This is a genomic window from Oxalobacteraceae bacterium OTU3CINTB1 (assembly GCA_024123955.1).
Classification (GTDB): domain Bacteria; phylum Pseudomonadota; class Gammaproteobacteria; order Burkholderiales; family Burkholderiaceae_D; genus Rugamonas.
Genome location: CP099652.1, coordinates 1672475 through 1730145 on the forward strand (window position 1 = coordinate 1672475; position 57671 = coordinate 1730145).

Below are 57671 nucleotides of genomic sequence, written 5' to 3' on the forward strand. Positions count from 1 at the left end.
GCAGTGGGTGCGCACCGAGCCGGCGTGCACGCACAAGGACGCGAAGACCACCATCGAATGCACCTTGGTGAAGAACCTGCCCGACGTGCGCACCGACAGCAACGAGGAGGTCGAGCTGCCGCCGCAGCTGGTGGAAAAGTGGCGTCGCGAAGGCCGCTATACGCAGGAGGTCAAGGAACTCGACGAGTTCTTCAAGCGCACCGGCTATCCGCGCGCGCCGCGTTATTACCTGATGAAGTGGCACGCCGACTGGATACGCAAGTTCGGCGTGGACGGCTTCCGCGCGGACACCGTCAAACACGTCGAGGCGGGGGTGTGGAAGGAATTGCGCACCGTGGCCGATGCCGCGTTCGAGGACTGGAAGCGCGCCAATCCGGACAAGAAGCTCGGCGACGACAAGTTCTACATGACGGCGGAAGTCTACAACTACGATATCGCCCACGGCCAGAATTACGACCTGGGTGGGCAGAGCGCGAATTACTATCAAAACGGCTTCGATAGCCTGATCAACTTCGGCCTGGTACGCGATGCGAACAAGGATTACGAGGCGCTGTTCAGCAGCTACTCGAATGCGCTGCATGGCGGCGTCTTGAACGGCTACTCGGTGCTGAACTATCTCGATTCGCACGACTACGACCAGCCGTTCGACCGCGAGCGCAAAAAGCCGTTCGAGAGCGCGACCAAGCTGCTGCTGGCGCCCGGCGCCGCGCAGATTTACTACGGTGACGAAACCGCGCGCAAGCTCGATCAGGCCGACGCGGTGGGCGATGCCAAGCTGCGGACGTTCATGAATTGGGATGAGCTGGAGCAGAACACCGCGCGCGACGGCTACAAGATCGCCGACGTGCGCGCGCACTGGAGCAAGCTGGGCCTGTTCCGCCAGGCGCACGTGGCGGTGGGGGCGGGCGTGCACCAGCAGCTGCAAGCCAAGCCGTATGTATTCAAGCGGACGTACGACAAGGGTGGGCTGCGCGACAAGGTTGTCGTGGCACTGGACCTGCCGACCGATAAGGCCAGCACGATCAATGTGCACGGCGTGTTCGCCAATGGCCAGAAGGTCAGGGACTACTATTCGGGCAAGACGGCGGTGGTCAAAGGCGGCAAAGTCGGTTTCGGCACGCGCAACGCGATCGTGCTGATCGGGCAATAACGGGGGGCTCGGGAACTCGAATCCTGTCTAAACCACGTAGGGCGGATTAGGCGGAACGCCGTAATCCGCCAATGCATGGGCCGTCGAAACGCATGCATGGCGGATTACGCTTCGCTAATCCGCCCTACGTGTCTCCACGGTGTCTAACGCGCCTGGTGGCGGCGGCGCGACGCCGCCGTGTTAACCTTCGGCCGCGTCAGCGAGCACAATGCGCGCGCCTCGCGCCGGGGAGTGCTCGCGGCGACCGCATCGTCCCACGCGCTGCTGTCGCGGCACCACGCCGCGAAGGCTTCCACCTCCAGCGGACGCGCGAACAAATACCCCTGCGCCTCGTCGCAGCCGGCCGAGCGCAGGAACGCCAGCACGTCGCCGCGCTCAACGCCTTCCGCCACCACGCGGTGTCCCAAATCCTGCGACATCGTGATCATGGTCTTGACCAGACCCTGTTGACGATAGTCGTCCTCCAGACCGAGGATGAACGACTGGTCGATCTTGACCACATTGGCGGGCATGCGCTGCAGGTACGACAGGCTGCTGTAGCCGGTGCCGAAGTCGTCGATCGCCAGGTGCACGCCGGTGCCGGCCAGCGCTTCGAGCATGGCGTTGGCCTTGACCGGCTGCTCCATGATGGCGCTTTCGGTGATCTCCAGCTCCAGGCATTCCGGCGGCAGCCCATATTGTTCCAATCCGGCGACCACACGGTCGGCCAGGTCCGGCTCCAGCAGATTGGAGGCCGAGACGTTGAGCGACAGCTGCAGCGCCAGGCCGGCCTTGCGCCATGCCTGCTGCTGGCGCAAGGCCCGGTTCAGCACCCAGGCCGTCGTCGCCTGGGCCAGGCCGGAGCGTTCGATGATGGGAATGAATTCGCCGGGACCGATCGGGCCAAGCGTCGGGTGGGTCCAGCGCAGCAACGCCTCGGCGCCGATGCATTCGCCGCTGGCGATGTCGATCCGCGGCTGGTACACCAGCCGCAGTTGATCGCGGCTGGTCAGCGCCGCCGCGAAGTCGTTGAGCAGGTCGAAGCGGCGCTGATACAAGCGGTCTTCAACCGCCGAATACACGGCGACATGGGTGGTCTTGTCGAAGGCGTCTTGCGCGGCGCTTTGCGCCTGTCGCAGCACGTTCAAGCCATCGGCCGTACCGACTTCGAACGGCGTGACGCCGATCGACGGCGTGGTGACGAACCGCAGCTTGCTGATGCTGACGCCGATCTCCAATTTCTCTTCCAGGATCGGCAAATAGTTTTCGAGCTTTACGCCAGGCTCGGACAGCAGCGCGAACTGCATGGCGGCGACGTGATAGACCTTGCGGTGCGGCCCCGTCTCGGCGCGTATCCAGGCCGCCGAATCGATCACCAGTTCGTCGAGGAAGGTTGGATTGAGCGCGCGCACGGCGTGCGACATCTGGCCGGGGGTGGCCAGGTTGATCAGTACCGCCAGCCGCTGCTCGTTGGCGGGGCGGTCGCGCTGCATATCCTGGAAGTCTTCGATGAACTGGTTGCGGTTCGGCAGGCCACTGAGCGGGTCCATGCGGCCCAGCGAGTGGTGCATTTCGATCTGCGCCATGACCATGGCGGCGAGGTCGGACAGGATGTCGAGTTCCGCCTGCGTGGTCTCGCGCGGCTCGGTGCCAAGCACGCACATCGCGCCCAGGCAGTAGCCATCGACGGTGGTCAGCGGCGCGCCGGCGTAGTAGCGGATGCCGCTGGCGGCCAGCGGGCTGTCGCGGAAGGCCGCATCGCTCAGCAAATCCGGGATCACCAGCACGCTGCTGCTGTCGGCCACTTCGCCGCACGGCGCTTGCAGGCGCGGGATCGAGGTGTGCTCGACGCCGACGCGCGACTTGAACCATTGACGGTCGGCGTCCGTCAGCGACACCGCCGCAATCGGCAGGTCGAACAGGCGCGCGGCCATGCGGGTGATGCGGTCGAAGGCGTCGCTGGGCGGCGTGTCGAGCAGGTTGAGTTTATTGAGCGCCTCCAGCCGGCGCGCTTCGTTGAGTTGGCAAGAAATAGTCATGGTCCGGTCATTCGTTAATTGGTTGACAAGGTGCTATTCAATGCGGGGTGAGGCACTGGCGGGCGCGCGTGACGGGAGGGTCACAGGCGCCTGTTGAACGGCAAGAGGTGAGCGTGTCTAAGGCTCTGCGGCTCTAAGGTTGTTTGCAATAAGGAAAACATTATTGCGCTGATGAAATAAATCATAGCACGATTTTTAAATCGCTGCGCGCGATGCGCGTAAAAATTGCTCTGCGACAAATACGCGAGGGGGGAAACAGGGGCGGGAAGAGGCCCGCCCTGTGGCTTTATTGATACTGCGGATCGGTGGAGAGGGAATAGGGCGCGTCGGCCGGTGATGTCGCGCGCCGTGTTTCTGGCCGGGCCGCCATGTCGAAGTCCAGGGTGGCGCCGCGCGTCAGGTCCGCGTGACCGAGCCAGTTCTTCGACGTGGCCTTGCCGTCGACCTTCAGCGCGCGCACGTAACGCTTGCTGTCGCTGTTGGCGGGTGCGTTGATGACGATGGTTTTTCCGTTCTCCAGCTTCAGCGTCGCCTTTTTAAACAGCGGCGCGCCCACCACGTACTGCGGCACCGCCGGGGTGACAGGGTAGAAGCCGAGCGCGGAGAAAACGTACCACGCCGAGGTCTGGCCGTTGTCCTCGTCGCCGCAGTAGCCGTCCGGCGTCGGTTTGTACATGCGGTTCATCGTCTCGCGCACCCAGTACTGGGTTTTCCATGGCGCGCCGGCGTAGCCGTACAGGTAGATCATATGCTGGATCGGCTGGTTGCCATGCGCGTACTGGCCCATGTTCGCAATCTGCATTTCGCGGATCTCGTGGATCACGGCCTTGTAGTAGCTCTCGTCGTAAATCGGCGGCAGCGTGAACACTTCATCGAGCCTGGCGACGAACTTGTCGCGCCCGCCCATCAGCTCTATCAGCCCGTTCACGTCCTGGAACACCGACCAGGTGTAGTGCCAGCTGTTCCCTTCGGTGAAGGCGTCGCCCCATTTGAAGGGGTTGAACGGCGACTGGAAGGTGCCATCCTTGTTCTTGCCGCGCATCAGACCCGTCTCCGGGTCGAACAGTTTTTTGTAGTTCAGCGCGCGCTGGCCGTAGATGGCGATCTCGGAGCGCGGCTTGCCCAGCGCCTTGCCCAACTGGTAGATGGCGAAATCGTCGTACGCGTATTCGAGCGTGCGGGCGGCGTTTTCGTCGATCTTGACATCGTAGGGCACGTAGCCCAAATCATTGTAATAGCGGACGCCGGCGCGGCCGACGGCGCTCATCGGCCCTTCGTTGTCGGCGCCGTGCTTGAGCGCCTGCCACAGCGTTTCGATGTCGTAGCCGCGCAGGCCCTTGATGTACGCCTCCGCCACGACGGAGGCGGAGTTATTCCCGATCATGACGTTGGCATAGCCGGGACTCGACCACTCGGGCAGCCAGCCGCCCTCCTTGAAGTCGTTGACCAGGCCCGCCTGCATTTCGCGGTTGATCGACGGGTACATCAGATTGAGGAAGGGGTAGAGCGCGCGGAAGGTATCCCAGAAGCCGGTGCCGGCGAACATATAGCCCGGCAGGACCTGGCCGTTGTAAGGACTCCAATGGACTATCCGGTTGCCGGCGTCGATCTCGTAGAGCTTATTCGGGAAGAACAAGGTGCGATACAGGCTGGAATAGAAGGTGCGCGTCTGCTCCTCGCTGCCGCCTTCGACGCTGATGCGGCCCAGCGTCTTGTTCCAGATATCCCTGCCTTTTTGCGCGGTCGTGTCGAAGCTGTCGTCGGCCAGTTCACGCTTGAGGTTCAACTCCGCCTGTTCCTCGCTGATGAAGGAGGAGGCCACCTTCATGCCGACCTTCTCGCCTTTGGCGGTCTTGAAGCCGACCAGCGCGCCGGCATGGTCGGCCGCCAGTTCCAATAGGTCGCCGGCCAGCTGGTCGCCGTTCCACAGCCTGGTGGAGGCGAATGGCTTGTCGAAGTGGATGACGAAATAGTTTTTGAAGTTCTTGGGCAGCGGACCGCGCGCGTGGCGGGTGCTGTAGCCGACGATTTTGCGTTCGGCCGGAATGACCTTGATGTACGAGCCTTTGTCGTAGGCGTCCACCACCACGTAGGCTTCGTCGGTTTGCGGAAAGGTGAAGCGGAATTGCGCGGCGCGCTCGGTCGGTGTGATTTCGGTCGTCACGTCGGCGTCGGCCAGGTAGACGCTGTAGTAGTAAGGCTTGGCCACTTCGGCCTTGTGCGAGAACCAGCTGGCGCGGTCGTCCTGCGTGAATTTGGGTTTGCCGCCCGCCTGGCCGACCACGGGCATGATGGCGAACTGGCCGTAGTCGTTCATCCACGGCGACGGTTGGTGCGTTTGCTTGAAGCCGCGGATCTTGTCGGCGTCGTAGGTGTAGGTCCAGCCGTGGCCCATCTTGCCGGTTTGCGGCGTCCAGAAATTCATCCCCCACGGCAGGGCGATGGTCGGGTAGGTGTTGCCGTTGGAGAGTTCGGGCTTGCTGGCGGTGCCCATCAGTGGATTGACCCAGTCGACTGGTTCGACAACGGGCGCCGCCGATGCCGATCCGGCTAGCGCGAACAACACAGCCGGCAAATAAAGTAAGTTCAGTTTCATGATCTGGTTCAATGCATCAACATCGCCGCCCCAGCCCCCAGCAGTGCCAACCCACCAGCGGCCATGCCGCTGCGCGGCAACCGCTGCGCCGCATACGTCAGCATCAGCACCGCCATCCACCCAGCCGCCGTCAGCGCCCCCAGCCACAGCACCCAGCCCTGCGTGCTGCCGCGCAGCGCCAGGCAAGCCAACAGCGACAATAACAGCTGTCCGCTACCGTACCACCGTAGCCGGCGGCGCTGCGCCGGCGACGGTTCCGTGCCCCGCCCGTGCACGTCGGCCCAGTGGCGATCCATCGCTAGGCCCAGAAAAGCCAATCCCGAAAACGCCCCGGCCACCGCCGCGCATCCCGTCATTAACGCATAGATCGAAGTCATGCCGCATTCCCCGCAAGTCGAATTTTTGTCACTGGCGCGCGTCCCAGTCGTGACGAAGACTAAAGCAGCAGGCCGCCGATCAGCAAGGTCACGCCATCGAAGCGGCTTTGGGTTCCAGAGGGGTGATGGGTATTTTACTCTACGAATACGACCGCGCTGCGCGCCGGCAGCGTGAACGTGCCGGTGGCGGCGTCGTACCGCGCTTCTTGCGCCACGCGCTTGTCCGCTGCGCCCGGACGCAGGTGCACCGGATGCAGCTGGTAGCGGCGGTTCTTTTCGTCGTCCACGGTGACCCGCTGCGCGATTTTGTCGACGTTGATCAGATACGTGATCGACTTGAAGTTGGCGCCAGGGTAGCCGGCGCCGTCAAGGTGCGCGACGATCACCGTCGGCACCTGCGTCGATCCGGTGTTGTGGAAGCGCAGGCGCTGCTGGATGTCGAGCGAGGTCCGCATGCGGAACAGCGTGCTGCTCGAACGGATCGCCAGCAAATCGCGGAAGGCGTCGCGCGACCAGGCGATGTCCGCCGGCGCGGGCTTGATCGCGGCGTTGGCCAGCAGGGGCTTCATCAGCGCGTAGTCCTTGCCGTTGTCTTCTTCACGCGGCAGACCGGTGCCGTAGTAATTGTCCTGGTAGGTCCAGTCCAGGCGATTGAACCAGTCGCCCGATTCGAAGCTGTTGCGGTCCAGGGATTTGGAACGCAGGATGTCGAAGCCGGCGTGGAAGTAGGCCACGCCCTGGCTGAAGGCGTTGATGGCGGCGCCCAGCATTTGCACCTGCGCGCGTTCGGCGCCGGTGGTTTCCAGCGGCAGCTTGTAGACGTTGATGTCGAACAGTGTCTGGTTGTCGTGGTTCTCGACGTAGTTGACGGTTTCCGATGGCTGGCTGGCGTAACCGGCCGGCTGGTTGCCGCCGTAGACGATGTCCTGCAGCTGCCTGCTCTCGTCCTGCCAGGTGCGCATCGTGTAGTTGCGCAGCGAGCCGGCCAGGCCGACCTTGACCATGTCCGACGCTTGCAGCAGGTCGCCGGCCGGGCGTGCTGGCGCTTGCGCGTTGGGGGCGTAGACCAGGCCATTGATGTAGCCCTGCTGCGCGATGATCTGGGCGCTGCCATCACTCGCGCCACCGCCGCGCATGGCGTCGCGCGCGCGGTCGCTGAAGGTACCGATGCCGCTGCCGTTCAGCGACAACTGCGAGGCCTGCACGAAGCGGGCGCCATCGGCCACTTCGCCGAAGTTCCAGCCTTCGCCGATCAAGTCGATGCGGCGGCCGGTGGCGCGGTTGACGCGCGCCTGCAACTCCTCCATCGCGGCGCGCGGCTGGTGGCCCATCAGGTCGAAGCGGAAGGAGTCGATCTTGTACTGCACCGCCCAGGTCTCGACCGAGTCGATCATCAGCTTGGCCATCATCAGGTTTTCGGTGGCGGTGTTGTCGCAGCAGGTCGAGCGTTCGATGCCGCCGGTCGCGTTCAGGCGATGGTAGTAGCCGGGCACCACGCGGTCCAGCACCGATTTCTCATTCTGGCCGGCGATGAAGGTGTGGTTGTACACCACGTCCATGCCCACGCGCAGGCCGGCCTTGTGCAGCGCCTGCACCATCTGGCGGAATTCGACGATGCGCTTGGCGCCGTCGGCCGGATCGCTGGCGTAGCTACCCTCGGGCGCGGTGTAGTGATACGGGTCGTAGCCCCAGTTGTAGCAGTCGGTGAATTTGACCTTGGTGACTTCCGCCTGTTGTTCCGGGCCGTCCGGTTTGAGGCCCGGCAGGGCGGCGATGTCCGGCGCGACGCAGCCCTGTTCCGGCACGGTGGCGATGTCGTAGACCGGCAGCAGGTGGATGTCGGTCATGCCGGCGCGGCTGAGCGCGGCCAGGTGCTTCATGCCGTTGGAGCCGGTTTCGGTGAAGGCGGTGTACTTGCCCCGGTTGGCCGCGCTGACAGTGCTGTCGTTGATCGAGAAGTCGCGTACATGCAGTTCGTAGACCGTCATGTCGGTCGGCGCCGCGACCTTCTTCGGCGACGGCGTCCTGTCCCAGCCGGCCGGCTTGAGCCTGGCGGCGTTCAGGTTGGCGACGTAGCTGCGTTTGGAGTCGGTGGTCAGGCTCACCGAGTAGGGATCGGTGACCAGGTTGCGCACGATGCCGGCAGTGGGCGTCATGACGTCGACGAGGTATTGGTAATAGGCGCCGTTGGCGCGCGCGGACCAGATGCCGGTGGCGTCGTCGCGCTCCATCGGTGTGATGGCGCTTGCCTTGGACGAGCCGCTGGCGTAGGTGCACACGGCCACATTCTGCGCGGTGGGCGCCCATAGCTTGAAAGCCGCGCCGCGCCCATTGACTGTCGCGCCGAGGTCCTTGACCTTGGCGGCGCCGGCGTACAGGTCGTCCAGCGCGCCGGCGATTTGCAGCGACGTCACATCGCGCACGACGCCGTCCTCGCCTTCCCGGACCAGCAGCACTTGCTGCGTCAGCAGCCGCGCAGCATCGGGAACGCCGAGCACCGCGCCGTCGCCGACAAACTTGAAACGCCGCGCGACATCGGAAGGCACGGCGCCATCGAAGCGCGACAGCGTCAGCTCGCCGTCCGCACCTGTGACGCGCGCACCCGGCGCCGCGCGCAGCAGGGCATTCGCCGAATAATAGAGTTTAAACACCCCGTTGCCCGCATCCGCCCCCGGCCATCTGATCAACTGGCGGTTGAGCCAGTAGGCACGGGCGTTGATGGCGGGCGCCGCACGCAGCGGCGTGGCAAACGCGCCGTCGCAGTCCGCCAGCACCGGCGCGGCCGAAGCCGCCAAACATGTCAGCGCCAGCGCGCCCCCGAACGAACCCGCCATCAACCGCCTACCAGCCATATCCCGTCTCCATACCGTTGATTTGAGTAGTGCGACTACAGAACTCACGCATCACCCTTAAATTTCGCAGATATGGTACTCCAGAATCTGTAGTTTCGATACGAAACACCGTTCGGACGCATCTACTTCTTATCAAAAATTAACATAAAGCCGCATGGTGTACGGATTTTCTTGCCGCTTCGTTTACACCCTGTGCCGTACTGTACGCCCTGTATCAATCGGTAATTGTCGGGTGTGGGTCGCGCGCGCACTGCTATCTTGGCCGCGTCGTTTCCAATTCACAAGGGCTACCATGATATTGCTATTTTGCGGCCTGTCCGGCGCGGGCAAGTCGACACTTGCCGACAGCGTCAGGGACCGGCTTGGCCGGCAGTTGGTGCCGGTTGAAGTCATCGATGGCGACGCGTATCGCGCAAGCTTATTTTCCGACCTGGGTTTTTCGCGTGAGGACCGCAGCGAGAATTTGCGCCGCCTGGGCTACCTCGCCGACAAATTCGCGGCGCACGGCATCGTCAGTATTGTCAGCGCCATCAGTCCTTACGACGAAGTGCGCAAGGAGCTGGTCGCGCTCTATCCGGATGTGAAGGTGGTGTTCATCGATTGCACGCTCGAAGAACTGCAGCGGCGCGATACCAAGGGATTGTACCGGCGCGCCAGCCTGCCCGACGATGCGCCCGACAAGTTGAACTGCCTGACCGGCGTCAATGATCCGTTCGAGCCGCCGTCCGAACCGGATCTGTATTTCAACACCCGCGACAGCGGCGTCGCCGAGTGCACCGCGCGCATCTGCGAGTATGTGCTGGGCCAGACTGATGTCGCAAAGCGCAGAAGGACGCGGCGTGGCCAATAACGTCCTGGTCATCGCCGGTATGCACCGCTCCGGCACCTCGCTGATCACGCACTGGCTGCACGATTGCGGCCTGCAGGTCGGTGAACGCCTGGTGGGCGCGGGCACCGGGAATGTCGAAGGCCATTTTGAAGACGAAGACTTCTTCCAACTGCACCAGCAAATCCTGATCGACAAAGGTGTTCATCCCGACGGCCTGCATCCGCCCGAGGCGATGACGCCGAGCGCGCGGGAGCAGGCCGAGATGCGGTCCCTCATCGACGCGAGAAATTCCAGTTTCCCCCAATGGGGCTGGAAGGAGCCGCGTACCTGCCTGTTGCTGGACACGTATTCGGCCTTGCTGCCGCAGGCGAAGTATCTGGTGCTGCTGCGTGATTACGAGGAGGTCGTGCATTCGCTGCTCAAGCGCGACTTCGGCCTGCTCGATAACCGATACCGGGCAAAAAGCTGGCCGTATCGCATGGCGTGGAAGTGTTTTTACCGATCGATTCGGCTGGCGCGGCATCGCCGCAAGCACCGCGAGCGTTATCTGAAAGCCTGGGTGGTGTATAACCGGAAGATCCTGCAGACCTTGGACAAGCTGCCCAGGCACCGCTATCTGGTGGTGAACTACAAGTCGATGCAAAGCCAGTGCGCCGAGGTGTTCGGTTTTCTGTCGTCGCACTGGTCATTCCAGCTGCGTTACAAAAAATTCGCCAGCGTGTACCGCGATGAGCTGATCAGCCGCCAGGCCGACGTGGCGCCGTTGGCGGTCGATCCCGTCCTGCTGGCCGAGGCGCGGCAAATCGGCACGAACCTCCAGCCGTACCTGGATTGCAGCCGGCAGCGCCTGGCCGCCGTGTCTATTTGCCGCCGGCCTTCTTCGCTGGCTGGTTAGTGCAGGTCGTATTGTCCTTGTGCGCGGTGGCGATGTTTTCGCCGCCGGAGGCATCGACGCCGCCTTGAGGGCGGTGGCAATCGGCCTTGGCACCCTTTGGCGGCTTGTTGTCGAAACCAGGCTTGCTGGTCGGCTGCATGCCTGCGTTGCCGTTCTGGGCGCCGGTATTGGCCTCGGCCTCACCCTTGGCCGCGCCCTTGGACTGGAAGGCCGTGGCGCCGGTGCTGCCGGTGGGTTGAACGACATCCTTGTCCGACATCGGTTTGCTTTGCGCCTGCGCGCCTGCGCTAAAGGCAGCGGACAGGCAGAAAGCGGCGATTCCGATGGCGGCTTTGGCCTTGGTGGATTGGGTGGACATGATTGTCTCCTTGAATACGCTAATAATGCGACGATTGTTTCACACCCAAAACACTTTCCAAGTAGGATACCTGCCCGTGTGCAAGTCGGATTGCACGCGCTCTGCAGTGTTATTTCGCCGCGACGCGGTAATTATCAACCATCTTGTAACGCATCGCGTAGAGCGCGAACAACCCTGCCGTCAGCAGCGCGAAGCCGGCGAAGAAGAACATCTGGAACGCGATCGAACTCATACCGCTGGTGGCGATATGCGCGCTGACCGCGTCGTTCTTCACGCCCGAATTGACGATCAATACCCACAGGTTGCCGACCGTGACAGCCAGATACCAGAAGCTCAGGATGATGCCCTTCATCGGCGCGGGGGCCTGGCTGTAGGCGAATTCCAGGCCGGTGGCCGACACCAGCACCTCGCCCAACGTCAGCAGCGCATACGGCAGCAATTGCCACAGGATGGAGACCTTGTCGCCGCCGTCCATTTGCAGCTGAATGGCGCCGATCACGATCCACGCCGCGCCGGACAGCGCGATGCCCATGCCCATGCGGCGCAGCGGCGTCGGCGTGATGCCGATGGCGCGCATCAGCGGGAACAGCGCGATGTTATTCAATGGGATCAGCAGCATCACCAGGATCGGATTGATGGCCTGCATCTGCGCCGGCAGCAGGGTGAATTCCCAGCCGAAGATGGATAGCAGCGGGCTGTCCATGGCGTTGGCCTGCACGATCCAGGTCGACGCCTTCTGGTCGAACAGCGACCAGAATGGCGTGATCATCGCGAACACGATCAGGATGCGCAGCACGGCGCGCACGCCTTCCACCGCGTCGTCGGTATGCAGGCCGCGCGCGCGCTCGAGCTGCATCGACACGCCGAAACCGCCGAACGCCAGCAATAGCACCAGCGCGGTACAGGCGGCGATCACAAAGCCCCACTGCGGCGACATGCACAGCGACAGCACCGCGCCGGCCGCGCCGATGCCGGCGACGATCAGGCCCGGACGCGATTTGCCCGGCGCCTTGGCGAACAACGCGGTGCGCGCGACGCTGCTGAACGAATCCGGATTGGGCGCGGCCGGCGGCACGTGCACGTATTTTTTGCGGCCGATCCAGAACACCAGCGTGGCGATGGCCATCAGGATGCCGGGAATGCCGAAGGCCACGGCCGGGCCGTAGTCGCGCAACATCACCGGCATCAGCAGCGAGGCGAAGAACGAGCCGAAGTTGATGATCCAGTAGAAGGCGTCGAACACCAGTTTGGCGCGGTTCTTGTTGGTCTGGTCGAACTGGTCGCCGACGAAGGCCACCACCAGCGGCTTGATGCCGCCCGAGCCGAACGCGATCAGCGCCAGGCCGAAATAGAATCCCTTGAGATTGTCCTCGAAGATCGCAAGGCAGGCGTGGCCCGCCACATAAATCAAACTAAACCAGAACACGGTCTTGTATTTGCCGAAAAAGCGGTCGGCCAGCCAGCCGCCCAGCAGCGGGAAAAAGTACACACCGATGACGAAGGTATGGAAGACGTGCTTGGCCTCGGCGGTGCGGTCTTCCATCGGAATGAACAGCAAAAGCGTGCTTAGAAGAAACGGCGTGAGGATGTTGCGCATGCCGTAAAAGCTGAAACGCTCGCAGCCTTCGTTGGCGATGATGTAGGGAATTTGTCGGGGCATCGGCCCGTTGCCGTTGGCGATAGCGCTGCTGGTCACGTAGTTTCTCCTAAAATTTGTGTAGTTTGACTACTCATTTTTGTTTTATGAATTCCGATAAAAACTCATAACTAATTGATTTATATGAATTAATTGTGATAATTCCAAATCTTGTACACGATTGAAAAAAACAATATCGTGATGTATATTCTCTACAAACTCATCCGCGCGCCTTCCACGACACGCAGCCAACCCCGGATTCTCTTATGACTAAGCAACTAACTCAAGTTTCCCCGCACATTAAAGACTGGTATCGCGAGGCCATCATCTATCAGGTCTACCCGCGCAGCTTCCTGGATACCAACGGCGACGGCATCGGCGATATGCCCGGGATTACGGCAAAGCTGGACTATATCGCATCGCTGGGCGTGGACATCGTCTGGATTTCGCCATTTTTCAAATCGCCGATGAAGGACTTCGGCTACGACATTTCCGATTACTGCGACGTTGATCCGATGTTCGGCACCCTGGCCGACTTCGACGTTATGATCGCCAAGGCGCATAGCCTGGGCCTGAAGATCATGATCGACCAGGTGATGGCGCACACCGCCGAAGAACATCCGTGGTTCAAGGAGAGCCGCGCGAGCCGCGACAATCCTAAATCCGACTGGTACGTGTGGTCCGATCCCGCGCCGGACGGCAACCCGCCGAACAACTGGATGTCGGTGTTCGGCGGCTCGTCGTGGCAGTGGGACACGCGCCGTCGTCAATACTATTTACATAATTTCCTCGTCAGCCAGCCGCAGCTCAACTTCCACAACCCGCAAGTGCAGCAAGCGCACCTCGACGCACTGCGCTTCTGGCTCGAACGCGGCGTCGACGGCATCCGCCTGGACGCGTCGAACTTCCACTTCCACGACCCTGAACTGCGCAGCAATCCGCCGGCCGTCAACCGCGACACCGCCACCGTGTCGGATGTGAACCCATACGGCATGCAGGCCCACGTCTACGACAAGAGCCGTCCGGAGAACCTGCCGTTCCTGCAAAAGCTGCGCACCCTGCTGAACGAATACCAGGCGGTGTCGATCGGCGAAGTGGGCGCCGACGATTCGCTGGCTGTCATGGCCGAATACACCGCCGGCGGCGACAAGCTGCACATGGCCTACAGCTTCAACCTGTTGGTTCCTACCTGTTCGTCGCATTACATCCGCAAACAGGTGGAGCAGTTCGAGGCGCGCGTGAAGGGCGGCTGGGCCTCGTGGTCGGTCGGTAACCACGACGTGCAGCGCGTCGCCACGCGCTGGGGCGGGCCGGGCGCGCCGAAGGCGTTCGCCAAGATGATCCTGGCGATGCAGTTGTCGCTCAAGGGCACGCCGTGCCTGTACCAGGGCGACGAGCTGGCGTTCGCCGAGGCGGACGTGCCGTTCGAACTGCTGCAGGACCCGTACGGCATCACCTTCTGGCCGGAGTTCAAGGGCCGCGACGGCTGCCGCACGCCGATGGCGTGGACCGGAGAAGCCGATGGCGGCTTCACCACCGGCATGCCATGGCTGCCGGTGTCGCCGGACCATATCGCCAAGGCGGCGGCGTTGCAGGAGTCGGATGCCGAATCGTCGCTGGCGTTCACGCGCAAGTTCATCGCCTGGCGCCGCAAGCTGCCGCAGCTCACGCGCGGCGGCATCCAGTTCTTCGACACGCCGGAGCCGGTGCTGGCGCTGCGCCGCGATGCCGACGGCGAGCGCGGGATCATCGCTGTGTTCAATCTTGGCGGGGAACCGGTCAGCTTCACGTTACCGCAAGTAGCGGGCGCCGAACAGATGGAAGGTTACGACCTGCCTGGAACGGTGGACGGCAGCCAGGTGCAATTGCCAGCCTTCGGCGCCTGGTTCGGCTACGCAAAATAAGAGCGACGGCGGCGATTTGCCGCCGTTACCTCTGAGTTGCTCGTACTTACCTTCTTAACACCAGATATTTCGGGTATGCTTCCGCCAACTGTTTTGACTGAATCGAACGATGAAACAAGCTGAAGTAGACCAAAAACTCAACCGCACGGCGTTCGCCGACGGCCCGCGCCTGCTGGCCGACATCGGCGCGACGCACGCGCGCTTCGCTTTGCAAACGGCCCCCGGCGAATTCCGCGCCGTGCGTGTGCTCAAGTGCGACGACTTTAGCGACATCGTCGCCATGCTGCGATCGTACCTGTCCGACCACGCCGACATCACCTTGAACCACGCCGCGCTGGCGGTGGCCAATCCGGTCAGCGGCGACCATGTGCGCATGACCAACCGCGATTGGGAATTCTCCACCGACGAAGTGCGGCGCGCGCTCGGCCTGCACACTTTATTAGTGGTGAACGACTTCACGGCGCTGGCGATGTCGTTGCCGGGCCTGAAACCGGCGGATCTGATGCAGGTGGGCGGCGGCAAGCCGGCCTCGAACTCCGTCATCGGCGTGCTGGGACCGGGCACCGGCCTTGGCGTCTCGGGCGTGATCCCGACCGTCGACGGCTTCGTCACGCTCGGCTCCGAGGGCGGCCACACCAACTTCGCCCCTGCCGACGAACGCGAATATTCGATCCTGCAGTACGCGTGGCAGACGTGGTCGCACGTCTCGACCGAGCGCCTGATCTCCGGCCCCGGCATGGAAATCATCTACCGCGCCATCGCCAAGCGCAATGGCCGCCAGGTGCGCGACCTGACCTCGCAGGAGATTATGGCCGGCGCGCTGACCGACAAGGATCCGCTGTGCCTTGAGGTGCTGGAGTGCTTCTGCGCGATGCTGGGCGGCGCCACCGCCAACCTGGCCGTCACGCTGGGCGCGTTCGGCGGCATGTTCATCGGCGGCGGCATCGTGCCGCGCATGGGGGAGTGGTTCGCCTCGTCGCCGTTCCGTTCGCGCTTCGAGGCCAAGGGCCGCTTCACCAGCTACCTGTCGGAGATTCCGACGTACGTCATCACGACGCCGAATCCGGCCTTCTACGGGGTGGCGACGATCTTGTCCGAGCACCTGCGCGGACGCAGCGGCGCCAATACGTTGATGGAGCGCGTGCAGCATCTGCAGCACGAGCTGACGCCGGCCGAGCAGCGCGTGGCGCAGCTGGTGCTGGAGCAGCCGCGCCTTGTGCTCAACGAGCCGATCGCCGACATCGCGCGCCTGGCGGAGGTGAGCCAGCCGACGGTGATCCGTTTCTGCCGCTCGCTCGGTTTCCTCGGCCTGGCCGATTTCAAACTGAAGTTCGCCAGCAGCCTGACGGGCGCGATCCCGGTGCGTCACAGCCAGGTGCGCGTCAGCGACAGCACGCACGACTTGAGCGCCAAGGTCATCGACAATACTGTTTCCGCGATTCTGAAATTCCGCGACCAGCTGGACGTGCGCTCGCTGGACAAGGCGATCGCGCTGGTGGCCAAGGCCAAGCGGGTCGAGTTTTACGCGATGGGCAATTCGCGCGTGGTGGCGCTGGATGGCCAGCACAAGTTCTTCCGCTTCCGCATTCCGACGTCGGCCTACGGCGATTCGCACTTGTTGACGTTGGCGGCCGAGCTGCTCAATCCGGGCGACGTGGTGATCGCCATTTCCAACTCGGGCAAGCTGCCGGACCTGCTCGAAGCGGTCGACGCGGCGCGCGCGGCGGGTGCCGACGTCATCGCCATCACCGCCAGCAACTCGCCGCTGGCGAAGAAGGCCAGCGTCTGCCTGGCGGTCGATCACACGGAGGACAGCACCACGTTCCTGTCGATGATCTCGCGCATCTTGCAGCTGCTGCTGATCGACATCCTGTCGGTGGGCATCTCGCTCGACACGCAGAACTCGCGCGTGGTGGTGCAGCAAAAAGCCAAGAGCGGCGAAACCGACAACCGGCGCCTGCTGATCTCCCACCTCGACAGCTAAGCGCGAAACGGCAGCAATCCCAAAGGCAGACCTTTATGGTCTGCCTTTTTTTTCGCCTGTTACAAATCGAAACTTGAAGTCTTCCAAAAATACGCTAAGATATATCTTAATAAGTTATATCTTAACTTGTTATATCTGAAGAAGGAGTCCCAAATGTTTCGATTCTCACATCATTCACACCATCCCCATGCGGCACATGGTCCACACCACGGCGGTGGCGGCGGCCGCGGCCGCGGTCCAAAAATGTTCGATGCCGGCGCCATGCGCTATATCGTGTTGCAATTGATTTCGGAAAAGCCGCGCCATGGCTACGAGATCATCAAGGAGCTGGAGCAGCGTTCCGGCGGCGGCTATACGCCCAGCCCGGGCGCCATCTATCCGCTGCTGTCGATGCTGCTCGATATGGGCCATGTCGCCGCCACGCCCGACGGCAACAAGAAGCTGCACGCGATCACGCCGGAAGGCGAGGCCTTCCTGGCCGAGAACCGCCAGTTCGTCGATGCCATCGTGGCCCGCATGAGCGATCCGGCCGAGTCGCGCGACGACTTGCGCACGATCATGCATGAGCTCAAGCACGCGGTCATCGCCCAGGGACAGGAAAACCATCCGAGTGCCGCCAAACTGGAGCACATCCGGGCGATCCTGCGCCGCACGACCGCCGAGATCCTGGCGCTGGAGTGAGCATGACCACTCCAGCCGCGCTCACCCTGGCCCCGGCGCGCGAGCGCCTGGTCCTGTGGCTGCTGGCGCTGATCCAATTCACCGTCATCATGGATTTCATGGTGATGATGCCACTGGCGCCGCAGCTGATGCAGGCGTTCACGATCACGCCGGCCGCCGTCTCCGGCGCGGTGTCGGCCTACGCCTGGTGCGCCGGCCTGTCCGGCCTGCTGGCGGCGATGTATATCGACCGCTTCGACCGCAAACAGCTGCTGCTGTGGATGTTCGCGCTGTTCACCTTGTCCAACCTGGCGTGCGCCATCGCCCCCAATTTCCATGTGCTGGTGTTGTCGCGGGCCTTCGCCGGCGTGACCGGCGGGGTGCTGGGCGCGATGGTCATGGCCATCATCGGCGACCTGATTCCTGCCCACCGGCGCGGCGCGGCCACCGGCGTCGTGATGACGTCGTTCAGCCTGGCGGCGGTGGTCGGCGTGCCGACCGGCGTGATGCTGGCGGCGCACTTCGGCTGGGCGTCGCCGTTCTACCTGCTGGTGCTGTTCTCGCTGGTGATCTGGGGCCTTGGGGCGCGGACCTTGCCGTCCATTACGGGCCATCTGACGCGGCGCGTGCCGCTGTCGGCCGTGCTGCCGAATCTGATCGGCCTGTACCGTGTACCCAACCACCTGAAGGCGTTCGCGCTGTCGTTCGTCAACATGACGACAGGGATGCTGGTGATTCCGTTCATTTCACCGGTGCTGGTGAATAACCTGGGTGTGAAGCCGGCCGAGATCACCTATGTGTATCTTGCCGGCGGGTTGGCCACGCTGGTCAGCGCGCGCATGGTGGGCAAATGGTCGGACCGCGCCGGCGCGCAAAAGGTGTACCGCTATCTGGCGCTGCTGTCGGTGCTACCGATGATGTTCGTGACGCACATGCCAGCCATGCCGCTGGTCGCGGTGATCCTGTTCTTCCCGTTCTTTATGACGGCTGTGTCCGGACGCACCATTCCGCTGCAGGCACTGATGACCACCGTGCCGGACCCGTCCAAACGCGGCGCTTTCCTCAGCGCGAACTCGGCAATCCAGCAGCTCGGCAGCGGCGTTGGCGCCTTGCTGGGCGGCCTGACCCTGCATACGGACGCGGCCGGCCACATCCTCGGCTATGGCTGGAACGGCTGGATCGCCGCCGGGCTGACGGTGTTCTCGGTGCTGTGGGTGGGGAAGGTGGCGAGCGCAGTGGAGGCGACCCCGGCAAAACCGGCGCCGCAAGAGCAGAAGGTCGCCTAAGCGCTACCCATCGATGTTGATGCGCTTTTCCGGATGCTTTTCCCGGCGCCAGCGCGCGAGGCTGATGACTTCGTCGTTGGTGGCGTCTTCGACCAGGATCTCGTCGTCGCTCGACGAGACCAGGAAGCTTTCCCAGCGCTGCGCCGATTCGGCGCTGTTTTCGACAAAGCTGAACTGCCAGTAGCTTTTGCCGTTGAGCTTGCGCGGCGTCGGATCGTATTCGATCAGCGCGCCGCGCACTTTTCCGCCGGAGCTTTTCTCCAGCATCGACGACCACTGTTGCAGTTCCGGCAGCGCCATCAGCGCGGCCGACGCTTGTTCCTTGGTGCGGGTGGCCTTGGGTTCGGCCTGGGCGGCCGGTTCGCTGGCGGCCGGACGCGGCGCGGCGGCGCGCGGCGCCTTGCTGGCCGGCGGCGCCTTGCTGGCGACGACCGGCTCGGCCGGCTTGACCGGCGCCGGCGGCACCGCCACCGGCGTCGTGTTGTTGAGATAGACACCCACGCCGACGGCCAGCGCGACGGCGGCGGCGCCGGCGATGGCCAGGGTACGGGGGGACGGAGAGCGAGATGCCATAAGGGATAGCCTGGACTATTTTGTTGACGGCCATACTAAACCAAAGGCATCCATCGGGCAACTTCAACCCTCCAGTTCGCCTATGAAAGGGCGTGTTTTTGCAGGAAACAGCAGATATTGGGCGTCAACATGCCCGGTGCGATGCCCAGCCGGCGCGCCAGCCACAGTACCGGTTGCAGGCTGCGGACGTCGGCGCCGCCGCGCAACCGCGAGCGCAGCAGGAAATTATCGGGGTCGGCGGTGTCCAGATTGTCGTAGTGGGGGCCAAAGCCGCGCCGCATCGCCCACGGCCAGACGCCGCGTGGCAGCGACTTGCCGAGCACACGGTCGATCCAGCGCGGCAGGTAATTGACCAGCCAGCGCCCGCTGTGCGCCTCGCGCGGCCAGAGCCGGTTGCTCGATCCGGTCAGCAAGATCAGCCCGCCCGGCGCGAGCACGCGGTCGAGCTCGCGCTGCACGGCCGGCAACTCGGCCGGCGCCACGTATTCGAGCACGCTGTTGCAGGCGATCAGGTTGAACTGGCCGTCGGCGAAGGGTAGCCGGCGCGAGTCGGCGACGTGGGAGAAATCGATGTTGTCGATGCCGTAGCGCGCGGCGTTGAGGCGCGCCAGCGCGACCCAGTCGGCCGAATCGTCGGTGGCGCTGACCTTGGCGCCCAGGTAGGAAAACAGAATGGCCGAGGCGCCGATGTTGCAGCCGAATTCGAGGATCTGCATGTCCGGCAGGCGCAGCGGCATCACGTCCAGTACCATGCGTAGCTGATCCCATTCATAATCGACCTTGCCGCCGACCCAGGGGTCGCGCGGCTTGAGCCCGAGCTGGCCCGCCAGGGTGTCGAAATCTTGCTGTTTGGTATGTTGCGTGGGGGCGCAGTCCATGGAACCTCCTGAAAGTGAATGCGTCTCAACTATAGGAGGCTCGTTGCCGGGACTGCTTGTCGCAGCGCAAACGGGCCGGTTGCCATGCAGCCGCCGCCGAAACGCATGCATGGCGGATCTACGTATTTCCGGAGAAGGTTTAAACTTTCGTTGGGGTGTCTATATTATTTTGGTATCAGTTGCGCGAGATAATTCATTGGCGGCACTATAGCCATTTTTGTACCATCTTCGCAGTATAAGAAAAGGACTCTGACTAGTGGAAAAGACAATTCTGGGCGTCGACTGGGGCACCAGCAACCGGCGCGCCTATCTGATCGATCAACAAGGCAACTGCCTGGCGGAACACGAAGACGGCCAGGGCATGCTGGCGGTCGGCGGACGCGAACGTTTCAGCGCCTCGCTCGACGGCTTGCTCGATGCCATGCACCTCGATAGCGACGTGCCGGTGATCATGTCCGGCATGGTCGGCAGCGCCTCCGGCTGGCAGGAAGTCAACTATCTGGACGCCTCGGTGCCGCTGACCGAGCTGCCGCAACATCTTGCGCCCGTCACCGATCCGGCATGGGCCGGCCGTTGCCATATCGTTCCCGGCTATTGCTACCGCAACGGCGCCGCCGTCGACGTGATGCGCGGTGAAGAAACCCAACTGCTCGGCGCCGTGGCGCTGGGCAAGCGCGATGGCTGGCTGGTGTTGCCCGGCACCCATAGCAAATGGGTGCTGCTGCGCGACGGCGTGATCCAGTCGTTCGCCACCTACATGACCGGCGAGCTGTTCGCCATGTTGTCGGTCGGCGGCACACTGTCGTCGATGATGGCCGGCGACACCAGCGACGCCGAAGGCTTTGCCACCGGGTTGAACCAGGCTGCGCGCAACGAGCCGCTGTCGAACACCTTGTTCCGCGTGCGCGCCGGCGTCGTCTCGCGCACCTGGCCGCAGCAGCAGGCCGCCGCCGTCGTCAGCGGTTTGTTGATCGGCGCCGAGTTCGCCGCCGCGGCGCGCGAAGTGCCGGCCGACGGCAATGGCGCCGGCATCACCGTTATCGGCTCGCCGGCGCTGGCCGCCCGCTATGCCGCCGCCGCCGAGCACTTCGGCTTGAAATGCGAAGTGCTCGACCCACATCACGTGTATTGCACGGCGATTTCCCAATTCATCAAGCAGGGCTGATCATGACTATTTCCCATCCAACCACGCCGCTGGTCGCTATTTTGCGCGGCCTGCAACCGAGCGAGGCTGTCGCCGTCGCCCAAACGCTGTATGACGCCGGCTTCCGTGCGCTGGAAGTGCCGCTGAACCGTCCGGGCGCGCTCGAGTGCATCGCCTCGATGGTCGCGCTGAATCTGCCCGGCACCATGGTCGGCGGCGGCACGATGCTCAGCGTCGAGCACGTCGAAGCCGTCTATGAAGCGGGCGGCCGCCTGCTGGTGTCGCCGAATTGCAATCCGGCCGCGATCCGCCGCGCCGCCGACCTGGGCATGTACTGCGCCCCCGGCGTGGCCACGCCGACCGAGGCGTTCGCCGCGCTCGACGCCGGCGCCCACGCGCTTAAGCTGTTCCCGGCCGAGATGATCGGCCACGGCGGCCTGAAGGCCATGCTCAGCGTGGTGCCGGCCGGCACCCCGATGTGGCCGGTGGGCGGCGTCACGCCAGAGACGATGCCGGGCTGGGCCAAGGCTGGCGCGACCGGCTTCGGCATCGGCGGCGCGCTCTACACGCCCGGCGTGACCATCGAGCAGCTCGGCGAGCGCGCGGCCGCGTTCGTCAACACCTGGCGCGGCCTGGCCGCCTGATTCCTTTCATCCTGGGATAAAACGAATGAGCAAGCATGACGTGCAATGTCTGTGGGAAGTGGGCGCGCAACTGGGCGAGGGCCCGTTGTGGGTGGCGGAGCAAAACCGCCTGTATTTCGTCGACCTGAAAAATCAACAACTGCACGCGCTGGACACCGCCAGCGGCGAGCGCCATAGCTGGACGATGCCGGATTACATCTGCTGGCTGATCGCCCGCAAGGACGGCGACGGCTTCATGGCCGGCTTGCGCGACGGCATCGCCCGCGTCTGGCTCGAGCCAGAGCTGCGCATCGAATACCTGGCGCGTCCGTTCCCCGAAGGCAGCGGCCTGCGCATGAACGACGCCAAGGTCGACGGCGCCGGCCGCATCTGGGCCGGTTCGATGCACAACACGGATTACGCCCAGGCGATCGGCATGTTGTTCCGCCTCGACAAGGACTTGACCTTGACCGTGGCCGACAACGAATATCACATCTGCAACGGCCCGGCATTCAGCAACGACGGCGCCACGATGTATCACACCGACAGCTTCGAGGGCCGCACCTACGCCTATCCGCTGGCGGCCGACGGTACCCTTGGCGAGCCGCGCGTGTGGCGCCAGTTCGAGTTCGACAAAGAAGGCGCGCCGGACGGCATGACGGTCGACAGCGAAGGCTGCGTCTGGGTGGCGCAGTGGGGCGGTTCGCGCGTTTGCCGCTACTCGCCGCAAGGCGAACTGCTGGAAACCATCAGCGTGCCGGTGCGCAACCCGGCCTCGTGCACCTTCGGCGGCCCGGACCTGAAAACCTTGTTCATCACCACCGCCAGCGAGGACAACACGCCCGAGGAGCTGGCGAAGTTCCCGCTGACGGGTTCGTTGTTCTCGGTGCGCGTGGAAGTGGCCGGCGTTCCCGCCGCGCGCTTCGGTTAATCAGCGGTTCAGCAATAGCAGCGCCGGCCCGTGCCGGCGCGGTATCCCGAACTTAAAAATGGGCCGCGCGACGCGGCAGGGGGAGGTGCGCACAGGCGGCCGGTAACACAGCGTAGTACACACTATAAAAAATCAATAAGACACTGGAGACACAATGAAATTCAAGAATTTGCTCGCCGCGATCTGCGGCGTGGCGATGAGCTTGGCCGCGTCGGTCAGCTCCGCACAGTTCGCCAATGGCGCCGATGTCGGCTGGGTCAGCCAGCAGGAGTCGAGCGGCTATTCGTTCTATAACAGCAGCGGCGTCAAGACCGACCCCTTCGTGCTGCTGAAGAACCTGCAAATCAACGCGATCCGCCTGCGCGTGTGGGTCAATCCGAGCGGCGGCTGGAACGACGGCGCCGACGTGCTCTACAAAGCCAAGCGCGCCGCCGCGCAAGGCCAGCGCATCATGATCGACTTCCACTACAGCGACAGCTGGGCCGATCCGGGCAAGCAGACCAAGCCGGCCGCCTGGGCCAACCATACGCTGGCGCAGTTGAACAACGACGTCTACAGCCACACCCAGGGCATCCTGAACTATCTGAAGACCAACGGCATCAACGTCGAATGGGTTCAGGTCGGCAACGAGATCAACAGCGGCATGCTGTGGCCGGAAGGTAAGACCACCAGCTTCGGCAATCTGGCCGGCCTGATCAACAGCGGCTACAACGCCACCAAGGCCGTCTATCCGAACGCCAAGGTGATTCTGCACCTGGCCAACGGCCACGACAACGCCTTGTTCCGATGGTTCTTCGACGGCGTCAAGGGCGCCGGCGCCAAGTGGGACGTGATCGGCATGTCGCACTATCCGCCGGCTTCGGACTGGACCAGCTACAACAACAAGATCTCCACCAATATGTGGGATATGGTGTCGCGTTACGCCAAACCGGTGATGGTGACCGAAGTCGGCATGGACTGGACCCAGGCGGCGACCTCCAAGGCGATGATCGCCGATCTGCTGAGCAAGACCAAGGCGCTCGGTTCGAACGGCCTGGGCGTGTTCTACTGGGAGCCGCAGGGTTACCCTGGCTGGCAGGGCTACACCATGGGCGCGATTGACGCCAGCGGCAAGTTCACCATCGCGCTGGACCCGTTCTAAGCCGCATCGTTCCGCACATGACGTCGCGGCTTACCGGGCCGCGACGCTCAATGTCCAGTTGACGCCGAAGCGGTCCTTCAACATGCCGAACAGTGGCGTCCATTGCGCCGACTGCAGCTCGGCCGTGACGGTGGCGCCGGCGGACAACTTGTCCCAATAGGCGCGGATCTCGTCCTGGGTTGTTGCCTCCACGGCGACCAGGAAGGCGTTCTCGCCCTGGTTCCATGGCGTGTGCGACGGCACGTCGTAGGCCATCACGCGGAAGCCGGTCTCGGCCGCCACCTGGCCCCACATCAGCTGGTCCGCTTCGGCTGCGCTGGTCACCTGATTGAAGTCTTTATACGTCATGGCATTGACCTGTCCGCCGAACACGGATTGATAGAAGTCGAGCGCCTCGCGCGCCTGGCCGCGAAAATTCAAGTGGATAACGGCGCTGACGGTTGCTGGTTTCATGTTGAACTCCGGTTGAAAAAAGGAAGCTCATTCTAGCGAGCGCCTCCGACAGTTTCTGTCAGGAGTCGACGTCTTCTCGCCGCCACTACCGGCACGCGCGCCGATGCATTTGCGGTATCGGCGAAATCGGGTGAGAATGCGTCGCTTGAACATTACAGCGGCGCCATCATGCAGAAACCATCGATCAGATATTTACACCTCGCTCCGGAAAATGACTTGCCGGTGCTGGAAGGCTTGACCGCCTTCAAAGCTATCGTCATGGTCGAGGCGGAAGTGCCCGAGATGACGCGCTGGGACGTCAGCCGCTGGCTTGTTGAGTCCGGCTGTAGATATGCGCTCGCGTGGGGCGATCAATGCGAGGCATGGCGCGAATCGATCGACGACGCCAGCCTGGAGGCGACCGACTACGAGGACGTGCCGGAAGACCAGCAATTGCTGGCCACCGCGCATGAGGACGAGGATTTGAGCGAGGTCTTCTGGTTCGCCAAACACCGCGCCTCGCATCCCGCGCTGGAACTGTCCGAGACGCTGATCCTGCACATTGCCGGCGAACCGCGCCGCGACGAGATCGAAGCGGAGTTCCGCGACGCCTGAGTCTCAGGCTCCTCCATGATGGCGATCAAACGCTGAGCGTACCTGGCAAAAGGGCGGCGCGGCGCTGGCATATCATCGAGGCCTGCGTTCCCGCTGCGACGGAGGCCGGCATCATGAATCACAAGCCGTGTGGAAGGCTTGAGTCGGGAGCGCGGTGACGAGTTGCTTCGACGGCTACACAGCGAACAGTAACTTCGGCGCTCACACGGGCTTGTTTCGTCTCATGTCCAACCCCAACGCAGCCTTGCGCAGGCGGCCGTTGCGGCGTACGTAGTCGAAAGCGCCGCGCGTGTCGTACATCAGCTGATAGTGGTAATAGTTGATGTGTTCGAGCGCGGCGAATGCCAGCAAACCACACGACCACCACAGGTCCGCAGACGCGCCATCCGCCAACGCGATAAACACCGCCACGCCGGCGATCGCCACGACGTTCGAATATTTAAAGAAGCGGTAAAGCGGCTGGAAATACGCGGGCAAGGCTTGGCGCGTGACCGTCGACTGCAACTTCAGCTGCCAGTACAGCATCCCCTGCAACAGGATGTAGACCACCATCGCCATGGCCGCGCCCCGCATTCCCCATGCAACCGGATCGTCCGACGTTTCCCATACCATCGAAAACACGATGGGCAAGGCCAGCGCGGCGAATCCTTCGCCGTTGCGCAAATAGGTCATCCGGGCGCGTATCGTCTGCATGTGTTTGGTATCTTGTTGCGGAATTGCCAACTCTACCACAGGTCTGGCGGCCGTAGCGGTCGGCCGCAGCTACTTCGGCGCCCCGGCCGGCGCGTTGGTCAGCACATCGTCGTCCTTGCTCCATGCCGGCGACGTGATCGCGTAGAAGTCCAGCGGCACGCCTTTGCTGGCCCGGATCGAGCGCACGGTGCTCGGCTGGATGACGATGTACGAGCCCGGGCCGATCGTTTGCACGTGGCCGTCGGTCCAGATCTCGCCCGTTCCGCTGAGTACGAAGAACGATTCCTCGCCTTCCTTATTATGGCTCCACGGGCTGGCCTTGCCCGGCTCCAGATGAAACAGCGCGACGCTGACCTTGTCGCTGCGGGCGCCGGCGGGCGCTGTCCTGCCGCTCAATTCGCGCAAGGTGACGCCGGGCGCGGCTGTGATGACCGGCAGACTGTCCGGATCGATAACGGGGGGCGGCGTCTGCGCCGATGCGAGGACGGGCAGGGCGGCGAGCAGCAGGGCAAATGGCTTCATAAGTATCGCGGAAAAGGAATCAGCGGCGAGTGTAGCACCCGGTGCGCGCATAAAAAAAGCCAGCTTCCGAAGAAGCTGGCTTTTCCATGCAGCGAGGCGGCCCGGCCTGGGCCGAGCCGGCCGGCAATTACATCATGCCGTCCATACCACCCATGCCGCCCATGCCACCCATACCGCCCATGCCGCCGCCGGCTGCCTTGTCTTCGGTGACTTCGGCAACCATGCAATCGGTGGTCAGCATCAGGCCAGCGATCGACGCTGCGTTTTGCAGTGCCGAACGGGTAACCTTGGCTGGATCCAGCACGCCCATTTCAACCATGTCGCCATAGGTGCCGTTGGCAGCGTTGTAACCGTAGTTACCCGTGCCGGCCAGAACCGCGGCAACGACGACCGAAGCTTCTTCGCCGGCGTTTTGCACGATCATGCGCAGTGGCTCTTCCATGGCGCGCAGAACGATCTTGATACCTGCGTCCTGGTCCGGGTTGTCGCCTTTGACGGTGATCGAAGCGCGCGCGCGCAGCAGGGCTACGCCGCCGCCTGGCACGATGCCTTCTTCCACTGCGGCGCGGGTAGCGTGCAGTGCATCTTCAACGCGGGCTTTCTTTTCTTTCATTTCAACTTCGGTGGCGGCACCGACTTTGATCACGGCAACGCCGCCGGCCAGCTTGGCCACGCGCTCTTGCAGTTTTTCACGGTCGTAGTCCGACGTCGCTTCTTCGATCTGCACGCGGATTTGCTTGACGCGGCCTTCGATGCCTTCAGCCTGGCCAGCACCGTCGATGACGATGGTGTTTTCCTTGCCGACTTCGATACGCTTGGCTTGGCCCAGCTCTTCCAGCGTGATTTTTTCCAGGGTCAGGCCGACTTCTTCAGCAACCACTTGACCGCCGGTCAGGATCGCGATGTCTTCCAGCATGGCCTTGCGACGGTCGCCGAAGCCTGGCGCTTTGACGGCGCAGGTTTTCAGGATGCCGCGGATGTTGTTCACCACCAGGGTTGCCAGTGCTTCGCCTTCGATGTCTTCGGCGATGATCAGCAGTGGACGGCCGGCTTTGGCGACTTGTTCCAGTACCGGCAGCAGATCGCGGATGTTCGAGATTTTCTTGTCGCACAGCAGGACGAATGGATTGTCCAGGATCGCGACTTGCTTCTCTGGGTTGTTGATGAAGTATGGCGACAGGTAGCCGCGGTCGAACTGCATACCTTCAACGATGTCCAGTTCGTCGTTCAGCGACTTGCCGTCTTCAACGGTGATGACGCCTTCCTTGCCGACTTTTTCCATCGCTTCAGCGATGCGCTCGCCGATCGACGCGTCCGAGTTGGCCGAGATCGAACCGACTTGGGCGATTTCCTTGGTGGTGGTGCATGGACGGGCGATCGCGGCGATCTGCTCGACGGTGGCGGCGACGGCCTTGTCGATGCCGCGCTTCAGGTCCATTGGGTTCATGCCGGCGGCAACGAACTTCATGCCTTCACGGACGATGGCCTGGGCCAGCACGGTGGCGGTGGTGGTGCCGTCGCCGGCGTTGTCGCTGGTGCGGGAAGCAACTTCCTTGACCATTTGCGCGCCCATGTTCTGCAGCTTGTCTTTCAGTTCGATTTCTTTAGCGACCGACACGCCGTCCTTGGTGACGGTAGGGGCGCCGAACGAACGTTCCAGCACGACGTTGCGGCCTTTAGGGCCCAGGGTGACTTTAACGGCGTTGGCCAGGATGTTGACGCCTTCGACCATTTTGGCGCGCGCTGCGTCGCCGAAGATTACTTCTTTAGCTGCCATGTTGTTTCTCCAGAATTAGGTGATGAGTGGAACCGCGTGCCAAGTGAATTTACTTGACGACGATTGCCATGATGTCTTCTTCGCGCATGACCATCAGTTCTTGACCGTCAACTTTGACGGTCTGGCCGGCGTACTTGCCGAACAGAACGCGGTCGCCTACTTTGACATCCAGCGGACGGACTTTGCCATCTTCGAGAATCTTGCCATTGCCGACGGCGAGCACTTCGCCTTGATCCGGTTTTTCAGCGGCCGCATCAGGGATGATCAGGCCGGACGCAGTTTTGGTTTCCTGGTCGAGGCGTTTGACGATTACGCGATCGTTCAAAGGGCGAAGGTTCATACAAAACTCCTTAATTAGCATTGGTACAGTTTGTTGTTGTGCCGATCATGCCTAAATGCTCAGATTGCCACAACGGAAAGTTGTCGAGGGTGCTGTTAGCACTCTCTCGGAACGAGTGCCAATTATAGGGACGACCCATCGGTATTTCAAGGCGCATACCTTGAGAAGGCGCAAAAAAGAGCGGGAATGTTGCAAAGCTGACTACGATTTTCCACCGCATCCGTCTCGTGGCAGCAGGCCATAACGCAGCGGCGTCCTATACGTAAATACTATTTTTGCATTTTTAAATATAAAAGTTGACAACCTTGGCCTACGTCAATACCATCGATTGGGCAGTAAATAGTGATGTTGTGCAATTTTCTAAATCATCTTTTTTAAAGGAATATAGAAATGGCAGATCAAAAACAAAGCAAACTGTTCGCATTCAAGCTGGCTGAGAAACAAACGGCTCCAGCCAAGCCAGTGGCCGAGTTCAAAGTCCGCGACGGCGTCGCCGTTGCCGGCTGCTCCGGCCCGGATCTGACCGACAACTACCGTTACGCCAGTTCCACCAACGTCTCTGACCGCGGCATCTACTGCTAAAAGCCGTCCCCTCAAGCAGGCCGTGCCATGCATGGCCTGCCGCTGCCGTCTCGTGGGGAGTGATCATGAAGACCGTTTTAATTGTCACCAATAGCGGCGATCTGCACGCGGATCTGGTCGGTGCCAGCCTGCTCGCCCGCGACCATCGCCCGTTCCGGCTGAACCTGGACGCCTTTCCGCGCGACTACCAGACCTGTCAGTGGTTCGCCGGCGGCAAGCTGCGCAACCGGATCCGCCGTCGCGGCGATCCAGACTGGCTCGATCTCGACCAGGTGGGCGCGGTATGGATGCGCAAGCCGGGCGACTTCGTTTTCCCCAGCGACGATTTATCTCCGCAGGAGTTGGCCTTCGCCATTATGGAGACCGAACATGCCCTGTACAGCCTGCTCTATACACTCGACTGCTACTGGATGAGCCACCCGGTGGCGCTGCGCGCAGCGCAATGGAAAGGCGAACAGCTCCAGCGCGCGGCGCGCCTGGGTTTTCGCGTGCCCGATTCGCTCATCACCAACGTGCCCGACGAGGTGCGCCGCTTTCAGCGGGAAACCGCGGGCGAGATGGTCTTCAAGTCCATGTCCTGCCCGATGCTGGCCGCTGAGGCGGTCCCGGCCGGGGAGCGCGTGGCCAGCGCGCTGCGCACGACGATCGTCGACCCCGCCATGATGGCGGGCGTGGACGCGGTCAGCCAGATGCCCGGCCATTTTCAGCAATACATCCCGAAGAGCCACGAACTGCGCGTGGCCGTGATCGGCAGGCGCGTGTTCGCCGCAAGGATACATTCACAGGGCGACGCGCGCACCGCCATCGACTCGCGCGACATGTCGGCCTCCATTCTGTATGAGGCCACCGTCCTGCCGGCCGAGCTGGAACGGCGCTGCGTCGATTTCGTCCGCAGCTACGACCTGACCTACGGCGCGCTGGACCTGATCGTCACCCCCGACGGCGACGTGGTTTTCCTGGAAAACAATCCGGCCGGCCAGTTCCTCTACATCGAGCAGCTGATTCCCGAATTCAAAATGATCGACGCCGTTGCCGACGCATTGCTGGAGGGCGCGCGATGCCGCTAGACCACGCCGCGATGATCGACCATATCGTGCGGCTGGAGCGCTGGCGCGACAGCCGCGTGCTGGTCATGGCCGCCTCCAGCCTGGACATGGAGTTGCTGCCGGCGCTGTTGCGGCAGTGCCGCGCGCTGGGGGCCGCGCCCCGGCTCGACGTGGTCCTGCACGGGCGCGGCGGCGTGGTGCACGCGGCGCGGCGCATCGCGCTGCTGCTGCGGGAGCAGACCGACCATCTGGCTTTCCTGGTTCCCTACCGGTGCGAGTCGGCGGCGACCCTGCTCACCTTGTGCGCCGATGAAATCGTCGCCGGCGAGTTGGCGATCTTCTCGCCCATCGATCCGCAGTTGCACGGCGTTGACGGCAGCGCCTTTTCCGCGCTCGACATCCAAGCCTTCGGCGACATGGCGCAGCAGTGGTTCGGCATCGACGCCGCAGCCGCGCGCGAGCAGTCGCTGGCGCTGCTGTGCCAGGGCGTGGCCCCGCCCAGCCTGGGCGCTTTTTACCGCTCCACCTTGGAGATGACCCAGATCGCCGAACAACTGCTGGCGTTCCAACTGCCGCAGCACGACGCCGCGTTCCGCCAACAACTGGTGCGCCACCTGACGTCCGGCTACCACTCCCACCATTACGCCATCACGCCGGGCGAGCTGGCGGCGCTGGGGCTGCGCATGACGCGCGACCCGGAAGCCGAACAGCTGGCGTGGGAGATCTCGTTGCAGATTCAGGAGCACATCGGCGGCGCCGTGCGCGATTCCGCAGAGGACCCATGGCTGGACGCCATGCTGGCCACGCGCGATGGCGTCGAAACGCGGTATGCCCGGGCCGACGGCCTGGCGCCGCGCTGGCGCCGGGAGCCGGGCGCATGACAACGCTGCCGATGTTCGTCGCCGAGATGCTGCGCTACTTCGTCGGCTTGCTGCTGCTGGCCGCCGCCGTGGCCAAGCTGCGCGGCTTGGACAGCTTCCGCGAGAACCTGACCGCGTCGTTCGACGTCGGCGCCGCGCATAGCCGCATACTGGCGCCGGCCGTGGTGCTGGTCGAACTGGCGGTCGCCGCGCTGGTGCTCGGCGGCGCTGCGCGCGTCGGCCTGTGGGCCGCGCTGACGATGTTCTGCGTGTTCACCGCGCTGCTGGGGTATAAGTTCCATACCCACGGCGCGGTGCGGTGCGCGTGCTTCGGCGGCGCCGAACGTTCGTTGTCCGGCCTGGACCTGCTGCGCAATGTGCTGGTCATCGGCGCGATCGGCGCCGGGCTGGCGCTGGGCCACGACGCCGGCATGCCGCCGCACGCGGTCATACTGGCCATCGGGCTGGCCACGCTCGGCTGCGTGCTGGCGGTGCATTTCCACGAGATCGTCCGACTGCTGGCGGCGCCGCATGGATAGCCAGATCATCTACCTGGCGCTGGCGGTGCTGGCGTTCGCGGTGGCGCTCAACCTGAAGCTGACCATCTCCGTGCTGCACGCGGCGCTCGAAGAACGCGACGCCGGCGCGCCGCTAACGCCCGGTGAGGCCGTGCCGCAAGTCTCCGGCCAGCCGCTGGCTGCGCGCTTTGCACCGTGGTCGCCGCCACGGCGGCCAGTGCTGGAGGGGCGGCCGGCGGCGCTGCTGTTCCTGGCCAGCGGATGTCCCAAGTGCCACGGCAAGCTGGCCGAACTCGAACGACTGCTGCCGGCGGCCCTGCACGCCGGCCTCGATGTGCGGCTGGTCAGCCACGAATCCGCCTGGCGTTTGCGCCGCTTCCTCGGCGGACGCCTGCCGTCGTCGCAGGTATTGCGCCTGCGCCGCAGCGATTACCGGCTGCTCAATCCCACCGGCGTGTCGCCGGCCTATCTGTTCGTCGACCACGCCGGCATCCTGGAGGCGCGCGGCTTCATCGGCGACGACAACTGGCTGGCGCTGCGCGCCCAGCTGCTCGACGGGCAAACCCTGGCAAGCGAGGCGGCATGAGAGGGAACCACCACCTGGAACGTTTGCGCCTGATGTGGCCTGTGCGCTGGAAGATCGCCGCCGCCCTCGGCTTCATGAGCGTGACGGTGACGCTGCAGCTGATTGTCCCCAGGGCGATCGCCGATTTCATCGACCAGGCGGCGTCCGGGCGCGGCTACGCGCTGTCGGGATGGATGGCCGGCGTCGCGCTGGCGGTGGTGCTGGTCCAGGCCATCGCCTCGACCTTGCGCCACTACTATTTCGAGCTGTCCGGGCACCTGATCATCACGCGTTTGCGCCGACGCCTGTTCGACGTGTTCATCAACCAGCCCGTGGCCTTTTTCGACAAGCACCATGTCGGCGAACTGACCAGCCGCCTGACGGCCGACGTGCAGTCGCTGCACCAGGCGCTGACCTTCGGCGCGGCCAGCGCCGTGCAATCGTTGTGCGTGCTGGTGGGCGGCGTGGCCATGCTGCTGCTGATTTCGCCCCAGCTTAGCCTGATGCTGGCGCTGTTCATCCCCGGCAACCTGTACGTGGGCAAGCTGCTGGGCGATTACAGCCGTGGGCGCGCGCGCGAGGTGCAGGCGCACCTGGCCGACAGCGGCAAGGTGGCGCAGGAACAGTTCACCAACGTACGGCTGGTCCACGCGTTCAATCAGCAGGGTGGCGCGCTTGCGCAGTACCGGGCCGCGACCCAGCGCCTGCTCGATGTGGCGCTGGGCAGCACCAGGGTATTGTCCCTGTTCCACGGCGCCATGTCGGTGCTCGATCTGGCTGCGCTGGCCGGCGCGCTGATCTTTGGCGGATACCTGATCGGCCGCGGCCAGTTATCGGTCGGCGACCTGACCGCCTTCGTCATCTATTCCAGCATGATGACGCAGGCCGCCAGTTCGCTCAGCGAATTCTGGACCACCTGGATGCGCACGATGGGCGCCACCGACCGCTTGTTCGACATCCTGCGCGAGCACCGGCCGGCGCCGGCGCCGTCCAACCCCGCGCGTCCTGCCGGGCGGGTCGCCTTCGAGCACGTCACGTTCAGCTATCCCGAGCGGCCCGGCGCGGTGGCGCTCGACGATGTCGGCTTCGCGGTCGCCGCCGGCGAGAAGGTGGCGCTGGTGGGCGAATCGGGCGCGGGAAAATCCACCATCGCCAGCCTGATACTGGGCCACTACCCACCGGGTGGCGGCCGCCTGCTGTTCGACGGCGTCGACTCCGCCGGCATGAGCCCGGCCCGCATCCGCGAGCGCATCGCCATCGTCGAGCAGGAGCCGTCGCTGTTCTCGGGTAGCATCGCCGACAACATCGCGTTCGCCGTGCCGGACCGCGAGGTGCCGTTGACGGAAGTGATGGCCGCCGCCAGGCAGGCGCACGCGCACGACTTCATCAGCGCCTTCCCGCAGGGCTACGACACCCGGGTGGGCGAGCATGGCGTGCAGTTGTCAGGCGGCCAGAAGCAGCGGGTGGCAATCGCGCGGGCGATGCTGCGCGACCCGGCCATATTGATCCTCGACGAGGCCACCAGCGCGCTCGATGCGTCGAGCGAGCTGCTGGTGCAGCAGGCGCTCGATGTGTTGATGGAAGGGCGCACCACCATCATCATCGCGCACCGTTTTTCCACCATCGCCAAGGCCGACCGTATTCTCGTGCTGGAGAAAGGGAAGATCGTGCAACAGGGCACGCACGATCAGCTGTCGCGCCAGGCGGATGGTGTCTACTTGCGCCTGATCCGCCATCAGATGTACCTGTTCAAACCGCCGGAGGCGGCGGAGAACGCCTGATCAAGGGTCCAGCGGGTCGGCCGGATTGATGCGCAGCGACTTGGGCGACGGCCGGAACGTCAGCTCGGTCGGCGACAGCCGCGCGCCGACGGTGCCGGGCAGGTAGCCCAGCTCCTTCAGGTTGCGCGAGGCGAACTCCTGGCTTTCGATGTAGCGGCTTTGGTTGGTGTAGGTGACTATCAGGCTGTCCTTGTCCAGTGGCGCGCCCAGCGCGATCAGCCGGCGCGTCACGTTGCGCAGGTTGGTCGTGGTGTGGCGCGCGTACGGCTCGATGATGATGGACTCGGCCGGCACGCCGAAACGTTCGATCAAGGCCTTGCGCATTTCCACCGCCTCCACGAAGCGCGTGCCCTTCGGGTGCACCGAGGCGCCGCTGAAGATGATGAAGGGCGCCTCGCCGTCGGCGAAGCGTTTGGCGGCGAGGCGCACGTTCCACTTGCCGCGCGCGCTCAGCGCCATGCCCACGTTTTCCGGCCCGATGCCCGGAATGATGATCGCCGCATAGCGGTACAGTTTCCAGTCGATGATGCCCGAGCGGCCCAGCGCGGCGCCGTTGTGGGCCAGGTCCAGCGGCTCGAAGGCGACGGCGTCGGCGCGGTCGTTGGCGTCGAGCAGGGCGAGCGCCAGCGGCAGGCTCGGGTCCAGCGGCAGCAGCGGATCATCCTCGCTGGCCTTGGCGAGCGCCACCGCGTCCTTGACGGCGGCGTTGAACAGCGTGCTGCCGGGCGTGTCGATCGGGCCGTCGACCATCGGGTAGCGCGGCGCCGTTCCCTGGCCGTACACCTGGATGATGCTATTGAGCCCGCGCAGTTCGCGCGCCACCTGGGCCTGCGCGCCGTCGTCGGCCAGCGTGGATTTGCGCCATGTCGTCGCCGGCGCCTTTGCGGCCCGGGATGCGAAGTCGTTGATTTCCGCGTCCGTCCACAGGCTGGCGCCCAGCACGCAGGCGGTGTCCTGCTGGCAGGCCTCGATGCGCGCGCGGCGCGCGGCCGGCGCCTTCTCCGCCGGGCGGGCAGCGCCGAGGTCCACCAGGGCGGGGAACAACTGATCGGCCAGCAGCGCCCAGTGCTTGTCGCGCACTGGAGCGGCCTGCGCTTGCTGGATCATGAGCAGGGAGAGGGCGAGAAGGGTTTTCTTGATCATGTGGTTCATTCCGTTCACCATGCCTTGCTCAACACCAGCCGCGCGCTGCGGCCGAAGACCGGACGTCCGTAAATCGCTTCTTTTGTACCTTGTCCGGCCAGCGCATCGGTCCGGGTGTTGCCTTCGGTGATGCCCTTGGCGTTGGTCAGGTTGTCGCCGACGATCTGCAAACGCCAGTCGCCCTGGCTCACCGAGAAGCCGGCTCCGATCGAGTGATAGGCCGGCATCGCGGTCGCCTCGAAGAAGTCGACGTAGCGCTTGCCGGTGTAGGCGTAGCTGCCATACAGCTCGACCAGCTTGTCGCCGACATTAAAGTTGAAGTTCGGACGGATGTTGCCGAACACCTTGGGCTCACGGATGATCTGGTTGCCCACCACCTTGGACGGATCGGCGCCGGTGGCGCTGACGAAGTTGCGGTATTGCGGGTCCTGGACGGTCAGCGAACCGTTGATGGAGAAACGCTCGGTCACATGCCAGGCGCCGTCGAACTCGGCGCCGCGCACCACCGCCTTGCCGAAGAACGGCACAGTCTGGTCGTTGCGTCCCGTGACGGGGTTGAAGGCCGTGAACGAGGCGTTCAGTGGATCGAATTGCGTGTAGAAGCCGGTCACGTACAGGTAGGAGCGGCCGGAGGCCATCTTGAAGCCCACTTCATACTGGTCCGCCTTGGTGGTCAGCACCAGCGGGTCGACCGACGAGGCCACCTGCATCGACGGCGGCACTTCCAGATGCGACACCCGCGCGTAGCCACCGAAGCGCTGCGAGAAGTCGTAGTTGGCGCCGAGCGTCCAGTTGACGGTGTTATAGCTGTCCTTGTGCTCCTGGCGCGCGCCGGTGAAGGCGCGTGTAGTGTCGTCGGCCAGCGTGGCCGCGTCGCCCAGGTTCAACTGCTTGGTCAGCAGGGCGTAGCCGTCGTAGTGATAGCGCTCCTTGCGCACGCCGCCGTCGAGGCGCAGGCCGTCGAACACTTCCCACGTGTCGTTCACATACAGCGCGCCCATTTTGGCGTCGACATCGCCCTGGTTCAGGGTGGTGGTGTAGCGCAGCACGCCGTTGTCGGTGACGGAACCGAGCACCGCACCGGAAGCCGAGTAGGCCAGCAGGTCGAGCGTGCGCGGCTTGCCTTGCACTTCGATCAGCATGTCGTTGTAGACGGTCTTGCTGGTCTGGCCGTAGCCGCTGCCGTACACACCGATCTTGACATCGTGGTTGCCCAAGCCGGTCTGGAAGTTGCGGGTGATATTGACGTCGGCCTGGTTGGAGTAGAAATCGGACCCGGCGCCGCGATACTGGGCCTGCATCACCAGGCCGGAGGCGTCCGCCGGGTTGTACACCTGCGCGCCATTGGTGCCGGCGATGGCGTAGCCCAAACGGTTGACCGGCCCGAACGCGGCCTTGGCGGCGTTCATGAAGCCGTTCGCGAACTGCGTGGCATCGGCCGGGTTCGACGTCGAGTAAAACGCGTCGAAGTCCAGGCTGCCCTTGGTCATGCCGCCCTTGGCCGACAGTTGCCACTTGCCCAGTTCACCTTCATAGCGCACGCCAATATTGCCGTATTCCAGATGGCGGCCGTTGGCCAGGTCGCGCGTGTCGGTTTGCAGCTTGCCGGCGCCGTCCTGGTACTTTTGCGGCACGGCGCGCAGCGATGGCGAATTCATCGTGCCGTCGAAGTAGTCGATGTACTTGTCGAGCGACACCGCCGGATTGCGTGGGTCGGCGATCGGGATCGGCAGGTAGAAGGTGTTGTGGTCGTTCAGGTAGTTGGCGCTGACGGTCAAGGTGCCGGACTCCAGCACGCGCTTGATGTTGCCGCGAATTTGTCCGCCACGGTCGTTCGGGAAACCGTTGTCGCGGTGGCCGTCGTCGCGGCGCACGAAGCCGCCGACCGCATAGAAAGTCTTGTCGTCGATCTTGCCCGCCTGGTAGGCGTCGATGCGTCCGAGGCCGGTGGTGCCCAGCGTCAGTTGCGCCTTGCCCTTGGTGGTCTCGGTGCCGGTGACGGTGCTGCTGTTGACGATGGCCGCCGCCTGGCTGGCGTAGATCGACGCCGGCCCGCCGCGCACCACCTCCAGCGTTTTCGTCATCAGGTCGTAGCGGTTCAAGCTGTCGCCACGGAAGAAGAAGCCATTCATTTCCGTGAACAGCGGCAGGCCGTCCTGCTGGAACAGCGCCAGGCCGTCATCGGTCGGAATGCCGCGCACGCGGGTGATGTTCTGCACCTCGCCGCCGGTCGCCTCGACCTGGATGCCCGGCAGCTTGCCCAGCAAGTCGGCCATGTTCTGCGGCGCCAGTTTTTGCACGTCGTTCTGCGACAGCGAATTGACCGCGTACGAGACGTCGAAGCGGCGCTGCGGACGCGCCGAGCCGGTGACGACCACGCTGGCGATGTCCGCTTCCTGGCCGGCCGGCGCCGTCGGTGCGGACGCCGGTTCCGCAGGCGCGGTCTGGGCCACTGCAGGACCAGCGACAGCGCACAAAGCGCCGATCGCCCAGTTGCGGGCAAGCGTGTTTTTTCTCTTCAACATAGATTTCTCCGGACGGATGAGTGGGCGTGATCGAGCCGGAGTATAGCCACGGTATTGTGGTATAAATATTTATTACTTGTAAAATAAATAGAATATGACAAGCGTGTTACAGGAATTATCTTTATATAAATAACTGTATGAAAATTGCGCGGCTAAAACTGTCTTCAGAAGAAAAACGTTTGTTATGGGAGTTGCGGACGAAGGGGCCGTTGCCGCGCACCGAGCTGTCGACGGCGTTGCAGGTCAGTAATTCGGCGTTGACGAAGTTGTCGCGTAATCTGATTAGTATGGGCTTGGTCGAAGAGCAGGCCTCGTCGGACGCGAGCGGCCGTGGCCGCCCGACGGTTCCGTTGGCGATTTCGGCCGCCGGCGGCTTCGCGGTGGGCGCAACGGTGCACAAGGGCGTGCTGGAAATCGCCCTGGTCGATTACGCGGGCGGGGTCATCTCGCTGACCAGCGAGGAGGTCGGCGCGCCGGACCCGCTCGCCTTCGCGCAATTGCTGGAACAACGCATCACCGAACTGGCGGTCAAGCACCGGCTGCTGGGCGGACGCTTTCTCGGCGTCGGCATCGGCCTGCCGGGCCCGCCCCGGGGACGGGCCGGCGACGAATGGAACGTCGTCAACGACCTGCCGGGTTGGCGCGGCGTGCCGCTACGGCGCATCCTCGATGACGCCCTCGGTTTGCCGACCATGCTGGAAAACGACGCCAACGCCTCGGCGCTGGCCGAATACTATCTGAACGACACGATACGCCGCTCCTCGACGGTGGTGGTTTTCCTGCTGGGGTATGGGATCGGGGCGGGCGTCATCGAGGATGGCCGCCTGCTCAAGGGCGAGTTTGGCGGCGCGTCCGAGATCGGCGGCTTGTATCCGATGGACCAGCCGCGTCCCACCACCATGGACTTGCTGTCGGTGCTGCGCGAGTCGGGTTGCGTGGTCCAGTCCATCGCTCATTTCGACGAAGCCTGCGCCGGGCACGAGGCAGTGATCGAACGCTGGCTGGACCGGGCGGCCGGGCAGCTGGAGTCGGTGGTCAACAGCGCCATCGCCTGGTTCGATCCGGGCGAGATCGTGTTTTCCAGTCCGTTGCCGGCCTCCGTCATGGCGCGTCTTGCCGCCAGGTTGAACCATGGCCAGTTGCGTTGGCCGGGACACCGGCAGCCGACCGGGATCCGCGTGTCGCGCCTTGGCGGCAGCTCGATCGCGCTGGGCGCGGCGCTGCTGCCGATCCACGCGTCAACTGCCGTTTCGTTCTGGTAGGACGGGGGCGCTGATGGGACGTTTTCGCCAGAAGCTGACGGCGGACCGCCATCTGATCGGGTATTCGAGCGGTAACTTCGGCAAGAACCTCTTGCTCGGCAGCGTGGACGTGACCCTGCTGTTTTTACTGACGGACCTGCTTGGCATCGCTCCGCACCGCGTCGGCACCTTGATGCTGATGGTGTTCGCCGCCGACCTGGGGCTCGACCTGGGCGCCGGCCTGTTGGCGGCGTGGGCGCAAAAAAAGGGCATCTCCTACCGGGGATTGATCGCCCTCGGCACCTTGCCCTGCGCGACCGCGTTCGGCCTGATTTACAGCCTGCCCGCGCTGGCGCCGGACAATATCGGCGTGATCGCGCTGGTCGTCATTTGCTTCCGCGCTGCTTACTCGATCATCGACGTTCCGCATAACATCCTGCTCGCCCGCGTCGCGACGGACAGCCGCGCGCGGGGCCGCGCGTCGGGCTACCGCACCGTGTTCAGCTCGGCCGCGAGCGTGGTCATCGCCACCGTGCTGGTGCCGTTCATGGGCGCGGCCGGCCAGCGCGCCATCGCCGGCCAGCTGTCGCTGCTGGGCATGGCGGGCGGGCTGGTGTTTTGCGTCGTGATGTTCTTTGCGGCGTGGTCGGCGCGCGAGGAGGGCGCTGCCGGCGAAAGGCGGCTGCGGCCACCGCCGAGGATCGCCTTCCTGCCCAAGATGGACCGGTTGTTCGGGGCGATCGCCATCATAGCGTTGATGACCGGATTTGCGATTCCGGTGTTCACCAAGATGATGCTGTACCTGGCGACGTATGTATTGAAGCAGCCCGGCCTTGCCGGCGCCATCCTGATCACCATCACCTTGGGACAGCTGGCCGGCGCCGCACTGTGGATCTATCTTGTCCGGTCCCGCGACAAGACCGCGCTGCTGGTCATTAGCCACGCTGTCGCCATCTCCGGTATTCTGTGTTTTGCCATGGCGGACGCCACGCCGTGGTTGTTGACGGCGTCGGCGCTGTTGGTCGGTATCGGCTTCGCCGGCGTGTTCATGCTGCCCTGGGGGATACTGGCGGACATCACCGATTTCGCGCAATTCCGCCATGGCGAGCGGCGCGAGACGGCCACCTTCGCCACCATCCTGGTCATACTCAAAGCCGGCAGCGCGGCGTCCCTGGCCACGGTGGGCTGGACCCTGGAACATCTGGGCTATGTGCCCGGCGTGGCGCAGCCGGAGTCCGTGATCCAGGGCATGAAGCTGCTTGCCTATGGCCTGCCGATCCTGGGTTCGCTGGTGGCCATCCTGACGTTGCGGCAGCTCGCGATCGGGCATCAGGCGCACGCCCGCGTGGTGCGAGCGAACCAGCGGTGAGTCCTAACGGCCGCGCGAAAAATACCAGTCGAAGGCGTGGCGGATGGCGCACGCGAACAGCATCATTTGCAGGTAGGCGGTGGCCGTGGCCCTTGGCGAGGCGCTGAAGCAGGAAAACACCAGCACCAGCGCGCAGGTGATGAAGCCGAATTGCACCGTCCGGCGCGCCGGGGTGGAAAGCTGCGTTCGTCCCGAGAAGTACCATCCGAAGCCGGCATACAAGCCGCCGGCGATGGCGGTCATGGGCGCCAGGGTGGTGAAAATCCATGGCATCGCCCCCGACGAAAAATACGACGCTCCCACCGACAGGACTGCCGCCAGCAGGGCGATCATGCCGACCACCCGATACTGCTTGGGCGTCGGATGGATAGTCGAAGGCGCCGGCGATGGCGGTTCGGGCGTGACGCCTTCCGGCTCCGCCAGATCGCGGATATCGATGTCGAAGGCGGCGGCGAGGGCCATCCTGGTTTCACGCGAGGCGCTACCGTCGGCCTCGACCCGCTGGATCGTGCGCAGGCTGACGTCGGCGATCTCCGCCAGTTGCTCTTGCGACCATGCGTGTTCGGCGCGCAGGCGTTTGATGGTTTTCGCGCTTAACTTCATATCATCGTCCATTGTGGGCTCCAGTTGTCAGTAATGAAACTGGAGGATGGGCGAATTATGCCCGAAACGCCACGACAGTTTGCCGCCAAGCAGGCGACACCGGGCCGCCAGTCACATGACGACGCGAGATTCGCTCGGGTTTCGGTCGTTTATTCGTGGTACAACTGCGAACGGCCGCCGTCGATCAGGATGTCGGTGGCGTTGATGAAAGGCGCCTCGTCGCTGGCGAGGAACAGCGCGGTGGCGGCGACTTCCTCGGGGGTGCCCAGGCGTTTGCAAGGCAGCAGCGCGGCCTGGCGGGCGCGTTCGGCTTCCGGATCGGGAAAGCCGGCGAAGTGGCGTTCGACCATGTCGGTGACAATCAGCCCCGGCGAGATCGAGTTGACGCGGATGCCGCGCGCGGCGTACTCGAGGCCGAGCGCGCGCGTGAGGCCGATCAGCGCGTGCTTGGCGACCGGGTAGGGGAAGGAGCCGGGGATGATCTTGTGGCCGTGCACCGAGGCGATGTTGACGATGCTGCCGCCGCCTTGCGCCAGCATGGCCGGCAGCACGGCGCGCGCGGCATTCCATGCGCCTTCCAGATCGACGGCGAAGCAGCGCTGCCAGTCCTCGTCGCTCAGAGCCAGCGGGTCGCCGAAGACGTTCATGCCGGCGTTGTTGATCAGGATGTCGACCTTGCCGAAACGCTCCACGCTGCGCGCGACCAGTGCTTCCATCGCGGCGCGGACGCAGACGTCGGCTTCGATGAAGATGGCGCGTTCGGGGCCTAATTCTTCGGCGATGGCGCGGGCGTGGGCGTCGTCGCGGTGGCTATTGAGGGTGACCATCGCGCCTTCGGCCACAAAGCGGCGGGCGATGGCCGCGCCGATGCCTTGTGTCGATCCGGTGACGATGGCAACTTTGTTCGATAAGCGGTTGGCCATATTTTGCTCCTGCTGGATGCGTTGTCGGCGGCTCGACGATGGCGGATTACGGCGTTCCGCCTAATCCGCCCTACGTGGTTGAACGGTTTGCGAAGGTCCCGGTGCTTGGAGCGTTTGCAATGGTCCCGGTGCTTGGATGGTCATGCGGAGACAGGTAGGGCGGATTAGCGCAGCGTAATCCGCCATGCATGCAAGCTGGCGGCGCATGCCTGGTTCCACGTGGTTTAATGCCGCTCACCGCGCGTCTTCAGCTGGTCCAGCAGCACCGCCACCAGCAGGATCACGCCGCGCATCAGGTACTGGTAAAACGCGTCGACATCCATCAGGTTCATGACGTTTTCGACCGTGCCCATGATCAGCACGCCGATCAGCACGCCGAAGATGCGCGCCTTGCCGCCCTGGAGCGAGACGCCTCCCAGCACACATGCCGAGATCACATCCAGCTCGAAACCCTGCGCGGCGTTCGGCTGGCCGCTGGTGATGCGCGAGGCCAGGATCAGGCCCGCCATCGCGGTCACCAGGCCTTGCAGCAGGAAGATCCACACGCGCAGCCGCTCGACGCGCACGCCGGCCAGCCGCGCCGCTTCCGGGTTGCCGCCGATGGCCAGCGTGTTGCGGCCGAAGACCGTCTGGTTCAGCAGAATGCCGAACACCACGAAGCAGCAGGCGCAGATCAGCACCGGCAGCGGCATGCCGAAGATGCGGGTGTCGCCGAAGTCGATGAAGGCGTCGTTGTTGATGCCGACCGCCTGGCCCTGCGAGACGATGAACGCCAGCCCGCGCACCATCAGCATCGTCGCCAGGGTGGCGATCAAGGCGTTCACGCGCAGGTAGGCGATCAACACCCCATTGAGCGCGCCGATCAGGGCGCCGGCCGCGAGACCCGCGCCGACGGCCAGCGCGACGCTGCCGCTATGTTCCAGCACGATCGCGCCCAGCACGCCGGCGAAGGCGATGGTCGAGCCGACCGACAAATCGAAGTCGCGCGAGGCGAGGCACAGCATCATGGTGCAGGCGACCATGCCGATCTGCGCCACCGACAGCATCAGACCGACGACGTTGGTCACCGAGAAGAAGTTCTCGACGGTGACGGCCAGCACCGCGAACAGCACGACGTACGCCAGCGGCATGCTGTATTCGATCAGCCATTGACGCGAGATCAGGGGCGTCGCCGGCTTGGCGGCGGGATTGATGGATGAGACGTTCATGCGATGCTCCGGGTATGAAGTGCGGGAGTTTCAATATGGGCGGGGGCGGGGATGGTCGAATCGGGCAGCGCGAGGCGCAGCACCTCGGTTTCGCTGGCGTCGGCGCGCGACAGTTCGCCGCAGATGGCGCCTTCGCGCATGACGATCACGCGGTCCGAAATGCCCAGCACCTCCGGCAGTTCGCTCGAGACGACGATCACGCAGCAACCGCGTTCGGCCACCTCGTGGATGATGCGGTAGATGTCGCTCTTGGCGCCGACGTCGATGCCGCGTGTCGGTTCGTCGAGGATCAGCACCTTCAGCCCGGGTTCGGCCAGCCAGCGCGCCAGGATCACCTTCTGCTGGTTGCCACCGGAAAGCAGGCGGATCTCCTGCTGGCGGTTGGGCGTCTTGATGCGCAGCCGCGCGATGAATTCGTCGGCCAGCGCCGCTTCCTTCTTATGACGCAGGAACAGCCCTGCGCGCAGGTCGATGCGGCGCACGCTGATGTTGATGTTCTCCGCCACCGAGGCGGTGGCCAGGATGCCTTGCTCCTTGCGGTCCTCGGGACACAGCACGATGCCGGCGGCGATGGCGTCGGTCGGCGCGCCGGTCGGCACGGTCGCGCCATCGAGCAGCACCTGGCCGGCGCTACGCGGATCGGCGTTGTACAGCAATCGCATCAACTCGCTGCGGCCGGCGCCCACCAGGCCGAAAAAGCCCAGCACTTCGCCGCCCCGCACGGAAAAGCTTTGCGGGCCTTTCATGTGGCGGCCGTTCAGGCCCTGTATCTTCAGGCGTTCCTCGCCGAGCGCGCGCGGACGGTAGTCGTAGATGTCGCTCAGCTCACGTCCCACCATGTCGCTGATCAAACGGTCGCGCGGCACCTCGGCCATGACGTGGTGCGTGACGATCTTGCGGCCGTCCCGGAAGATGGTGCAGGCGTCGCACAGCGCGTACAGTTCCTCCAGCCGGTGCGAGATGTAGATCAGCGTCCGGCCGTCGGCGCGCAGTTCGCGCACAAGGCGGAACAGGATTTCGGTCTCGCGGTGCGACAGGCTGCTGGTCGGTTCGTCGAAGGCGATGACTTGCGCGTCCTGCATGATGGCCTTGCAGATCTCGACCATCTGGCGCTGCGCGATCGACAGGTCGGCCAACTTGGCGTCCGGCGCCAGGTCGACGCCGATGGCGGCCAGCTTCTCCGACACCATCCGGTAGGCCTTGGACTTGTCCAGCAGCCCAAAGCGGGTGGGCATGCGGCCCAGCAGCACGTTCTCCGCCACCGTCAGTTCGGGCACGTATTGCAGCTCCTGGTGGATCACGGCGATGCCGGCGCCGATGGCGTCCTTGGCGCTGGTGAAGCGGCACTCGGCGCCGTTGACCATCAGGCGGCCGCCGTCGGGCTTATATTGGCCGCCGAGGATTTTCAGTAGCGTCGACTTGCCCGCGCCGTTCTCGCCCAGCAGGCCATGCACCTGGCCGGCGTGCGCTTCGAAGCTCACGCCGTTCAGGGCTTTCACGCCGGGGAAGAATTTGCAGACCTCGTCGAATTGGAGGTAAGCCGCCATGGCTTACATGCCCATTTGCTTGCGGACGTCGGCCTGGTTGGCGCGCGTCATCAGCATCCCCTTGGTCAGCACTTCGGCCGGCGGGGTGCCTTTCCCAGTGATCCAGTTGTACATGTTGACCGAGGTTTCGTAGCCGTGCTGTTTGGCGCTGATCATCACCGAGCCGTAGAAGCCGGTCGGCGCGGGTTTGTTCAGCTCATTCTCGGCGGCCTTGGCGCCGCCGATGCCGACTCCCACCATGGCGTCGGCCTTGATGCCGCGTCCTTCGGCGGCGCGCACGGCGCCCAGCACCGCTTCATCGTTCAGGCCCACGGCCACCCAGTGCTTGAAGCGCGCGTTCTTGGTCAGCGCGATGTTGGCGGCGTTGAAGGCGCTTTCGGTGTCGGTCTTCGCCTGCGGCGCATCGACGATGTTCGCGACCGGGAAGCCGGCGGCCTTGAGCGCGTCGATGGCGCCGGTGGTGCGTTCCTTGGCCGTCGGCAGCTGGTCGTAGGCGACGCGGATCACGCCCACTTCGGCGACGTTCCATTTGCGGTTCTTGACTTCGGCGGCGATGCCTTCGCCGACCTGCTTGCCGATGGCGTAGCCGGAGATGCCCATGTACGGAATCGATTCGATCGGTTTGCCGGTGCCGTCGACCAGGCGGTCGTCGACCGCGATCACTTTGAGGTTGTTGCGCTTGGCCGAGCGTTCGATGGCCTTGCCCAGCTTGACGTCCGGCGCGCAGATGACGAAGCCCTGGGCTTTTTGCGCGGCCAGGTTGTCGATCGCGGCGATCATTTTTTCGCCGTTGGGGATGCCGATCTTGACCAGGGTGAAGCCTTTGTCCTTGGCCGCCTGCTCGGCGTAGCGCCATTCGTCCTGGAACCACGGCTCCTCCGCCTGTTTGACGAGGAAGCCGATCTTGACCGGATCGGCGGCGTGGGCGACGCTGGTGAATTGGGTCGCGGCGATCAGGCACAGCGATGCTGCGGCGAGCAAGCTACGTTTCATGGTAAGTCTCCGTTGATTTTGTTTTAAAGCGTTTTACGATGCCGCATATGTTTGCGCATTCGTTTTGTCTTGCGTTTATTTTTCTTCAGGCAGAAAAAAGCCGGCGTCGAAGCGCCGGCTCGTTCACTACCGCATCACCATTCGGCGACGCTGCCATCCGCATGGCGCCAAACAGGGTTGCGCCAGTCGGGTGCGTTTTTGCTCGCGGCGATCACGCGTTCCTCGTCCACTTCCACGCCCAAACCTGGTTTAGGCAGCGGCTTGCAGAAGCCATCGGTGATCGTGAAGTCTTCCTTGTTGATCACGTAGTCGAGCAGCTCGCCGCCCTTGTTGTAGTGGATGCCCATGCTTTGCTCTTGCAGCACGGCGTTGTACGACACGAAGTCGACCGCCAGGCACGAGGCCAGCGCCACCGGACCCAGAGGGCAGTGCGGCGCCAGGGTGATGTCGTAGGCTTCGGCCATCGAGGCGATCTTCAGGCACTCGGTGATGCCGCCGGCGTGCGACAGGTCCGGCTGCACGATAGCCAGGCCGCCGGCCGCGAACACGTTCTTGAATTCGAAGCGCGAGTACATGCGCTCACCAGCCGCCAGCGGAATCGCGGTCATTTCGGCCAGGCGGGCGTAGTATTCGGCCTGCTCGGCCAGCACCGGCTCTTCGACGAACAATGGACGGAACTGCTCCAGTTCGCGCAAGAGAGTTTTGGCCATCGGCGCGGCCACGCGGCCGTGGAAGTCCAGGCCGAATTCGATGGTGTTGCCGAACGCTTCGCGGATTTCCGCCACACGCTGCACGGCCTTGTCGACGGCCGCCGAGGTGTCGAGCATGCCCAGTTCTTCGGTACCGTTCATCTTGAAGGTGTCGAAGCCGCCGGCTTTCAATTTGGTGATCTGTTCGATGATGTCGGACGGACGATCGCCGCCCACCCAGCTGTACATCTTCATGCGGTCGCGCACCAGGCCGCCCAGCAGTTCGTACACCGGCTTGCCCATCACTTTGCCCTTGATGTCCCACAGCGCCTGGTCGATGCCGGCGATCGCGCTCATCAGGATGGCGCCACCACGGTAGAAGCCGGCGCGGTACATGGTTTGCCACAGGTCGTTGATGCGGGCCGGGTCGGCGCCGATCAGATACGGTTCCATTTCCTGGACGGCGGTCTCCACGGTGCGCGCGCGGCCTTCGATGACCGGTTCGCCCCAGCCGACCACGCCTTCATCGGTCTCGATTTTCAGCAGCATCCAGCGCGGTGGAACACGATAGGTCGTCAGTTTGGTGATTTTCATAGGAGAAGGAGAATAAGTTCAGGGAACAGCCTTCAGTCTAAGCGTCCCGCCTAGACAGGAAATATGATTAATTGAACACAAGCCATATCATTATCGAATAGCAGAAATAAGCCAGGCAGCTATCTGATATCAGCATAGCTGATAGTGGTAAATTCATATCAATTGTAAACCTTGTCCCTTTAGACTGGCGGGATTCTATCCTCCGGAGCACGGCCAGCATGATCGATTCCAGTACGCATGTCGCGTCGACCCCCGGCATCATGCTGCTGCGCGTCGGCCAGGCCGGCAGCGCCCTGCGCTGGGACCCCGCCGGCCGCTGCTGGCGCTGGCCCGATCCGCAAGGCGGCCAGTTGTACGCCTGGCCGGCGCCGGCCGGCATGCCCAGCGGCCTGCGCCTGCAGGAAAACGCCTGCGTGATGGCGTGCTGCACCTCCGGCCGCGTGCTGCTGGGGCAGGGCAAGCGCCTCGGCATGGTCGATTTGCCGGCGCCGGGCCAGCCCAGCCGCCCGCTGCAAAGCCAGGTTTTGCTGACCGTCGACGCGGCCGAGCCGCGCACCAGCATCAGCGACGGCTGCACCGACCGGGGCGGCAATTTCGTCTTCGGCACCGCCAACACGGCAAGCGACCAGCGTGCCATCGGCAGTTTTTACCAGTATTCGCAACAGCACGGCCTGCGCCGGCTGGCGTTGCCGGTCGTGGTCAAGGCCGGCGGCATCGCCTTCAGCACCGACGGCCGCCGGATGTACTTCGCCGACACGGCCCAAGGCGCCATCATGCAATGCGAGTATGATTCCGAACGTGCCAAGGTATCCAACGTGAAAACGTTTGCACCGGTGCTGGCGCCGGGAGCGGGCGCGGCCGTGGTCGACAGCGGCGACCGCCTGTGGAGCGTGCAGGGCGGCGCCCTGGTCCAATATGCGCCGCACGGCGACGCGCTGCGCCGCATCGGCATGGCGCGCGAGGCGGCCGCCGGCGTAGCCTTCGGCGGCGAGGGCCTGCGCCAGTTGCTGGTGCTGGGCGCGAACGGCGGCCTGTACGGCCTGCCGCCCGATCTGGCGCCCGATTTGCCGGCGGACCTGGCGCGCCGGCCGCCCCGGGGCGTGCCGGACGTGCCGTTCGACGACGGCGGCGCCGCCCGCTTCGCCGTTCTGCCAGTACCCGTCATCGGTGATTGACGCTGCACCAGCCCGCCATATATGATGGGCGCTCAAAATAATCACCCTTATGACCGATTCCCGCTCAGACCGCTTTGTTCGTTCCCACCTGAAAACCCGCCATCTGGTCTTGCTGGTAGAACTGGGCCGTCATGGCTCCATCGCCCACGCGGCGCAAGCCGCCAACCTGACTCAACCAGGTGCGTCCAAATTACTGGGCGAGCTTGAACACGCGCTCGGCGTTCAGCTGTTCGAACGGCTCTCGCGCGGCGTCTCGCCGACCTGGTACGGGAAAGTACTGATCCGGCGCGCCGGCGCGGCGCTGGCCGAGATGGACGCGGCCCACCAGGAGGTGATGGAGCTGCTGTCCGGCCTGCGCGGACGCGTGGGCATCGGCACCGTGCTGGCGCCGGCCACCAGCCTGGTGCCGAAGGCGATCAACCTGCTCAAGTCGCGCCACGCGCGCGTGCATGTCGCGGTCAAGATGTCGACCAGCAAAGTGCTGGTGGAACGCCTGCGCAGCGGCGAGCTCGATCTGGTGGTCGGCCGCATCCTCGACACGGCTGCCGCCGACGAACTCAATTTCGAGCCGCTGACCGACGAGCCGCACCTGCTGATCGCGCGCAGCGGCCACCCGCTCGCCAGCCGCACCGACCTGCAACTGGAAGAGCTGATGCATCAGTGCTGGGTGCTGCCGCCGGCCGGCAGCATCCTGCGCGACCGCCTGACCGCGTTGTTTTTATCGCACGGACTGGAGCAACCGGGCGAGACGGTGGAGACGCAAGACCTGCCCGTGGTCGCCAGTCTTTTGATGAGCAGCGACATGGTGGTAGCGCTTCCGGCGGACGCCGTGCAAGCGTATCTGCAAGCCGGATTGATGACAGTGCTGCCGTTCGATCTGGGCGTGAGCATGGATTCGTTCGGCATCGTGACGCGCAAACGGCACCAGCTCTCGCCTGGCGCGGATGCAATGTTGTTGGCTTTGCGCGACGCCGCCGCCAGCATGTACCCGCATTATCATCCTCCGGCTTAATCTTCTTCTATTCCTGTTGTCATAGCTGAGCTATTGCTGTTTTCGTCATTGTGTATGTCTGATATACGAACTTGATATGGACAGAATGCAATTAGCTATTGGCATCTGAACTAGTGTTTCGCTTAGCATCCAGTCTATCCGTCCGCTCTGTATCAGAGACGGAACTCATACAAACACTGGAGATGCACATGAAACACAAGAAAATGAGCTTGCTCATCGCCGCGCTTTTCACGACCCCGTTGATGGCGCAGCAGGCGTTGGCGCAAGACGCCGTTGCCACCCCGGCACCTGCAGCCGCAGCACCGGCCGCACCGGCCGCCGGCGAGATCCAGCAAGTGAACGTGACCGGCATCCGCGCCTCCGTGCGCAACGCGCTGGCGGCCAAGGAAGCCAGCAACAGCATGGTGGAAGTCGTATCGTCGGAAGACATCGGCAAGCTGCCGGACACCACCATCGCCGAATCGCTGGCGCGCCTGCCAGGTCTGTCGTCCGGCCTCGATCGCGGCAACGCATCGCAGATCGTCGCGCGCGGCATGGGCCCACGCTTTATCGGCGCCACGTTGAACGGTCGCGAACTGGCATCGTCGGAGCCTAACCGCGCCGTGCGTTTCGAGCAGTTCCCGTCGGAGTCCGTCACCGGCGCCACCGTCTACAAAACGCAGAACGCCGAAATCGCCGAAGGCGGCATCGCCACCACCATCGATCTGCAAACCGTCTCGCCGCTGAAGTACGCCGGCCGCCAGCTGTCGTTCAAAACCGATGCGCTGTACTACGCGCTGGCCAAGGACATCGCCGGCGCCGACAAGGTCGCGCCACGCATCGGCGGCATCTACGTCGACCAATTCCTGAACAAGACCCTGGGCGCGGCCATCGCCTTCAGCTACCAGGACCAGCCTTCGGTGCAGAAGAACGTGCGCCACTGGGGCTTCAACGAGAACAATTCGGCCGACATCAACGGCGACGGCAAAATCGACAAAACCCCATGGGGCTTCCAGGACGACGTGCGCCGTGGCAGCAACAAGCGCAGCAGCGTGCTGGGCAAGGTCGAATGGAAACCGAACAGCGACGTCCTGATCACCGCCGACACCTACTACGCCAAGACCGCGATTGACGAAGCCCAGATGCAGCACTGGACTGGCGACATGGGCAACTGGGATGGCGGCAATTCGGGCAACTTCAGCAACCTCGATATCCGCAACGGCTATGTTGCCGGCGGCACCCTGAACTGGTCGCGCGTGATCAACAACGACGCCCACTGGATCCAGGACAGCAGCGTCTCGGCCAGCGGCTTGAACGCCAAGGTCAACCTCGGCGACTGGAAAGTCGAAACCGACCTGTCGACCTCCCACGCGCTGCGCAGCAGCCAGTGGCGCGACCTGCGTCAGAATTCGCTGGGCAGCATTCCGGTGTCGATCAACTGGTCGTTCACCGGCGACGAGCGCCAGAGCTACAACTTCGGCGGCATCGACACCGGCAACCCGGCCAACTTCGACGCGCCGACCTTGTACGTCGACACCGACGGCCATATCAAGGATCTGCTGAACGCCGCGTCGGTCACCGCCGCGCGTTCGATCGAAAACAGCATCATCAACCGCATCAAGGTCGGCGTGCGCGCCACCGATCGCGAGAAGAGCTATCGCCAGACCACCTGGCAGCTGTCGCAGACCTCGGCGATTCCCGCTTCCGCTTACGAGACCGTCACCGTCGCCGGCTTCCCGTCGTACGTCGTGCTGAAGGACTTCGGCGCCAGCACCGCCGCGGCCTTCGGTCCCAACGCCTTCAATCCGGACGGCCGTCCGCAGACCCAGAACGATCTGCTGTCGGGCTGGAAGGTCAAGGAGCGCAGCACCTCGGCCTTCATCCAGGGCGACCTCGATGGCGAAGCCTTCGGCAAGACCTATCGCGGCAACGTCGGCGTGCGCGTGGTGCACACCAAGCAGACCGGCTACGGCATGCAGTCGGTCAACGGCGCGGCACCGACCGACGTCGAAGGCGGCACCTCGTACACCGAGATCCTGCCTAGCCTGAACACCATCTTCAACCTGGACGAAAAGCAGGAACACCAGATCCGTTTCAGCCTGGCCCGCGCCATGTCGCGCGCGCCGATGGATGAAATGCGCGCCTCGCGCAACCTGAACGTGGTTGCCGATTCGACCCAGCCTACCACCGGCAGCGCGGGTAACCCCGAGCTGAAGCCGATGATGGCAAACCAGGTCGATCTGGCTTACCAGTGGTACTTCTCGAAAGGTTCGCTGCTGTCGGCCGGCGCGTTCTACAAGAAGGTCCAGCGCTACATCGCCCTGACCAGCGACACGACCATCATCAACGGCCGTCCTGCGACCGTGACGCGTTCGATCAACGGCGACGGCGGCGATATTCGCGGCATCGAGCTGGTGTATCAGCAAGCGTTCACCGGCCTGCCGGCGCCATTCGACGGCCTGGGCGTCGCCAGCAACTACGCTTACACGACCAGTAACATCCGCGAAGCCACGCCATCGGTCAATCCGTTCCCGATCGAAGGCCTGATGAAGCACAACGGCGGCGTGACCCTGTGGTACGAAAAAGCCGGTTACGAAGCGCGTCTGTCGGCCAACTACAAGAGCGCCTTCGTGCGCAATCCGACCTGGAATGCGGGTCAGTTGATCGAGAACGAAGCCGAGACCTATCTGACCTTGAACCTGGCCAAGCAACTGACGCCTAACATCCAGCTGCGCTTCGGTATCGACAACCTGACCAACCAGAAGGCCGTCTACACCAGCGCGAACATCCCGGTGCAGCAGGAAGTGACCGAGTTCGGTCGCCGCTTCAACCTGGGCCTGTCGTTCAAGCTGTGATGTCGTAGTTTGCTGTAACTTTTTTATCGTGGTTTTACGGAGCGGTGCGTGAGAGCGCTGCTCCGTTTTTTTTGTCTATCGGGAGCCAAGTTTGAATCCAAAGACGACCAACTGGCGGCGCATTTGCTCCGCCTTTTTGCTGCTCGCGGCCTGCGTTTCGGCGCACGCGGCCACTACCTCCAATACTTCCGCCAAACCTGATGTCAAAGCGGGGCGCGAGCGCCTGTCGCTCGATCGCGGCTGGCTGTTCCATCTGGGCGACGTCGTCCAGCCGCCCATCGTCGGCCATGAGGAATCGTATAGCAACGCCAAGGCCGGTAACGCGCCCGGCGCGGCCGGTACCGAATTCGACGACTCCGACTGGCGCCGCCTCGACCTGCCGCACGATTGGGCCGTCGAAGGTACGTTCGACCAGAAGGCCAATATCTCGCAAGGATACCGTCCGCGCGGCATCGGCTGGTATCGCCGCTACCTGAAGGTCGACCCGGCCGATCGCGGCCGCCATTTCGAGCTGCAGTTCGACGCCATCGCCACCCACGCCACCGTTTGGGTCAACGGCAATGTGGTCAACCGCAACTGGTCCGGCTACAACGCCTCCAACATCGACATCACGCCGTATCTGAACTATGGCGATTCGCTCAACACCATCTCGATCCGCGCCGATGCCGAGGCGATGGAAGGCTGGTGGTACGAGGGCGCCGGTATGTACCGCCACGCTTGGCTGGTCAAGCGCGCACCGGTGCACGTCGCGACCGACGGCGTGTACGCCGTGCCGCGCGCGGGCAAACGCATTGGCAATCGTCAGCTCTGGACTTTGCCGGTGGAAGTCACCGTCAACAACAGCGGCAAGAAGGTCTCCGACGTCACCGTCGAAGTCACGCTGTTCGACCCGGCCGGCAAACAGGTCGGCCGCCAGACCGCCAAAGCCTCCATCGGTGTGTTGAAGGACGCCGTCGTCAGGCTGCCGTTCTCCATCAACGATCCGGCCCTGTGGTCGATCGAGAAAACCAATCTGTATCGCGTCACCACGCGGGTAATCCAGGACGGCAAGGCGCAGGATGAAGTGTCGCTGCACACCGGCTTCCGCACCATCCGCTTCGACGCCCAGCAAGGCTTCTTCCTGAACGGCCAGCACCTCAAGCTGCAGGGCGTGTGCATCCACCAGGATCACGCCGGCGTCGGCGTGGCGATTCCGGATTCGGTGTGGGAATACCGCCTGCGCCGCCTGAAGGAGCTGGGCGTGAACGCGATCCGCTTCTCGCACAACGCGCCGGCGGCCGAAGTGCTGGACATGGTCGACCGCATGGGCTTTGTCGTCATGGACGAGAACCGCAACTTCAATCCGTCGCCGGACTACATGAAGCAGCTGGAGTGGATGGTCAAGCGCGACCGCCACCATCCGGGCATCGTCCTGTGGTCGGTGTTTAACGAGGAGCCGGTGCAGGGCTCGGAAGTGGGCTACGAGATGGTGCGCCGCATGGCCGCCGTGGTCAAATCGCTGGACGACACGCGTCCCGTGACGGCGGCGATGAACGGCGGCTTCTTCAGCGACCTGAATGTGTCGCACGCGGTCGACGTGGTCGGCGCCAACTACCAGGTGCCTGATTACGACCGCTATCACAAGGCCTTCCCGAACAAGCCGTTCACCAGTTCCGAGGACACGTCGGCCTTCATGACGCGCGGCGAGTTCAAGACCATCAAGGAAAAGGGCATCATCGCCAGCTACGACGACCTGGCCGACGCGGCCCAGTGGGGCAATACCCACCGCGACGCGTGGGAGGCGATCGCCACCCGTCCTTACGTCGCCGGCGGCTTTGTCTGGACCGGCTTCGATTATCGCGGCGAACCGACGCCGAACGACTGGCCGGCCGTCAGCTCGGTGTTCGGCATCATGGACTTGAACGGCTTCCCGAAGAACGCCTACTACATCCACCAGGTCCAGTGGATCAAGGACCGTCCGCTGATCCACATCGCACCGCACTGGAACTGGAGCGGCAGCGAGGGCAAGGACATCCGCGTGATGGTGATGGCCAACGTCGAGAAGGTGCAGCTGCTGTTGAACGGCAAAGCGCTGGGCGAGCAGCAGGTCGATCCGTTCCGCATGAACTTCTTCAACGTCGCCTACGCGCCGGGCAAGCTGGAGGCGATTGGTTATCGCGGCGGCAAGGAAGTCGCGCGCACGTCGGTGGAAACCACCGGCGCCGCGGTCGCGCTGGAGCTGGTGCCGGACCGCGCGCAGCTGGCCGGCGATGGCCGCGACGCCATGCCGATCACCGTGCGCGCACTTGACGCGCAAGGCCGCGCGGTGCCGCTGGCCGATGCCAACGTCACCTTCGCGGTGACGGGCGGCGGCCGTTCGATCGGTCACGGCAACGGCGATCCGACCTCGCACGAGGACGAGAAGGGCGCCACGCGCCGCCTGTTCAACGGCCTGGCGCAATTGATCGTGCAGACCAACTGGGACAGCAAGGAGGCCGTCGACGTGGTCGCCACGGCGCCCGGCCTGACCCCGGCGAAGATCTCGATTCCGGTCAAGGCGGTGGCGCCCGAGCCGTTCGTCACCAGCGCCGACGCGCCGACCACCTTCGTGCGCAGCTGGCGCGTGGCGCCGGTGAGCGACCAGCGTCCGGACCCGAACCAGAAACTGGCCGGCTTCGATATGAACACCTGGGGCTGGGGTTCGCCGCCGCTGTGGGCCGACGCCGGCGCCAGGTACCACCTGTACCGCTCCAGCTTCACGCCGCGCAAGAACCTCGCCAACGGCAACGGCTTGATCCGCTTTGGCGGCATCGGGGGCAAGGCCGAGGTGTGGATCGACGGCGCGCTGGTGGGGAAGAAGGACGCTTATGCACCCGCGCCGCTGGACTTGCCATTGCCGGCGGGCACTGGCAAACGTGAGATCAATGTGATCGTCGAAGCCGAGCCCGGTCAGGGCAGCGGCATCGAAGGCCACGTGACAATCGAGCCGCAGGTAAAGTAATGAGGCTGGTAAAGTAATAAGATTGTGTCTTGTATTCTTAGCTATTAATTAAATCGTGGGACGGCAGCACCAAAATGGGGCTGCCGTCGCCTGATTCGGTTGACGGCGCCCCGCGCGCTGCCTATAGTGGCGGGATGATTTCCGAATTCGAAGAACTATCCGACAAGATCGACCAGTTGGCCGAGATGACCAACGCCTTGCGCCGCGAGAATGCTCAGTTGCGCCAAGCCAATGCCGCACTCGTGGTCGAGAACATGGGCTATCAGCGCCGCCTCAGCGAAGCGTCCGGCAGGATCGTGGCGTTGCTGGAAAAAGTGCCCGCGCTGGAGGACGAGTCGACGTCCGAGTCCGATCAGGACGATGTTGAGCAACCCGCAACCGACCATCTGCCTGAAAAAGAGGATGTACGATGATTCAGCTGGATGTGTCCATCATGGGACAACCATACCGTCTGGTGTGCAAACCCGAGGAAGAGCGCGCGCTGCGCGAAGCGGCCGCTTTGCTGGACAAGAAGATGACCAGCATCCGCGACGGTGGCAAGATCAAGGGCAATGACCGCATCGCCGTGATGGCCGCGCTGGGCATGGCGGCGGAATTCCTGTCGGTGAAATCGCCGCAGGGGCCGTTGTCCGACATGTCTATCCTGGAAGTGCAAACCAAGATCAGCGCCATGCACAAAGTGCTCGATAGCGCACTGACTCCACAAGAAACCCTGTTTTAATTCGCTAAACTCCTTCCTTTGCGGCGGACAAAAGAGTAAACTTCTTCGTACCCTGCGGTGTTCGCGATTGCCATATATTCCTTGAACCATTTATGTGCACCGGTTGCGGAATTTTGTTCGATGGGCGTGAGCGTCGCTAGACCGATGAACCCGAAATTGAACTAACTGTGACCACCTTGAACCGTTTGGTTCGGGATGCCGGCAAAGACGGCACAGGCGGGGCCTAATCCTAGAAAGCGGTTGTTAGCATGTGAATGCGCAGCCGCTTTTTTTCGTCTGGAGAAAAGCGATGCAATACTGGTTGATGAAGTCCGAGCCCGATGAAGTCAGCATCGACGACGTGATGGCGTCGAAGGATCACACCACGCCGTGGTTCGGCGTGCGCAACTACCAGGCGCGCAATTTCATGCGCGACCAGATGCAGGACGGCGACGGCGTGCTGTTTTATCATTCGAGCTGCCCGGAGCCCGGCATCGCCGGCCTGGCGGTGGTGGTGGGGGGGCCGTATCCCGACGCCACGCAGTTCGACAAGAAGAGCAAGTACTACGACGCCAAGGCGACGCCGGAGCAGCCGCGCTGGATTTCGGTCGATGTGAAGGGGACGGAGAAAACCCGTCTGCTGTCGCTGGCCGAGATGCGGACCATCCCGGCGCTGGAAGATATGGTGGTGCTGCAGAAGGGCAGCCGCCTGTCCATCACGCCCGTCACCGCGGCGCAATGGAAGGCGATCGTCAAGCTTTTGAAGAAATGATCGGCGCGCGGCCTTTCTGTTTGACCTTGTAGGCCCACACCAGCATGGCGATGGCGCCGACGATCATCGGCAGCGACAGCACCTGGCCGGAGGTGATCGGCATGCCCAGGACGGTGGTCTCCCAGTCGGGCGTGCGGAAGTACTCGGTGAAGAAGCGCGCGCACCCGTACAGCAAGGTGTAGAAGGCGCCCACCGCCAGGCGCGGACGCTCCTTGCGCGCGTACAGCCACAGGATCACGAACACCAGCAGGCCGTCGATCAGCATCTGGTAGATCGGCGACGGGTGGCGCAGCCCTTGGAGGAACACTGGATTGGGGAACAGCGGATACGAAATGTCCGGCCACATCATCGCCCATGGCAGCGACGGATCGGACACCACGCGGCCCGGCAGCTCGGAGTTGATGAAGTTACCCAGGCGCCCGGCCGCATAACCCAGCGGCACCAGCGGCGCGATGAAGTCGTAGACGTCGAGCAGGTTGCGGCCCGCGCGGCGCGCCCACACCGCCATCGCGATCAGCACGCCCAGGAAGCCGCCGTGGAACGACATCCCGCCATGCCAGATCTTGAAGATCTCGATCGGGTTGGAGAAGTATTTGACCGGCTCGTAAAACAGCACCTCGCCCAGGCGGCCGCCGATGACGACGCCCAGCATGCCGTAAAACAGCATGTCGTCCAGGTCCTCCTTGCGCCAGCCCTGCGCGGCGATGTGCGGCTGCTTGATGCGCACCCGGCCCAGGGTGATGAACAGGGCGAAGGCCAGCACGTACATCAGGCCATACCAGTGGATCGCGACCGGTCCCAGATGAATGGCGACCGGGTCGGGCATCGGATGTATCAGCATAAGGCGTTCTTTCCTAAGTTCTTATTCAGTAGTTCCAAAAAGCCGCGCAGCACCGGCGACGCATTGTCGCGGCGCCAGGCCAGGCCTGTTTCGACCAGCGGGCCGGTGTCGGCCAAGGCCCGGTATTCTACCCCGGGCCGCATCAGGTTGGAGACCGACTGCGGCACCAGCGCCATGCCCATGCCGGCCGAGACCAGGCTGACGATGGTCTGCATCTGGATCGCCTGCTGGCCGATCTCCGGCGTGATGCCGGCGTCGCGGAACACCGAGAGGATGGCGTCGTACAGCGCCGGCGAGATCGCGCGCGGGAACACGATCAGCGGCAACCGTGGCAGGGCGGCCAGCGCCACCTTGCCCTTTTTCGCCAGCAGGCCGGCCGGCACGGCCAGCACCAGCGGCTCGTTCAGCACCGGCAGGTAGTCCAGTTCCAGTTTGGCCTTGTCGGGCAGCGGGGGGATCAGCAGGCCGGCGTCGATGCGGTTGTGCAGCAGGTCGTCGAGCTGCAGATCGGAGGTGGCTTCCTGCAGCGTGATCTGCACCTGCGGATAGGCGGCGCGGTAGGCGCGCAGGAAGGGCGGCAGCACGCTGTAGTCGGCCGAGGAGACGAAGGCCAGGGCCAGGCGCCCAATCTCGCCGGCGGCGGCCCGCTGGACCAGTTGCGGCAGTTCCTGCGCCTGCGCCAACATCCGCCTGGCCTCCGGCAGCAGTGCGATGCCGGCCGGCGTCAGCGCCACGCCACGGCGGCTACGCTCGAACAGCGCCGCGCCCAATAGCTGCTCCAGCGCCTGGATGGTCTGCGACAGCGGCGGCTGCGTCATGTGCAGGCGCAGTGCGGCCTTGCCGAAGTGGAGTTCCTCGGCCACGGTGACAAAATAGCGCAGCTGCCTCAGTTCCAGATTCATATGTGTTTGTATTGAAATTCAATCTGGTGATATTTTATACGACTCACAGAGTCG

At 63.8% G+C, this 57671-nt stretch carries 50 protein-coding genes and 1 other RNA gene (1 of these 51 cut by a window edge); 28 read left to right on the plus strand and 23 right to left on the minus strand.

Going from position 1 to position 57671, the window contains the following annotated elements; all coding sequences use genetic code 11:
• Positions 1–1150, plus strand: the 3' portion of a protein-coding gene (locus NHH73_07200) for an alpha-amylase family glycosyl hydrolase (protein ID USX28060.1). The gene continues 530 nt to the left of window position 1, outside the view; only the last 1150 of its 1680 coding nucleotides appear in the window; the start codon falls outside the window, past its left edge; its stop codon occupies positions 1148–1150.
• A 143-nt stretch (positions 1151–1293) separates the two neighbouring features.
• Here NHH73_07200 and NHH73_07205 read toward each other — a convergent pair whose 3' ends face one another.
• From NHH73_07205 to pulA, 4 genes are all read right to left on the minus strand, one after another.
• Complete coding sequence (locus tag NHH73_07205) at positions 1294–3168, minus strand: sensor domain-containing phosphodiesterase (protein USX28061.1); 1875 nt, start codon at positions 3166–3168, stop codon at positions 1294–1296.
• 286 nt (positions 3169–3454) lie between these two features.
• A complete protein-coding gene (locus tag NHH73_07210; protein ID USX28062.1) occupies positions 3455–5764 on the minus strand; it encodes a GH92 family glycosyl hydrolase in 2310 nt (769 codons plus the stop codon).
• 8 nt (positions 5765–5772) lie between these two features.
• Positions 5773–6141: a DUF3325 domain-containing protein gene (locus tag NHH73_07215; GenBank protein USX28063.1), complete on the minus strand. Its 369-nt coding sequence runs from the start codon at positions 6139–6141 to the stop codon at positions 5773–5775.
• A gap of 134 nt (positions 6142–6275) precedes the next feature.
• Entirely contained in the window at positions 6276–8993 is a 2718-nt protein-coding gene (gene pulA, locus NHH73_07220) for a pullulanase-type alpha-1,6-glucosidase (protein USX28064.1), read from the minus strand.
• Positions 8994–9285: 292 nt separating this feature from the next.
• Here pulA and cysC point away from each other — a divergent pair, with 292 nt between their 5' ends.
• Together cysC and NHH73_07230 are read left to right on the plus strand one after the other, a co-directional pair.
• Positions 9286–9843: an adenylyl-sulfate kinase gene (gene cysC / locus NHH73_07225; GenBank protein ID USX28065.1), complete on the plus strand. Its 558-nt coding sequence runs from the start codon at positions 9286–9288 to the stop codon at positions 9841–9843.
• Positions 9833–10717 (plus strand): hypothetical protein, encoded by an 885-nt coding sequence (locus tag NHH73_07230; protein USX28066.1) that lies wholly within the window; start codon positions 9833–9835, stop codon positions 10715–10717. The genes cysC and NHH73_07230 overlap by 11 nt, the downstream gene beginning before the upstream one ends.
• Here the strand turns inward: NHH73_07230 and NHH73_07235 are convergent.
• Both NHH73_07235 and NHH73_07240 read right to left on the minus strand, forming a co-directional pair.
• Entirely contained in the window at positions 10683–11075 is a 393-nt protein-coding gene (locus tag NHH73_07235; GenBank protein USX28067.1) for a hypothetical protein, read from the minus strand. The two genes, NHH73_07230 and NHH73_07235, sit on opposite strands and share 35 nt — an antisense overlap.
• A gap of 109 nt (positions 11076–11184) precedes the next feature.
• Positions 11185–12735, minus strand: coding sequence for an oligopeptide:H+ symporter (locus NHH73_07240; GenBank protein USX29578.1), 1551 nt, complete (start codon positions 12733–12735; stop codon positions 11185–11187).
• 242 nt (positions 12736–12977) lie between these two features.
• Between NHH73_07240 and NHH73_07245 the strand changes: the two genes are divergently transcribed.
• From NHH73_07245 to NHH73_07260, 4 genes are all read left to right on the plus strand, one after another.
• On the plus strand, positions 12978–14615 hold the full coding sequence (locus tag NHH73_07245; GenBank protein USX28068.1) for an alpha-glucosidase family protein: 1638 nt from the start codon (positions 12978–12980) through the stop codon (positions 14613–14615).
• 109 nt (positions 14616–14724) lie between these two features.
• Entirely contained in the window at positions 14725–16599 is a 1875-nt protein-coding gene (locus NHH73_07250) for a glucokinase (protein ID USX28069.1), read from the plus strand.
• 243 nt (positions 16600–16842) lie between these two features.
• Entirely contained in the window at positions 16843–17280 is a 438-nt protein-coding gene (locus NHH73_07255; GenBank protein ID USX28070.1) for a PadR family transcriptional regulator, read from the plus strand.
• Positions 17281–17282: 2 nt separating this feature from the next.
• Positions 17283–18545 (plus strand): MFS transporter, encoded by a 1263-nt coding sequence (locus NHH73_07260; GenBank protein USX28071.1) that lies wholly within the window; start codon positions 17283–17285, stop codon positions 18543–18545.
• A gap of 3 nt (positions 18546–18548) precedes the next feature.
• Here the strand turns inward: NHH73_07260 and NHH73_07265 are convergent, their stop codons facing one another.
• On the minus strand, positions 18549–19118 hold the full coding sequence (locus NHH73_07265; protein ID USX28072.1) for a hypothetical protein: 570 nt from the start codon (positions 19116–19118) through the stop codon (positions 18549–18551).
• A gap of 80 nt (positions 19119–19198) precedes the next feature.
• Positions 19199–19996, minus strand: a complete 798-nt coding sequence (locus tag NHH73_07270) for a methyltransferase domain-containing protein (protein ID USX28073.1) — start codon at positions 19994–19996, stop codon at positions 19199–19201.
• A gap of 256 nt (positions 19997–20252) precedes the next feature.
• Between NHH73_07270 and NHH73_07275 the strand changes: the two genes are divergently transcribed.
• The 4 genes from NHH73_07275 (at position 20253) to NHH73_07290 (ending at position 23835) form a co-directional block, all read left to right on the plus strand.
• Positions 20253–21161 carry a 2-dehydro-3-deoxygalactonokinase gene (locus tag NHH73_07275; GenBank protein ID USX28074.1) on the plus strand — a complete coding sequence of 303 codons (909 nt, stop codon included), beginning with the start codon at positions 20253–20255 and terminating at the stop codon, positions 21159–21161.
• Between the two features lie 2 nt (positions 21162–21163).
• Positions 21164–21784 carry a 2-dehydro-3-deoxy-6-phosphogalactonate aldolase gene (locus NHH73_07280; GenBank protein ID USX28075.1) on the plus strand — a complete coding sequence of 207 codons (621 nt, stop codon included), beginning with the start codon at positions 21164–21166 and terminating at the stop codon, positions 21782–21784.
• A gap of 25 nt (positions 21785–21809) precedes the next feature.
• Positions 21810–22694 carry an SMP-30/gluconolactonase/LRE family protein gene (locus NHH73_07285; GenBank protein USX28076.1) on the plus strand — a complete coding sequence of 295 codons (885 nt, stop codon included), beginning with the start codon at positions 21810–21812 and terminating at the stop codon, positions 22692–22694.
• 154 nt (positions 22695–22848) lie between these two features.
• The gene (locus NHH73_07290; GenBank protein ID USX28077.1) at positions 22849–23835 is read left to right on the plus strand and encodes an arabinogalactan endo-1,4-beta-galactosidase; all 987 of its coding nucleotides are present in this window, start codon (positions 22849–22851) and stop codon (positions 23833–23835) included.
• A gap of 30 nt (positions 23836–23865) precedes the next feature.
• Here NHH73_07290 and NHH73_07295 read toward each other — a convergent pair whose 3' ends face one another.
• Positions 23866–24288, minus strand: coding sequence for a VOC family protein (locus tag NHH73_07295; protein USX28078.1), 423 nt, complete (start codon positions 24286–24288; stop codon positions 23866–23868).
• Between the two features lie 168 nt (positions 24289–24456).
• Between NHH73_07295 and NHH73_07300 the strand changes: the two genes are divergently transcribed.
• Complete coding sequence (locus tag NHH73_07300) at positions 24457–24882, plus strand: hypothetical protein (GenBank protein USX28079.1); 426 nt, start codon at positions 24457–24459, stop codon at positions 24880–24882.
• A gap of 201 nt (positions 24883–25083) precedes the next feature.
• Here the strand turns inward: NHH73_07300 and NHH73_07305 are convergent, their stop codons facing one another.
• From NHH73_07305 to groES, 4 genes are all read right to left on the minus strand, one after another.
• Positions 25084–25575 (minus strand): hypothetical protein, encoded by a 492-nt coding sequence (locus NHH73_07305; protein ID USX28080.1) that lies wholly within the window; start codon positions 25573–25575, stop codon positions 25084–25086.
• A gap of 69 nt (positions 25576–25644) precedes the next feature.
• Positions 25645–26097, minus strand: a complete 453-nt coding sequence (locus NHH73_07310; protein ID USX28081.1) for a cupin domain-containing protein — start codon at positions 26095–26097, stop codon at positions 25645–25647.
• A gap of 127 nt (positions 26098–26224) precedes the next feature.
• Positions 26225–27874: a chaperonin GroEL gene (groL, locus tag NHH73_07315; GenBank protein ID USX28082.1), complete on the minus strand. Its 1650-nt coding sequence runs from the start codon at positions 27872–27874 to the stop codon at positions 26225–26227.
• 49 nt (positions 27875–27923) lie between these two features.
• Positions 27924–28214, minus strand: coding sequence for a co-chaperone GroES (gene groES, locus NHH73_07320; GenBank protein ID USX28083.1), 291 nt, complete (start codon positions 28212–28214; stop codon positions 27924–27926).
• Between the two features lie 390 nt (positions 28215–28604).
• Between groES and NHH73_07325 the strand changes: the two genes are divergently transcribed.
• From NHH73_07325 to NHH73_07350, 6 genes are all read left to right on the plus strand, one after another.
• Complete coding sequence (locus NHH73_07325) at positions 28605–28796, plus strand: hypothetical protein (GenBank protein ID USX28084.1); 192 nt, start codon at positions 28605–28607, stop codon at positions 28794–28796.
• 65 nt (positions 28797–28861) lie between these two features.
• Positions 28862–29863, plus strand: coding sequence for a hypothetical protein (locus NHH73_07330; GenBank protein USX28085.1), 1002 nt, complete (start codon positions 28862–28864; stop codon positions 29861–29863).
• Complete coding sequence (locus NHH73_07335) at positions 29854–30723, plus strand: hypothetical protein (protein ID USX28086.1); 870 nt, start codon at positions 29854–29856, stop codon at positions 30721–30723. Before NHH73_07330 ends, NHH73_07335 begins: the two co-directional genes overlap by 10 nt.
• Positions 30720–31241, plus strand: coding sequence for a hypothetical protein (locus NHH73_07340; protein ID USX28087.1), 522 nt, complete (start codon positions 30720–30722; stop codon positions 31239–31241). Before NHH73_07335 ends, NHH73_07340 begins: the two co-directional genes overlap by 4 nt.
• Entirely contained in the window at positions 31234–31806 is a 573-nt protein-coding gene (locus NHH73_07345) for a hypothetical protein (GenBank protein ID USX28088.1), read from the plus strand. The genes NHH73_07340 and NHH73_07345 overlap by 8 nt, the downstream gene beginning before the upstream one ends.
• Complete coding sequence (locus NHH73_07350; protein USX28089.1) at positions 31803–33566, plus strand: ABC transporter transmembrane domain-containing protein; 1764 nt, start codon at positions 31803–31805, stop codon at positions 33564–33566. Before NHH73_07345 ends, NHH73_07350 begins: the two co-directional genes overlap by 4 nt.
• On the opposite strand, the gene NHH73_07355 is transcribed toward NHH73_07350, so the two are convergent.
• Entirely contained in the window at positions 33567–34718 is a 1152-nt protein-coding gene (locus NHH73_07355; protein ID USX28090.1) for a YdcF family protein, read from the minus strand.
• 5 nt (positions 34719–34723) lie between these two features.
• On the minus strand, positions 34724–37234 hold the full coding sequence (locus NHH73_07360) for a TonB-dependent receptor (protein USX28091.1): 2511 nt from the start codon (positions 37232–37234) through the stop codon (positions 34724–34726).
• A 209-nt stretch (positions 37235–37443) separates the two neighbouring features.
• Between NHH73_07360 and NHH73_07365 the strand changes: the two genes are divergently transcribed.
• On the plus strand, positions 37444–38496 hold the full coding sequence (locus NHH73_07365) for an ROK family protein (GenBank protein USX28092.1): 1053 nt from the start codon (positions 37444–37446) through the stop codon (positions 38494–38496).
• A gap of 13 nt (positions 38497–38509) precedes the next feature.
• Positions 38510–39844, plus strand: coding sequence for an MFS transporter (locus NHH73_07370; GenBank protein USX28093.1), 1335 nt, complete (start codon positions 38510–38512; stop codon positions 39842–39844).
• A gap of 3 nt (positions 39845–39847) precedes the next feature.
• Here the strand turns inward: NHH73_07370 and NHH73_07375 are convergent, their stop codons facing one another.
• The 6 genes from NHH73_07375 to dgoD all read right to left on the minus strand — a co-directional run bounded on the left by NHH73_07375 (position 39848) and on the right by dgoD (position 46401).
• Positions 39848–40459, minus strand: a complete 612-nt coding sequence (locus NHH73_07375; protein USX28094.1) for a helix-turn-helix domain-containing protein — start codon at positions 40457–40459, stop codon at positions 39848–39850.
• A 137-nt stretch (positions 40460–40596) separates the two neighbouring features.
• Positions 40597–41370 (minus strand): SDR family oxidoreductase, encoded by a 774-nt coding sequence (locus NHH73_07380; GenBank protein ID USX28095.1) that lies wholly within the window; start codon positions 41368–41370, stop codon positions 40597–40599.
• A 224-nt stretch (positions 41371–41594) separates the two neighbouring features.
• Positions 41595–42578 carry an L-arabinose ABC transporter permease AraH gene (gene araH, locus NHH73_07385; protein ID USX28096.1) on the minus strand — a complete coding sequence of 328 codons (984 nt, stop codon included), beginning with the start codon at positions 42576–42578 and terminating at the stop codon, positions 41595–41597.
• Complete coding sequence (gene araG, locus NHH73_07390; protein USX28097.1) at positions 42575–44125, minus strand: L-arabinose ABC transporter ATP-binding protein AraG; 1551 nt, start codon at positions 44123–44125, stop codon at positions 42575–42577. The genes araH and araG overlap by 4 nt, the downstream gene beginning before the upstream one ends.
• A gap of 3 nt (positions 44126–44128) precedes the next feature.
• Positions 44129–45118, minus strand: a complete 990-nt coding sequence (locus NHH73_07395; GenBank protein USX28098.1) for an arabinose ABC transporter substrate-binding protein — start codon at positions 45116–45118, stop codon at positions 44129–44131.
• A gap of 134 nt (positions 45119–45252) precedes the next feature.
• Positions 45253–46401 carry a galactonate dehydratase gene (dgoD, locus tag NHH73_07400; protein USX28099.1) on the minus strand — a complete coding sequence of 383 codons (1149 nt, stop codon included), beginning with the start codon at positions 46399–46401 and terminating at the stop codon, positions 45253–45255.
• A 218-nt stretch (positions 46402–46619) separates the two neighbouring features.
• Between dgoD and NHH73_07405 the strand changes: the two genes are divergently transcribed.
• The 8 genes from NHH73_07405 (at position 46620) to NHH73_07440 (ending at position 55874) form a co-directional block, all read left to right on the plus strand.
• A complete protein-coding gene (locus NHH73_07405) occupies positions 46620–47576 on the plus strand; it encodes an SMP-30/gluconolactonase/LRE family protein (protein ID USX28100.1) in 957 nt (318 codons plus the stop codon).
• A gap of 49 nt (positions 47577–47625) precedes the next feature.
• Positions 47626–48588, plus strand: coding sequence for a LysR substrate-binding domain-containing protein (locus NHH73_07410; GenBank protein ID USX28101.1), 963 nt, complete (start codon positions 47626–47628; stop codon positions 48586–48588).
• A gap of 188 nt (positions 48589–48776) precedes the next feature.
• Positions 48777–51422 (plus strand): TonB-dependent receptor, encoded by a 2646-nt coding sequence (locus NHH73_07415; protein USX28102.1) that lies wholly within the window; start codon positions 48777–48779, stop codon positions 51420–51422.
• 91 nt (positions 51423–51513) lie between these two features.
• Entirely contained in the window at positions 51514–54402 is a 2889-nt protein-coding gene (locus tag NHH73_07420) for a DUF4982 domain-containing protein (GenBank protein USX28103.1), read from the plus strand.
• Between the two features lie 134 nt (positions 54403–54536).
• Positions 54537–54815 carry a hypothetical protein gene (locus NHH73_07425; GenBank protein USX28104.1) on the plus strand — a complete coding sequence of 93 codons (279 nt, stop codon included), beginning with the start codon at positions 54537–54539 and terminating at the stop codon, positions 54813–54815.
• On the plus strand, positions 54812–55123 hold the full coding sequence (locus tag NHH73_07430) for a cell division protein ZapA (protein USX28105.1): 312 nt from the start codon (positions 54812–54814) through the stop codon (positions 55121–55123). Before NHH73_07425 ends, NHH73_07430 begins: the two co-directional genes overlap by 4 nt.
• A 46-nt stretch (positions 55124–55169) precedes the next feature.
• Positions 55170–55350, plus strand: a non-coding RNA gene (gene ssrS / locus NHH73_07435) — 6S RNA.
• Positions 55351–55412: 62 nt separating this feature from the next.
• On the plus strand, positions 55413–55874 hold the full coding sequence (locus NHH73_07440; protein ID USX28106.1) for an EVE domain-containing protein: 462 nt from the start codon (positions 55413–55415) through the stop codon (positions 55872–55874).
• Here the strand turns inward: NHH73_07440 and lgt are convergent.
• Both lgt and NHH73_07450 read right to left on the minus strand, forming a co-directional pair.
• Entirely contained in the window at positions 55855–56715 is an 861-nt protein-coding gene (lgt, locus tag NHH73_07445) for a prolipoprotein diacylglyceryl transferase (GenBank protein USX28107.1), read from the minus strand. The genes NHH73_07440 and lgt overlap by 20 nt on opposite strands.
• Complete coding sequence (locus tag NHH73_07450; protein USX28108.1) at positions 56709–57617, minus strand: LysR family transcriptional regulator; 909 nt, start codon at positions 57615–57617, stop codon at positions 56709–56711. The genes lgt and NHH73_07450 overlap by 7 nt, the downstream gene beginning before the upstream one ends.
• Between the last annotated feature and the right edge of the window lie 54 nt (positions 57618–57671).

Coding starts and splice junctions, on each gene's coding strand:
- NHH73_07295 (USX28078.1), bottom strand. CDS start 24,288: ATGAAACCAGCAACCGTCAGCGCCGTTATCCACTTGAATTTTCGCGGC.
- NHH73_07280 (USX28075.1), top strand. CDS start 21,164: ATGACTATTTCCCATCCAACCACGCCGCTGGTCGCTATTTTGCGCGGC.
- NHH73_07405 (USX28100.1), top strand. CDS start 46,620: ATGATCGATTCCAGTACGCATGTCGCGTCGACCCCCGGCATCATGCTG.
- NHH73_07380 (USX28095.1), bottom strand. CDS start 41,370: ATGGCCAACCGCTTATCGAACAAAGTTGCCATCGTCACCGGATCGACA.
- NHH73_07325 (USX28084.1), top strand. CDS start 28,605: ATGGCAGATCAAAAACAAAGCAAACTGTTCGCATTCAAGCTGGCTGAG.
- NHH73_07300 (USX28079.1), top strand. CDS start 24,457: ATGCAGAAACCATCGATCAGATATTTACACCTCGCTCCGGAAAATGAC.
- NHH73_07425 (USX28104.1), top strand. CDS start 54,537: ATGATTTCCGAATTCGAAGAACTATCCGACAAGATCGACCAGTTGGCC.
- NHH73_07440 (USX28106.1), top strand. CDS start 55,413: ATGCAATACTGGTTGATGAAGTCCGAGCCCGATGAAGTCAGCATCGAC.
- NHH73_07360 (USX28091.1), bottom strand. CDS start 37,234: ATGTTGAAGAGAAAAAACACGCTTGCCCGCAACTGGGCGATCGGCGCT.
- NHH73_07250 (USX28069.1), top strand. CDS start 14,725: ATGAAACAAGCTGAAGTAGACCAAAAACTCAACCGCACGGCGTTCGCC.
- NHH73_07215 (USX28063.1), bottom strand. CDS start 6,141: ATGACTTCGATCTATGCGTTAATGACGGGATGCGCGGCGGTGGCCGGG.
- lgt (USX28107.1), bottom strand. CDS start 56,715: ATGCTGATACATCCGATGCCCGACCCGGTCGCCATTCATCTGGGACCG.
- NHH73_07240 (USX29578.1), bottom strand. CDS start 12,735: ATGCCCCGACAAATTCCCTACATCATCGCCAACGAAGGCTGCGAGCGT.
- NHH73_07415 (USX28102.1), top strand. CDS start 48,777: ATGAAACACAAGAAAATGAGCTTGCTCATCGCCGCGCTTTTCACGACC.
- NHH73_07245 (USX28068.1), top strand. CDS start 12,978: ATGACTAAGCAACTAACTCAAGTTTCCCCGCACATTAAAGACTGGTAT.
- NHH73_07265 (USX28072.1), bottom strand. CDS start 19,118: ATGGCATCTCGCTCTCCGTCCCCCCGTACCCTGGCCATCGCCGGCGCC.
- NHH73_07290 (USX28077.1), top strand. CDS start 22,849: ATGAAATTCAAGAATTTGCTCGCCGCGATCTGCGGCGTGGCGATGAGC.
- NHH73_07375 (USX28094.1), bottom strand. CDS start 40,459: ATGGACGATGATATGAAGTTAAGCGCGAAAACCATCAAACGCCTGCGC.
- NHH73_07205 (USX28061.1), bottom strand. CDS start 3,168: ATGACTATTTCTTGCCAACTCAACGAAGCGCGCCGGCTGGAGGCGCTC.
- NHH73_07450 (USX28108.1), bottom strand. CDS start 57,617: ATGAATCTGGAACTGAGGCAGCTGCGCTATTTTGTCACCGTGGCCGAG.
- NHH73_07305 (USX28080.1), bottom strand. CDS start 25,575: ATGCAGACGATACGCGCCCGGATGACCTATTTGCGCAACGGCGAAGGA.
- NHH73_07395 (USX28098.1), bottom strand. CDS start 45,118: ATGAAACGTAGCTTGCTCGCCGCAGCATCGCTGTGCCTGATCGCCGCG.
- NHH73_07210 (USX28062.1), bottom strand. CDS start 5,764: ATGAAACTGAACTTACTTTATTTGCCGGCTGTGTTGTTCGCGCTAGCC.
- NHH73_07340 (USX28087.1), top strand. CDS start 30,720: ATGACAACGCTGCCGATGTTCGTCGCCGAGATGCTGCGCTACTTCGTC.
- NHH73_07350 (USX28089.1), top strand. CDS start 31,803: ATGAGAGGGAACCACCACCTGGAACGTTTGCGCCTGATGTGGCCTGTG.
- NHH73_07260 (USX28071.1), top strand. CDS start 17,283: ATGACCACTCCAGCCGCGCTCACCCTGGCCCCGGCGCGCGAGCGCCTG.
- NHH73_07345 (USX28088.1), top strand. CDS start 31,234: ATGGATAGCCAGATCATCTACCTGGCGCTGGCGGTGCTGGCGTTCGCG.
- NHH73_07335 (USX28086.1), top strand. CDS start 29,854: ATGCCGCTAGACCACGCCGCGATGATCGACCATATCGTGCGGCTGGAG.
- dgoD (USX28099.1), bottom strand. CDS start 46,401: ATGAAAATCACCAAACTGACGACCTATCGTGTTCCACCGCGCTGGATG.
- NHH73_07285 (USX28076.1), top strand. CDS start 21,810: ATGAGCAAGCATGACGTGCAATGTCTGTGGGAAGTGGGCGCGCAACTG.
- NHH73_07270 (USX28073.1), bottom strand. CDS start 19,996: ATGGACTGCGCCCCCACGCAACATACCAAACAGCAAGATTTCGACACC.
- NHH73_07370 (USX28093.1), top strand. CDS start 38,510: ATGGGACGTTTTCGCCAGAAGCTGACGGCGGACCGCCATCTGATCGGG.
- NHH73_07310 (USX28081.1), bottom strand. CDS start 26,097: ATGAAGCCATTTGCCCTGCTGCTCGCCGCCCTGCCCGTCCTCGCATCG.
- NHH73_07430 (USX28105.1), top strand. CDS start 54,812: ATGATTCAGCTGGATGTGTCCATCATGGGACAACCATACCGTCTGGTG.
- groL (USX28082.1), bottom strand. CDS start 27,874: ATGGCAGCTAAAGAAGTAATCTTCGGCGACGCAGCGCGCGCCAAAATG.
- groES (USX28083.1), bottom strand. CDS start 28,214: ATGAACCTTCGCCCTTTGAACGATCGCGTAATCGTCAAACGCCTCGAC.
- araG (USX28097.1), bottom strand. CDS start 44,125: ATGGCGGCTTACCTCCAATTCGACGAGGTCTGCAAATTCTTCCCCGGC.
- cysC (USX28065.1), top strand. CDS start 9,286: ATGATATTGCTATTTTGCGGCCTGTCCGGCGCGGGCAAGTCGACACTT.
- NHH73_07355 (USX28090.1), bottom strand. CDS start 34,718: ATGAACCACATGATCAAGAAAACCCTTCTCGCCCTCTCCCTGCTCATG.
- NHH73_07235 (USX28067.1), bottom strand. CDS start 11,075: ATGTCCACCCAATCCACCAAGGCCAAAGCCGCCATCGGAATCGCCGCT.
- araH (USX28096.1), bottom strand. CDS start 42,578: ATGAACGTCTCATCCATCAATCCCGCCGCCAAGCCGGCGACGCCCCTG.
- NHH73_07410 (USX28101.1), top strand. CDS start 47,626: ATGACCGATTCCCGCTCAGACCGCTTTGTTCGTTCCCACCTGAAAACC.
- NHH73_07330 (USX28085.1), top strand. CDS start 28,862: ATGAAGACCGTTTTAATTGTCACCAATAGCGGCGATCTGCACGCGGAT.
- NHH73_07255 (USX28070.1), top strand. CDS start 16,843: ATGTTCGATGCCGGCGCCATGCGCTATATCGTGTTGCAATTGATTTCG.
- pulA (USX28064.1), bottom strand. CDS start 8,993: ATGGCTGGTAGGCGGTTGATGGCGGGTTCGTTCGGGGGCGCGCTGGCG.